General features: G+C 33.8%; 46 protein-coding genes (1 of these 46 running past the window's edge). 36 read left to right on the forward strand and 10 right to left on the reverse strand.

Features of this window, described 5'->3' with window-relative positions:
- Nucleotides 1–676: 676 nt before the first annotated feature.
- Nucleotides 677–967, reverse strand: coding sequence for a helix-turn-helix domain-containing protein (locus OF897_RS20115; RefSeq protein ID WP_267267456.1), 291 nt, complete (start codon nt 965–967; stop codon nt 677–679).
- 183 nt (nt 968–1150) lie between these two features.
- Between OF897_RS20115 and ccoN the strand changes: the two genes are divergently transcribed.
- The 6 genes from ccoN (at nt 1151) to OF897_RS20145 (ending at nt 13906) form a co-directional block, all read left to right on the forward strand.
- Nucleotides 1151–3430: a cytochrome-c oxidase, cbb3-type subunit I gene (gene ccoN / locus OF897_RS20120; RefSeq protein ID WP_267267457.1), complete on the forward strand. Its 2280-nt coding sequence runs from the start codon at nt 1151–1153 to the stop codon at nt 3428–3430.
- An 18-nt stretch (nt 3431–3448) separates the two neighbouring features.
- Nucleotides 3449–4327 carry a cbb3-type cytochrome c oxidase N-terminal domain-containing protein gene (locus OF897_RS20125; protein ID WP_267267458.1) on the forward strand — a complete coding sequence of 293 codons (879 nt, stop codon included), beginning with the start codon at nt 3449–3451 and terminating at the stop codon, nt 4325–4327.
- A 414-nt stretch (nt 4328–4741) separates the two neighbouring features.
- On the forward strand, nt 4742–9772 hold the full coding sequence (locus OF897_RS20130; protein WP_267267459.1) for a translocation/assembly module TamB domain-containing protein: 5031 nt from the start codon (nt 4742–4744) through the stop codon (nt 9770–9772).
- 5 nt (nt 9773–9777) lie between these two features.
- Entirely contained in the window at nt 9778–12126 is a 2349-nt protein-coding gene (gene tamL / locus OF897_RS20135) for a translocation and assembly module lipoprotein TamL (RefSeq protein WP_267267460.1), read from the forward strand.
- A 192-nt stretch (nt 12127–12318) separates the two neighbouring features.
- Entirely contained in the window at nt 12319–13245 is a 927-nt protein-coding gene (locus tag OF897_RS20140) for a YihY/virulence factor BrkB family protein (RefSeq protein WP_267267461.1), read from the forward strand.
- A 97-nt stretch (nt 13246–13342) separates the two neighbouring features.
- A complete protein-coding gene (locus OF897_RS20145; RefSeq protein ID WP_267267462.1) occupies nt 13343–13906 on the forward strand; it encodes a hypothetical protein in 564 nt (187 codons plus the stop codon).
- Nucleotides 13907–13953: 47 nt separating this feature from the next.
- On the opposite strand, the gene OF897_RS20150 is transcribed toward OF897_RS20145, so the two are convergent.
- Nucleotides 13954–14337, reverse strand: a complete 384-nt coding sequence (locus OF897_RS20150; protein ID WP_267267463.1) for an HU family DNA-binding protein — start codon at nt 14335–14337, stop codon at nt 13954–13956.
- Between the two features lie 237 nt (nt 14338–14574).
- Nucleotides 14575–14946, reverse strand: coding sequence for a helix-turn-helix domain-containing protein (locus OF897_RS20155; protein WP_267267464.1), 372 nt, complete (start codon nt 14944–14946; stop codon nt 14575–14577).
- Between the two features lie 153 nt (nt 14947–15099).
- Here OF897_RS20155 and OF897_RS20160 point away from each other — a divergent pair, with 153 nt between their 5' ends.
- The 3 genes from OF897_RS20160 to OF897_RS20170 all read left to right on the forward strand — a co-directional run bounded on the left by OF897_RS20160 (nt 15100) and on the right by OF897_RS20170 (nt 18197).
- Complete coding sequence (locus tag OF897_RS20160; RefSeq protein WP_267267465.1) at nt 15100–16710, forward strand: hypothetical protein; 1611 nt, start codon at nt 15100–15102, stop codon at nt 16708–16710.
- Nucleotides 16711–16728: 18 nt separating this feature from the next.
- Nucleotides 16729–17307 (forward strand): DUF6705 family protein, encoded by a 579-nt coding sequence (locus OF897_RS20165; protein WP_323809082.1) that lies wholly within the window; start codon nt 16729–16731, stop codon nt 17305–17307.
- Nucleotides 17308–17807: 500 nt separating this feature from the next.
- Nucleotides 17808–18197, forward strand: coding sequence for a hypothetical protein (locus OF897_RS20170; protein ID WP_267267467.1), 390 nt, complete (start codon nt 17808–17810; stop codon nt 18195–18197).
- Nucleotides 18198–18257: 60 nt separating this feature from the next.
- On the opposite strand, the gene argS is transcribed toward OF897_RS20170, so the two are convergent.
- From argS to OF897_RS20185, 3 genes are all read right to left on the reverse strand, one after another.
- Complete coding sequence (gene argS, locus OF897_RS20175; RefSeq protein WP_267267468.1) at nt 18258–20018, reverse strand: arginine--tRNA ligase; 1761 nt, start codon at nt 20016–20018, stop codon at nt 18258–18260.
- 84 nt (nt 20019–20102) lie between these two features.
- Entirely contained in the window at nt 20103–21563 is a 1461-nt protein-coding gene (locus OF897_RS20180; protein ID WP_267267469.1) for a SusD/RagB family nutrient-binding outer membrane lipoprotein, read from the reverse strand.
- Between the two features lie 13 nt (nt 21564–21576).
- Nucleotides 21577–24591, reverse strand: a complete 3015-nt coding sequence (locus tag OF897_RS20185) for a SusC/RagA family TonB-linked outer membrane protein (protein ID WP_267267470.1) — start codon at nt 24589–24591, stop codon at nt 21577–21579.
- A gap of 135 nt (nt 24592–24726) precedes the next feature.
- Between OF897_RS20185 and OF897_RS20190 the strand changes: the two genes are divergently transcribed.
- The gene (locus OF897_RS20190) at nt 24727–25311 is read left to right on the forward strand and encodes a ribonuclease HII (protein ID WP_267267471.1); all 585 of its coding nucleotides are present in this window, start codon (nt 24727–24729) and stop codon (nt 25309–25311) included.
- Between the two features lie 334 nt (nt 25312–25645).
- Here OF897_RS20190 and yidC read toward each other — a convergent pair whose 3' ends face one another.
- From yidC to OF897_RS20205, 3 genes are all read right to left on the reverse strand, one after another.
- A complete protein-coding gene (yidC, locus tag OF897_RS20195) occupies nt 25646–27469 on the reverse strand; it encodes a membrane protein insertase YidC (RefSeq protein WP_267267472.1) in 1824 nt (607 codons plus the stop codon).
- A 320-nt stretch (nt 27470–27789) separates the two neighbouring features.
- Nucleotides 27790–29397 (reverse strand): CTP synthase, encoded by a 1608-nt coding sequence (locus OF897_RS20200; RefSeq protein ID WP_267267473.1) that lies wholly within the window; start codon nt 29395–29397, stop codon nt 27790–27792.
- A 171-nt stretch (nt 29398–29568) separates the two neighbouring features.
- Entirely contained in the window at nt 29569–30135 is a 567-nt protein-coding gene (locus OF897_RS20205) for a YceI family protein (RefSeq protein ID WP_267267474.1), read from the reverse strand.
- A gap of 514 nt (nt 30136–30649) precedes the next feature.
- Here OF897_RS20205 and radA point away from each other — a divergent pair.
- From radA to OF897_RS20230, 5 genes are all read left to right on the forward strand, one after another.
- Complete coding sequence (gene radA, locus OF897_RS20210; protein ID WP_267267475.1) at nt 30650–32002, forward strand: DNA repair protein RadA; 1353 nt, start codon at nt 30650–30652, stop codon at nt 32000–32002.
- Between the two features lie 69 nt (nt 32003–32071).
- Complete coding sequence (locus tag OF897_RS20215; RefSeq protein WP_267267476.1) at nt 32072–33610, forward strand: M12 family metallo-peptidase; 1539 nt, start codon at nt 32072–32074, stop codon at nt 33608–33610.
- A 101-nt stretch (nt 33611–33711) separates the two neighbouring features.
- On the forward strand, nt 33712–34383 hold the full coding sequence (locus OF897_RS20220; RefSeq protein ID WP_267267477.1) for a class I SAM-dependent DNA methyltransferase: 672 nt from the start codon (nt 33712–33714) through the stop codon (nt 34381–34383).
- Nucleotides 34380–35087 carry a VanW family protein gene (locus OF897_RS20225; protein WP_267267478.1) on the forward strand — a complete coding sequence of 236 codons (708 nt, stop codon included), beginning with the start codon at nt 34380–34382 and terminating at the stop codon, nt 35085–35087. The genes OF897_RS20220 and OF897_RS20225 overlap by 4 nt, the downstream gene beginning before the upstream one ends.
- A complete protein-coding gene (locus OF897_RS20230) occupies nt 35084–35677 on the forward strand; it encodes an acyl carrier protein phosphodiesterase (protein WP_267267479.1) in 594 nt (197 codons plus the stop codon). The genes OF897_RS20225 and OF897_RS20230 overlap by 4 nt, the downstream gene beginning before the upstream one ends.
- A gap of 1 nt (nt 35678) precedes the next feature.
- Here the strand turns inward: OF897_RS20230 and OF897_RS20235 are convergent, their stop codons facing one another.
- Nucleotides 35679–36179 (reverse strand): DUF6702 family protein, encoded by a 501-nt coding sequence (locus OF897_RS20235; RefSeq protein ID WP_267267480.1) that lies wholly within the window; start codon nt 36177–36179, stop codon nt 35679–35681.
- A gap of 76 nt (nt 36180–36255) precedes the next feature.
- On the opposite strand from OF897_RS20235, the gene OF897_RS20240 reads away from it, so the two are divergent.
- The 21 genes from OF897_RS20240 to OF897_RS20340 form a co-directional block, all read left to right on the forward strand.
- Nucleotides 36256–36834 carry a HupE/UreJ family protein gene (locus OF897_RS20240; RefSeq protein ID WP_267267481.1) on the forward strand — a complete coding sequence of 193 codons (579 nt, stop codon included), beginning with the start codon at nt 36256–36258 and terminating at the stop codon, nt 36832–36834.
- A gap of 61 nt (nt 36835–36895) precedes the next feature.
- On the forward strand, nt 36896–39274 hold the full coding sequence (locus tag OF897_RS20245) for a M1 family metallopeptidase (RefSeq protein ID WP_267267482.1): 2379 nt from the start codon (nt 36896–36898) through the stop codon (nt 39272–39274).
- Between the two features lie 153 nt (nt 39275–39427).
- Nucleotides 39428–39706, forward strand: coding sequence for a co-chaperone GroES (locus OF897_RS20250; protein ID WP_034723531.1), 279 nt, complete (start codon nt 39428–39430; stop codon nt 39704–39706).
- Nucleotides 39707–39741: 35 nt separating this feature from the next.
- Nucleotides 39742–40095 carry a four helix bundle protein gene (locus OF897_RS20255; protein WP_267267483.1) on the forward strand — a complete coding sequence of 118 codons (354 nt, stop codon included), beginning with the start codon at nt 39742–39744 and terminating at the stop codon, nt 40093–40095.
- A 90-nt stretch (nt 40096–40185) separates the two neighbouring features.
- Nucleotides 40186–41811, forward strand: a complete 1626-nt coding sequence (gene groL, locus OF897_RS20260) for a chaperonin GroEL (RefSeq protein ID WP_267267484.1) — start codon at nt 40186–40188, stop codon at nt 41809–41811.
- A 128-nt stretch (nt 41812–41939) separates the two neighbouring features.
- Nucleotides 41940–42647 carry a RusA family crossover junction endodeoxyribonuclease gene (locus OF897_RS20265; RefSeq protein WP_267267485.1) on the forward strand — a complete coding sequence of 236 codons (708 nt, stop codon included), beginning with the start codon at nt 41940–41942 and terminating at the stop codon, nt 42645–42647.
- Nucleotides 42648–42710: 63 nt separating this feature from the next.
- Nucleotides 42711–43385 (forward strand): DUF2971 domain-containing protein, encoded by a 675-nt coding sequence (locus OF897_RS20270; protein ID WP_267267486.1) that lies wholly within the window; start codon nt 42711–42713, stop codon nt 43383–43385.
- Between the two features lie 180 nt (nt 43386–43565).
- A complete protein-coding gene (locus tag OF897_RS20275; RefSeq protein ID WP_267267487.1) occupies nt 43566–44492 on the forward strand; it encodes a Kelch repeat-containing protein in 927 nt (308 codons plus the stop codon).
- A 413-nt stretch (nt 44493–44905) separates the two neighbouring features.
- Nucleotides 44906–46654 (forward strand): hypothetical protein, encoded by a 1749-nt coding sequence (locus OF897_RS20280; protein WP_267267488.1) that lies wholly within the window; start codon nt 44906–44908, stop codon nt 46652–46654.
- An 18-nt stretch (nt 46655–46672) separates the two neighbouring features.
- Nucleotides 46673–47329, forward strand: coding sequence for an ankyrin repeat domain-containing protein (locus tag OF897_RS20285; RefSeq protein WP_267267489.1), 657 nt, complete (start codon nt 46673–46675; stop codon nt 47327–47329).
- Nucleotides 47330–47379: 50 nt separating this feature from the next.
- Complete coding sequence (locus OF897_RS20290) at nt 47380–48285, forward strand: hypothetical protein (protein WP_267267490.1); 906 nt, start codon at nt 47380–47382, stop codon at nt 48283–48285.
- 77 nt (nt 48286–48362) lie between these two features.
- Nucleotides 48363–49097, forward strand: a complete 735-nt coding sequence (locus OF897_RS20295; protein WP_267267491.1) for a hypothetical protein — start codon at nt 48363–48365, stop codon at nt 49095–49097.
- A 65-nt stretch (nt 49098–49162) separates the two neighbouring features.
- Nucleotides 49163–49738: a hypothetical protein gene (locus tag OF897_RS20300; protein ID WP_267267492.1), complete on the forward strand. Its 576-nt coding sequence runs from the start codon at nt 49163–49165 to the stop codon at nt 49736–49738.
- Between the two features lie 276 nt (nt 49739–50014).
- Nucleotides 50015–50497 carry a hypothetical protein gene (locus tag OF897_RS20305; protein WP_267267493.1) on the forward strand — a complete coding sequence of 161 codons (483 nt, stop codon included), beginning with the start codon at nt 50015–50017 and terminating at the stop codon, nt 50495–50497.
- 80 nt (nt 50498–50577) lie between these two features.
- Nucleotides 50578–51168 carry a hypothetical protein gene (locus tag OF897_RS20310; RefSeq protein WP_267267494.1) on the forward strand — a complete coding sequence of 197 codons (591 nt, stop codon included), beginning with the start codon at nt 50578–50580 and terminating at the stop codon, nt 51166–51168.
- 614 nt (nt 51169–51782) lie between these two features.
- Complete coding sequence (locus OF897_RS20315) at nt 51783–54194, forward strand: glycoside hydrolase family 2 TIM barrel-domain containing protein (protein ID WP_267267495.1); 2412 nt, start codon at nt 51783–51785, stop codon at nt 54192–54194.
- A 256-nt stretch (nt 54195–54450) separates the two neighbouring features.
- Nucleotides 54451–55056: a Pr6Pr family membrane protein gene (locus OF897_RS20320; RefSeq protein WP_267267496.1), complete on the forward strand. Its 606-nt coding sequence runs from the start codon at nt 54451–54453 to the stop codon at nt 55054–55056.
- A 233-nt stretch (nt 55057–55289) separates the two neighbouring features.
- On the forward strand, nt 55290–55556 hold the full coding sequence (locus OF897_RS20325) for a hypothetical protein (RefSeq protein WP_267267497.1): 267 nt from the start codon (nt 55290–55292) through the stop codon (nt 55554–55556).
- Nucleotides 55557–55730: 174 nt separating this feature from the next.
- Entirely contained in the window at nt 55731–56156 is a 426-nt protein-coding gene (gene arr, locus OF897_RS20330; RefSeq protein WP_267267498.1) for an NAD(+)--rifampin ADP-ribosyltransferase, read from the forward strand.
- A gap of 172 nt (nt 56157–56328) precedes the next feature.
- The gene (locus OF897_RS20335; RefSeq protein WP_267267499.1) at nt 56329–56889 is read left to right on the forward strand and encodes a DUF7822 domain-containing protein; all 561 of its coding nucleotides are present in this window, start codon (nt 56329–56331) and stop codon (nt 56887–56889) included.
- Nucleotides 56890–57036: 147 nt separating this feature from the next.
- A protein-coding gene (locus OF897_RS20340) for an ankyrin repeat domain-containing protein (protein ID WP_267267500.1) crosses the window boundary here: on the forward strand, nt 57037–57671 show its 5' portion. 487 nt of this gene lie beyond the right edge of the window; the window shows 635 of its 1122 coding nt (coding positions 1–635); it begins with the start codon at nt 57037–57039; the stop codon falls past the right edge of the window.

Genomic DNA, 57671 nt, shown 5'->3' on the forward strand with positions numbered 1-57671 from the left:
TCTGCGCTACCTAATAACTCTCGTTTTTCAGTGGGGCAAAAGTAGTATAATCTACCAATACAAAACAAACTAATTTAACATAAAATTTATATTTATTTAATATTTAAACTTAACATCCTGGTTTACTGAGAGGAAAATTTAAACTGATGTTTGATAAGTTTACAGGAATTGTGGGGATTGTTGTTGGGAACTAGATTCGAGAGGCTAGTGATTCTGACAAGTGAAGAAAAGAATTACGTTTTGCGCCGCTCCGAGGGAGCTATAGATTCAATTATGTTTTTATTCTACTATAAAGGTTAAGCTCCTACGGAGCTTTGGGTGAAACAAAACTGTTTGAAAAATGCATCTATTATTACATGTTTTGGGTAATAATTTGTTTTGCATTCATAGTTACTTCTATATATAACAAAAAGCTAGTAATATCAAGTTTCATGTTGGTGTCAATCTTAAAGAATACTGAGCGAAAGTCTTAAAAATATAACCTGGAATGACTGACCTTCAATTTAATTACTAAATCCGTCACAAATCCAACTCCATAGCCCCGATCGAAACGGCATCCTTTTGTGATGAGGAACGAAGAGCAAAAGATACAGTGGAGAGCGGGAAATAGCTACAAATAAAATACCCCAGAAATTTCTGAGATAGTAATCATATCTATATATAATAAGGTAAGTTATTACAAATTCTGAGGTAAAGAAATATTATTCTTTTTCATATACTCTACCAACTCATTGTATTTGTCCTCGTAATCATTATTACCACATTTATGAGAAATACTACAAATATTGGACGGCTTTATATTAAGGATATTAGAAATTTTTGTGAGAATCTCGAGATTGATTTTCACTTTGGAGTTCTCTATATCTGAATAGGCTTTTTGAGAAATTCCCATTTCAAACGCCATATATTCTTGAGTAAAATCTTTGTTACGTCTTATTTTTCTGATATTTTGTCCACAAATCTTCATCTCACAATCGCTTTAGTAGTTTTCGGTATATTTTAGAAGTATATCTAATAGCCTCACACAAAGTTAGTAAATACCTTTGTCAAAACATTACACACCCAGCATGATATTTATTTTCGGGTAATTAAAACCTTTATTAAAGGAAAATTCAACGCAAAATATTGTCCGCTGCAAGACACAAGACTTATGGAGACGCAAAAATTTAATTATGACAATAATATTGTCAGAGCATTCCTCTATGCCACTGTTGTATTTGGAATTATTGGTTTTATTTTAGGATTAACCGCAGCCTTGATGCTTTTTTATCCGGAATTGCCTGAATTTTTATTCGGAACCGACGATACGACGATTCAGAGTTTAAGAAGCGGCAATATTCAAGGACTAATTAATTCTCAGGGAGCTTTAGGTTTCGGTAGAATCAGAATGCTTCATACGAGTGCAGTGATTTTCGCTTTTGTCTGCAATTCATTCTTCTGCGGTGCCTATTACAGTATGCAGAGACTTTTGAAAACCAGAATGTATAGCGATACCCTTTCATGGATTCATTTCTGGACGTGGCAAATTATGATTATTGCCGTTGTCATTACTTTTTTAATGGGAATCAATACTTCAAAAGAATACGCTGAACATGAATGGCCGATTGATATTTTAATCACTTTCTCCTGGGTCATTTTCGGAATCAATATGTTTGGAACGATTGCCAAAAGAAGAGTACGTCATCTATATGTAGCGATTTGGTTTTATATTGCTACGTGGATTGCGGTTGCCATGCTTCATATCTTTAATAATCTTGAAGTTCCATTGTCATTTACAAGCTGGAAATCATATTCTGCTTATTCAGGGGTGAAAGATGCGTTGGTTCAATGGTGGTACGGTCACAATGCGGTTGCGTTCGTTTTAACGACACCAGTTTTAGGTTTAATGTATTATTTTATGCCTAAAGCAGCGAACAGACCTGTGTTTTCTTACAAACTTTCCATCATCCACTTCTGGTCATTGATCTTCGTCTATCTTTGGGCAGGACCACACCACTTACAATACACAGCTTTACCAGCATGGGCTCAAGCGGTGGGAACAGGTTTCTCAATTATGTTGATTGCTCCATCTTGGGGTGGAATGCTAAATGGATTATTAACTTTAAGAGGAGCCTGGGATAAAGTAAGAGAAAATCCAATCCTAAAATTCTTTGTAGTCGCTGTTACCTGCTATGGAATGGCAACTTTTGAAGGACCTCTTTTAGCAACAAAATCTTTAAATAAAATTGGACATTACACCGATTGGGTAATTGGCCACGTTCATTTGGGAGCTTTAGGATGGAATGGTTTCATGGCATTCGGAGTTGTATACTATTTAGTTCCGATTATGTGGAGAACTGAACTTTGGTCTAAAAAATTAGCAAACTGGCATTTTTGGTTGGGAACTTTAGGGATTATTTTCTACGCCGTTCCTATGTACATCGCAGGATTTACCCAAGGTTTGATGTGGAAACAATTTAATCCCGACGGAACTTTATTGTGGAAAAACTGGCTGGATACTGTTACTGCGATTATTCCTTACTTTAAATTAAGATTCTTAGGCGGATTATTTTACTTAGGTGGTGGAATTTTAATGGTCATTAATGTTTACAAAACAGTAAAAGCCGGAAAATTCCAAAAAGAAGTTCCTGCAGAAGCTCCAGCTTTAGCCAATGTAGGAAGCTCCAGAAAAGAAGGCGAAGGTGTACATCTTTGGCTGGAAAGAACTCCTCACCTATTATCAATATTAGCTTTTGTAGCCATTGCAATTGGTGGATTGGTAGAAATTGTTCCAACAATGACTGTAAAAAGTAACTTACCTATTATTTCCGCAGTGAAACCATATTCTCCACTTGAATTGGAAGGAAGAGATCTATACATAAGAGAAGGTTGTAATTCGTGCCACTCACAAATGATCAGACCTTTCCGTGATGAAGTTAACAGATTTGACGGTAAAAACGGACAATATTCTAAAGCAGGAGAATTTATTTATGACAGACCATTTTTATGGGGATCAAAAAGAACCGGACCAGATTTACACAGAGAAGGCGCAAGAAACCCAGATTCATGGCACTTCAAACATATGTACAACCCAAGAATTACTTCTGCTGGTTCGATTATGCCGCGTTTCCCTTGGTTGATTACCAATAAACTCGACCGCTCAAGAATGGTAGATAAAATGTCTTTAATGAAAAACACGTTTGATGTTCCTTATACAAAAGCACAAATCGATTCAGCAAATAAATGGGCGGATAATCAGTCACAAGCAATTGTAAAAAGAATTTATGCAGAAGCAACCGATGTAAAAGATCAAATGGATAAAGAGAAAGTTGCACGAGGAAACAATTTTGTTCCAATGGAGCAAAGAGAAATCATCGCAATGATTGCCTATCTACAGAGATTAGGAACTGACATTAAGACGACCGAAATCAAAACTGCAAGTCTAGATTAATTTTAAATCATCATTACAATGAAAAAGAGAACACCCATATCTATATATATTGCCATAACGATAGGAATTACAATATTGGCGTTCGAAATGTTCGCACAAGATACCAACTATTTTTCAACACCGTTTTTCTGGGCTTTGCTGATTATCATTACGATTTTACTGCTCATTATGAATTCTATCGGAGATTTAGTTGAAAACGAAAGATTCAGCAGATTGACCGATGAAGAAAAACAAGAATACATTACTGACCAATCAACTCCATATTATCAAAAGCTTTGGAATTCGGCTTTCAAAAAGCAATCACAGACTGAAGAAAAAGATATTCTGATTGATCATGGCTTCGACGGAATTACAGAATTAGACAACTCTTTACCAAAATGGTGGATCGGTCTTTTCTATTTCGGAATCATTTTCTGTGCTGTCTACATTATTGCATTTGCTTTCACAGATTACGCTCACCCAGAAGCGGAATACTATAAAGAAGCTAAATTACAACTGGTTTCTATTGAAGAATACGAAAAAAATGCTCCGCCTATTAATTTAGAAACCGCAAAATACAGTGCTGATTACATCGCAGAAGGTGAACAACTTTTTAAAACAAATTGTGTAACCTGTCACTCAGACGGAGGAAAAGGAGGAATCGGACCCAATTTAACCGATACCCATTGGATTAACATCAAAGAAAAAAGTTTATTTAAAAATGTTTTCTGGATGCTTGAAAATGGATCACCCAACAATCCAACGATGCGCCCATTTATAAAAGAAGGAACAATTACCGGAAGAGATGCAGAAAAAATAGCTTCCTATATCTATCACATTAATCAGGAAAAAACTCCGATTACCGAAAAACAAGGCGGCGCAGCTCCACAAGGCGAAATCGCAAAATGGCAAGAATAATTACTCATCTAAATATATATAAACTATGAATTGAATCTCCACTAGATGTATGTCGCAGTTGTAACTCAACTAACATCTGAAAACCTATTCACTTTAAATATTCCATAATATTTAATTATCAACCGAGGCATACATCAACACAAAAACCTGTTCATTGAACAGGTTTTTGTAGTTAAAAAAATGTACCACATTTGTATTAAATTTCCATCATTTACCGTGGTTGGCAAACATATTGCTGAATGTTTCAAAACAAAGTCTCTTTCTGTAGACTTTTTCATATAAAATAATCATGGTAAAGCTCATTAAATTTCAAATTTTCAAAATATAAGACAGAAAGAAATATCATAAACATCGGTGAAATCACGATTCGCCAACCTAAAAACGAATTGTATATTTGTCTAAATCACGAAAATTTTGAAACTGAAATTCAACAAACGAAAAATTCTCAGAGGTATTGTTATTACAATTATCTCTATCATTCTTTTAATTATACTGCTAATCTTAAGTTTAAGACTTCCTGCTGTTCAGAATTTTGTAAAAGATAAACTGATTGTCTATTTAGAGAAAAAAATCAAAACAAAGGTAAGTCTTGATAAAGTCTACATCGGTTTTCCAAACAGTTTGGTGATGGAAAATTTATATTTGAAAGGTCAGGATATTGACACTCTTTTAGCTGTGAAAAAATTCGATGTTGGCTTAGATATGTGGCAGCTGCTTAATTCTAAAGCTGATCTTACTTCGATTGATTTGGAAGGTGTTCGTGCAAATGTTGTAAGAAAACCTGATGGAAAATTCAATTTCGATTATATCATTGATGCTTTTGCTACTTCTGATAAGGAAGAAAGCACTTCAAAACCATTTATTATCTCTTTAGATAAAATTAAATTAAAAGATATCGGTCTGACTTTCAATGATCAGCAATCTCGAAACGATATTAAAGTTTATTTCAAATCTTTTGATACAAGAGTAAAAACTTTCGACCTTCAAAATAATAATTACGCAGTCAACGATATTAATCTTGACGGATTAAAATTAAAACTGAAGCAGGACTTGGTAGAAGAAGTTGCCAAAAATGTAGAAGAAAAAGTAGATTCTCTGAACCAGAAAAAGCCAATGAAATTAGGTTTAAACGGAATCAAATTAACCAATTTCGATATTGATTACGGTGACGACAATTCTAAAACCTTTGCTAAAGTACTTTTCAAAGAATTAAGTACGAAAGTCAACAGCATTGATTTGGAAAACAACGATTACAATGTTGGAAATGTTTATTTAACCGGTGCAAACATCAACGCCAATTTATTCTTAGCAACGGAAAATGCTAATCCTAAAGAAGAAAAACCTGAAGTTTCAAAAAATTCTGCGAAAGAAAAAGCAATGAAAGTTCTTTTGGGAAAACTCCGTTTGGATGATGTAAAAGTTGCTTACAACAACACAGCCATTGCTCCTACAAAAAGCGGAATGGATTTTAACCATCTTAATTTTGCTAAATTAAATCTCGACGTTCGGAATTTTAAAATGGAAAACAACGGTTTTGCAGGAAGCGTAAAATCAGCGGAGATTCAGGAAGCGAAAGGTTTAAATGTTCAGAAATTCAATACCGATTTTGTATATGCGGAAAAAGAAGCCTATCTGAAAAATCTTTATTTACAAACTCCGAAAACAATTTTAAGAGATGAAGTGGTTTTAAATTACAATTCCATCGATCAATTATCATCAAATCTTGGAGCAGTACAAATTTCAGCCGATATCCGTGACTCTAAAATCGGTTTTTCTGATATTTTAAATTTGGTTCCAACTTTAAGAAATACGGCGCCATTCAATAAATATCCGAATGTAATTTTAAACGTAAATGCTTTCGTAAGAGGAACCGTAAATGATTTGGCAATTCAGAATCTAAAAGTTTCAGGCTTGGATCAGTTAAAAGTTTTGGCATCGGGGAAAATCAAAAATGTGATGAATCCTGACAACTTGTACTACGATTTAAATGTTGCCGAACTGTCGACTGCATCAAAAACGATTTACAATTTAGTTCCGAAAAACACGATTCCGAAAAATATTACTTTACCTTCCTTCATGACCATTCGTGGAACGGCAAAAGGTACAACTCAGGTTGTCGATACCAATTTGCGTCTGACTTCCACGTTAGGAAATGCTGCGATTATCGCTAAAGCAGATTTACGAAGAAAAAACAGAGAAACTTTTGATGTAAAAGCCAATCTTCAAAGTCTGCAAATCGGAAAAATTATTCAGAATAAAGAATTAGGAAGCATTACAGCTCAGATCAATGCTAGAGGACAAGGTTTTGATCCGAAGAAAATGTCAGCAAATCTTTTGGGTGACGTAAAATCTGCAACTTACAAAGGCTACACGTATCAGAATATGAATCTGAAAGGGAAAATCAACCGTGGCGCTTATGATATTGATTTAAATTCAAAAGATCCGAATGCCAATTTACATCTTGCGGCTTCAGGAGTTTTCAATGATAATCCGACTGTAAAAGTTAATGGAAACATCAACAAATTAGATTTAAACAAACTCGGATTTTACAGTTCTCCAATGATTATTGCAGGAGCGATTGATGGTGATTTTAAAAGTCTTGATCCAGATAATTTAAATGGATATCTAAATTTACAAAACTTTGCAATTTCAGATACAAAAGAAGTTTACCCAATTCAGGAAATTAAACTGAACGCTGTTTCTACGGCAGATTCAACTTTAATAAAGTTTAATTCTCAAATTGCCGACGTCGAACTGAACGGAAAATACAAACTGACTCAAATTTTTGGAGCTTTAACTCAGACTATTAATCAGTATTATCAGTTTCAAAAACCGTCAACCGCTCAGAAAATTGATGCAGGACAGTTTTTCACGGTCAATGCAACAATTAAAAATGATGATTTAATCAGAAAATTTGTTCCCGAACTCAAAAGTTTTGAAACCATCAATATTACTGGAAATTACAATGCAGATTCTCAGGTTATCGAGTTGGACGCAAAAATTCCGCAGGTTTTGTATGGAACCAATACTTTAGAGAATACAAGTTTAAAAATTACCAACGAAAATCAGGCGTTACAATATGATTTGAGTGTTGCATCATTAGCCAGCGAAAGTTTTGCGCTTAAAAAAGTAAATATTAACGGTGATGTTGCCCAAAATATTATCAATTATAATATTACAACGAAAGACGATAAAGATGAAACACAGTTCCTGATTGCAGGAAATGCAAAATCAATGAACGATATTACAGAAATTTCATTGAATCCAAATGGTTTAAAACTAAATTACATGGATTGGACGGTTGCTGAAAACAACAAAATTTCGATTTTTAGTCAGGGAATTGTGGCGGATAACTTCACACTTTCCAATTCTGGAGCGCAGATTTCTTTACAGTCTGAAAACAATTCACCAAGCAGTCCGCTGAATGTTTCTCTGAAAGATTTTAAAATTGAAACAATCACAGAAATCATTAAAAAAGATTCACTTTTAGCCAAAGGAACGATTAACGGAACAGCACAACTGCGTGATTTAACTAAAAACATGACCTTCACTTCTGATATTGATGTGACCGATTTGTTTGTCTTCGGAAGTCCGGTTGGTAATTTAGATATTAAAGTCAATAACCAATCTGCGAATCTTCTGAATGCTGATATTGCACTTTCGGGTAACAACAATGATGTGAAAATCTTAGGAAACTATAATACTTCCTCAAGCAGTTTTGATTTAAATTTAAATATGAATCAGCTTCAGATGAAAACATTGCAGGGTTTCACAGCAAACGCAATTACGAATACGGAAGGTTATCTTTCGGGAGATTTGAAAATTACAGGAACCACGACGGCACCGAAAATTTTGGGCGATATTAAAATGAATAATGTCGGAATGATGATTTCCCAGACAGGAAGTGATTTCAGAGGAATCAATGATAAAATAGGATTTACCAATCGAGGAATTGAGTTTGATAATTTCAAAATTAAAGATAAGGACGGAAATTCTTTAAATATTGACGGACAAGTTTTAACACAAACGTACAGAGATTTTGCATTTAATTTAGATCTGGATGCGAAAGATTTTAAAGTCGTGAATTCAGAGAAATCGAATGATGCGATGATGTACGGAATTTTAGCGATTGATGCAGCCTTGAAAGTTCGTGGAAATTTAGACTTACCAAAGGTTGACGGAAGATTGGCGGTTTCAAAAACAACAGATTTCACATTTGTACTTCCTCAATCTTCGCCTTCATTACAGGAAAGAGACGGAATTGTAGAATTTATTGATCAAGACCAGCTTGCATTAAATAAAACCATCAAAGCAGATTCAATCGACGCTCAAAGTCCGATCAAAGGTTTGGATGTGAATGTAAATATTGAGTTAAGCAAAGAAGCAAAAATGTCGATTGTGATTGATAAAGCAGCAGGAGATTTTGTAAAACTTCAGGGTGAAGCAGATTTGACGGGAGGAATTGATCCTTCAGGAAAAGTGACTTTGGTCGGCGTTTATCAGGTTGAAAAAGGAAGCTATGAAATGTCTGTAAGCGTTTTGAAGAGAAAATTTGACATTCAAAAAGGAAGCACAATTACATGGACTGGCGAGCCTACAACCGCCAATCTTGACATCACTGCCATTTATAAAACGCAGACTGCACCGATTGATTTAATTGAGCAACAGGTGAATCAGGATGAGCTAAATCAGTATAAACAGAGAATTCCATTCAATACTTTGTTGATTTTGAAAGGAGAATTGTTGAAGCCTGAAATTTCATTCGATATTACAACCGATGAGAAAAATAACGCTGTTTCTTCTGCTGTAACCGAAACGGTTGAAGGAAAATTGGCCCAGTTGAGACAGGATCCGAACGAAATGAACAAACAGGTTTTCGCTTTGCTTTTATTGAATAGATTTATTGGTGAAAATCCTTTCGAAAGCAATTCCGGCGTTTCTGCGGAGACGATGGCGAGACAGAGTGTGAGTAAAATTCTTTCTCAACAGCTTAATAATTTAGCTTCCGATTTAATAAAAGGAGTTGATTTAAATTTTGATTTGGAATCTACTGAAGACTACTCTACCGGAACGCAAAATACCAGAACTGATTTGAATGTCGGTTTAAGTAAAAGATTGTTAAACGACAGACTGAAAGTCTCTGTGGGAAGTAATTTTGGCGTCGAAGGCGAAGCAAGACCTGACGAAAACACGACGAATATTGCGGGAGACGTACAGATAGATTACGCACTTTCAAGAGACGGAAGATATACTTTGCGAGCATACCGTAAAAACGAATATCAGGTGGCGTTGCAAGGACAAATCGTGGAAACGGGGCTTGGTTTTGTGATTACTTTAGATTATGATAAATTCAGAGATATTTTCAAAAAATCAAGGAATAATCGTAATCGTGAAGGTATTCAGAATAAAAGAAATAAAGACAAAGAAGTTGTAGAATTCAAATAATATACATGAAAAACAAACTCAATATATACTGTAAATATTTTTTGGTTTCGGGAATTACTGCGACAATTATTTCCTGCAGCAATACTAAATTTTTGAAAGACGGACAGCTTCTTTACACAGGAGCAGAAGTAAAAATAGAAAGTGATTCTTTAACCAAGAAAGAAAAATCTGCATTACAATCAGCTTTAGAAGAAAATCTTACCCCAAAACCAAACTCGTCATTTTTAGGTTTAAGACCAAAATTGTATGCTTACAATGCAACAAAGGAACCGAAGAAAGAAAAGGGAATAAGATATTGGCTGAAATATAAATTCGGTGAAGAACCTGTTTTGTTGGGCGATGTTGACCGTGAATTTAATAAAGATATTATCGTTAATTATTCTGAAAACAAGGGATATTTTAATGCTAAAGCGAAATATGACACCGTTTCAAAGAATAAAAAAGCTCAGGTCATTTATACATTGAATCCTGGCGGAAGATATTTAATCAGCAATGTAAAATTCCCTGCAGATTCAAGCTTGGTGAATCAGGAAATCCAGATCTTAAAAGAGAAGACTTTATTGAAAACCGGAAATCCTTTTGATCTGGATGTGATTAAAGCGGAAAGACAAAGAATTGATGACGGTTTGAAAGACAAAGGTTTTTACTATTTCAATCCCGACAATATCATTGTTCAGGCGGATAGTACGGTGAGCAAAAATCATCAGGTCGAAATGATTGTGAAGTTGAAAGACAATACACCTAAATTGGCAAAAGAACAGTTTACGATTGATAAAGTCGTTGTTTTTCCAAATTACAATCTTCGGGATGCGAAAAGAGGAAAATACAGCATTCCGATGAATCAGGATTCTTTGAAAGGCTATGAATACAATGATATTTACGTTGTAGATCCTGATAAAAAATTTAAACCAAGAGTTTTTGACCGTGCTTTGTATTTCGACAAAGGGGATGTTTATAACCGAAAAGATCATAATCTTTCTTTAAACCGATTGATCAGTTTAGGGGTTTTTAAATTTGTGAAAAACGAATTTATCGTTTCAGATTCTCTGAATCATAAGTTTGATGCCTATTATATTTTAACACCGAGAGAGCTTCAATCGTTACGTTTGGAAGCTTTAGGAAGAACCAATTCTGCGAATTATGCAGGAAGCGAATTAAATTTAAACTGGACACAAAGAAACTTTTTCCGTGGTGCCGAGCAGTTTAAAGCTTCTGTTTATGGTGCTTTTGATGTACAGATTGGTGGACCTGCAGAAGCAGAAAATATTTTCAGAGCAGGAGCCAATGCACAGCTTTCTATTCCGAGAATTGTGGCGCCGTTCCGTTTTAATTCTTCAAGTGCTTTTGTGCCGAGAACCAATATTAAACTGGGATATGAGTTTCAAAACAGAACGACTTTATACACTTTAAATACTTTCAACGCAACTTTTGGCTATCAGTGGAAAGAAAATGTAAGAAAAGAGCATGAATTGAATGTAATTGATGTTTCCTATATTGATCCTGCAAATGAAACTCCAAAATTTGCAGCACTAAAACAGGGGAATCCCTATTTACAGAGAATCACCGACCAGCAGTTAATTTTCGGACCAACATATTCTTATACTTACTCCACGACGATGCTTCCTAAAAAAAATACATTCTATTATAAAGGAATGCTGGATTTAGCCGGAAATATTACAGGTTTGGTGACAGGAGCCAATGTAAAAGAAGGAAAAGAAAAAAACATTTTTGGAGTTCCTTTCAGTCAATATGCAAAGATTGAAAATGATGTGCGTTTTTATCACAAGTTTACTGAGAAAACTTCATTAGCAACAAGATTTATTGCTGGTGTTGCGCTTCCGTATGGAAATTCAGAGCATATTCCATTTTCAAGACAGTTTTTTGTGGGCGGAAGTAACAGTATCAGAGCTTTCAGAGCGAGAACTTTAGGTCCTGGAAGTTTTGATCCAAGAGGTGCAGAAAATACCAGAGCAGTTTTTGATCAGGCAGGTGATGTGAAATTAGAACTCAATGCAGAATACAGAGCCAATCTTTATAAATTTTTAAATGTTGCAGCATTCGTAGATGCCGGAAATATCTGGTTAATCAATGATGAATTTAATGAGGCGGGCGAAAACACAAGACCAGGCGGAAAATTCTCAAAAGATTTTCTTAGCGAAGTTGCTGTAGGAGCTGGAGTTGGTTTAAGATTAGACTTTTCAATTTTAATTTTAAGACTCGATTTAGCAATGCCATTAAGAGTTCCTTACTATGAAAAAGGCGACCGATGGGTTCTGGATCGAATTAAATTCGGGGAAGGAAGCTGGAGAAGAGATAATCTGATTCTGAATATTGCGATTGGATATCCATTCTAAAACTGCTTTTAGCTTTTAAATTTTTTCGTGTTTGGCGAGAAAATTGAATGAATCAATAGGAACGGGCTTTAGCCCGTTTTCAATATCATATAATCAGACTCGGCTTTTAGCCAAAATAAAAATCATACAATTCTTTCTAAGTGTTTGAATTGTATCAATCATTACCAAATCATAACTATTAATATTTCTATCATGCTAAAAGAACTAAAATTTTTCTGGGAAACCGTCAAGGAAACATTTACAGAATGGAATAATTCTTCTGCATCCAACGATTCTGCGAGTTTAGCGTATTATGCTATTTTTTCAATTCCTGGTTTGTTAATTATAATTATTTGGCTTGCCGGATATTTTTTCGGTGAAGAAGCCATTCGTGGACAAATCAGTACGCAAATCAGCGGATTGATGGGGCAGGATGTTGCGAAAAGTATTCAGGATATGATTGCGGGAGCACTCATTGATAAAGAAAATATTTTCATGAAAATTGTAGGAATCGGATCATTGGTTTACGGTTCCACTACCCTATTTTTTCAGTTGCAAAAATCTTTGAACAATCTTTGGGATGTAGAAGCTGCACCGAAAAAAGCTTTAATTAAATTTCTTTTAGACCGAGCCAACTCATTAGGAATGATTCTGATTTTAGGATTTTTACTGATGATTACGATGGTTCTGTCTTCCTTAATCGGACTATTTAATAATTTCATAACCAATTATTTCGGGCTTGAAACTTATATCATTGTAGAAATCATCAATTTTACCATTGGCTTTTTAATTATTGTTGTGCTTTTCGCATTGATGTTTAAAGTGCTACCTGATGTAGAAATCAGCTGGAAATCAGTCTGGAAAGGTGCGTTATTGACCGCAGGGTTATTTACTTTAGGTAAATTTTTACTGAGTCTTTACTTTGGACAGTTCAAACCTACCTCAGCTTTCGGAACTGCCGGAACGGTAATTTTAATTATGATGTGGATTAATTATTCCTGTATGCTTGTCTTCTTCGGAGCCGAATTTACCAAAGTTTATACCTATAAAAAAGGGTACAAAATTGTTCCTTCCAAGCATGCAAAATGGAGCAGTGCGAAATTGTATAGAGAAAGTCAGATAGAAAAGGATGAAATTTAGTAATGCTGATAAATATTTCATAAATTTTAAGTTTCTTATTATTTCACAAGTGTATATTAATTTAAATTATAAAAAATAATACATTTGTAATAAAAACATGATGAAAAGGAAAAAACTATCTTTTATCGCTATACTTATTTTTATATGTTCTACAATAATATCTTGTCATACTGAAGAATATTATTCCGAGATTAGGCATATCTATGACAGTAAGTATCCAACAAGTTCAAAAAGAATTTCAATACAAGACAGCAAACACAAATTAAAATTATTAACAGAATTAGAAAATTCTAAAGCAATTATTAGAAAGCTTAACCATACTGTATTCGGGAAAAGTATAAACTATAAAGAAGGATTTTGGTTTGATACTGAGCAAATAATATACATTGAAAACGGACCTCAATTACATACTTATACTTTTAGTTTTTATCGGGAAAACTATAGTAATGAAGATCCTATTTCCAATCTTCTGTTCGTTCCTACATCAGAAGGAACATATGCTAAGTACATTGTTTATTATAATTTTACAGAAGAGGAGCAAAACATTTTAAGGAAAGGTGGTAATGTAGATACAAAAGGTAAAATGTTGTCCGTTTTTATTGATGGAAATAAGAAATATAAAACCTGCGTCATGGATGTACAAAGAAAAGTTAATAAATAACATCAGTAATAATAAAATCCTCCCGATTATTCGGGAGGATTTTAGGTTTATCCTTTCTTCTTAAACTCTGCGAGCTTCAAAGCATCTTTAATCATTTTTCCTGGTCGGAAAACTGTTTTTAAACTTTTAATGCTTGAGGCATTTACTTCTTCTGCAGTATCTCTTCCTTCACTGGAACCGCCTGCCTGAAGCGTAAAATATTCTCCTACATAGACTATTTTACCGTCTGCTACGTCATCGGCAATTTTAGAAAATGTGCTTTCCAGTACGGCAAGAATGTCGGCTTTGGACACAGTGGAAACTGAGGCTGCATTTTTGGCAAGATCTGCAAGAGTGGTTTTGCCTTCGCCTACGATATTGGCATAATACTTTGGCGGATTGTTGGGTTGCTGTGGGTTCTTCTTTGGAACCACATTGAATGTAATTGGCATTTTTTTCTTCGGTATTTGTGTTAAACAATATTTTTATTACAGAACTAAATTATAAAAAATATTGATACAGAAGATAAAAAAATGTGACTCTCTACGGAGCTTTTATTGTTGTTTTAAAAACGTACGTACGTTTTATTAAAAAGGTACGCACGTTTTAAACAAAAGATACGGACGTTTTACACAAAACGTCCGTATCTTTTTATAATATTATATTGAGGTTTTTATAAAAACCTTCTTTTATTTCTTTAAAAGCCCTTCTATCAGCTTATTCTTCGCTTCTACCAAACTTGTAATATCCTTTTGATTTTTGATAATGCTTTCTATTAATTCTTCTGAAAAAGTATTGTTGATTGTTACAGTATTGTTATTATGGATATTTCCAACCGCTCTGTCTGTGTTGTTTTGTACAATTGGTGTTTCATCTAATAAATCATACACATCGGTTTCATAGAAATCTGCAATCTTCATCAGATTTTCCATAGCAGGTTTTGCTTTATCACTTTCCCATTTGTTATAAGCATTTTGTGAGATATGTAGTTTCTCTGCGATCTGCATCTGAGTAAGGTTTCGTCCTGTTCTTAGTTTATTGAGTTTGGTTCCCAAAGTCATACCGTATAATTTTATGCTAAAGTAAAGAAAAATTCAAAAAAACAACTAAGGTTCAGGTATTTTACAACCAAAGTTGTAGAAAATTTATTCATCCTTTTAGGATATTTGTTGCAGAATTATTTTATATTTAACCCTTAAAAAAAACAAATGACAATGAAGAAAACTTTATTTCTCAGGCTCTGCCTGATCCTTATGGTCGCCCTTACGGCTTATTCCTGCCGCACAGAACTCCTTTCCGAAGCAGATACCTATGAAAACGGAACTAAGTTCCATCTTACTTCCAGAAGAATTTCCCTTAACGAAGCGAAGCACAAACAACAGCTTTCAGCCGGTCTGGAAGAAGCTGAAGCCAGATTCAAAGAAATCGGAAAGGTAAATCTAAACGGGCGAACAGTAAACTATGCCAACGGAGTTTCTATAAATACCAAAAGTGTAATCTACATAGAAAACGGAGATAACTTCCATACCTACACCTTTCATATCCAAAGACAAAACGCTCCTGACAATGCACCATTGGAAAATCTTCTGCTGGTACCGGAAACCGATGGCAGCTATAGAGAGTTTCTGGTAACCTACCATCTTACTGCACAGGAAAAAGAAAAAATAAAAAACGGAGAGCCTGTAAACACCAAAGGAAAAACCAAGATTACAGAGCTTGCCAAAGGCAGCTTCAATTCCGGAGGGGCTCTTATGAATGCCAAAACTACCTGCAGCTGGACCGACGTAACCATTGTTTACGGCTGTAGCCAGATCAATAAATCTACAGGTCAGCCAGTTCACAACGCATCTAATATGTCTGACTGGCACAACTGTACTGCAGAGACCAAACCCATGGTGTTTACCGCAGGAGTATGGAACTGCGTTCCCGAGAAGGAAGACAACTACATCAGTCCGGGTACCGGAGGTGGCGGCAGCGGAGGTGGCGGCGAAAACACAGATCCCGGAACTCCACCCAATGAATGTACTTCTGTAGCCACAGACCCGACACAGGTAGGTTTAATAGGTTCGGACGGTTGTAATATCGGCATGCCGAGCCAGCCGAATAATTCTGACGATCCCGATGAACGAACGCCTTGTGAGGTGCTGAAGGAAAATTCAGAAACTCCTTATATACAGACCAAACTTGATAGTCTTAAAGAACGTGTTGCACTTACAACTACGGGTAGGGATCATCATGAGACAGCAATTACCATAGCCAAGAGAGGGGCTGCATTAAAACATAAAGTTTTTACCAAACCTAAAGAGACAGGTATTGCAGGGGTTATTGCGGTAGAAATAGGGCTTCACCCTTGGGATATTCTTGCAGCACACAATCATTATGAAGATACTTTCCCTGTACCGCAGTTTGGTGATATTCTTACCTTCTACACAGGATACAAAATTTCTGATCCCGCCAGAAAGAATGCGTATACTAACTATGTTGTCAATTTTAATGGTACAGAATATGCGTTTAGGATGAGTGACACTACAGCATTGGATGCATTGCTTGCAGGTCTTAATCAGGATACGAGGGATCCTACGACAACAGAACAGGAAGAAGAAGCAAATAACTCAATTTATAAAATCTTTAGAGCTAAAGGATTTGAAAAAGATAAAGACTACACAGAAGAAGAAGCATTGAAAATACTAATGAAAGTTTTAAATGATTCTAACATTGGAAGCGGAAATGGAGTACATTTATACAGAAAGAATAATACTAATCGTTGGGCAAAGCTTAAATTAAACCCTGATGGAACAGTGGGAAAAGATGATTGTCCTCTATAAATTTTTAAAATTAACAATATGAATAAAATATTTTTTTTACTATTATTAATAAGTATGTTTTTATCTTGTAAAAGTCAGACGAATGTAATTAATTTTGTTGATAGGTGTAGTTACAATTCAATTAATACTAGTGATGGTAATACTTATTTAAAAGATGTTAACAATATTTATACACCATATGTTGGAACATGGAAATGGTCATATGGAAACAAGGAAATGACTTTAGTTCTTATAAAGCAAACTAAACATCATTATAATGAACGTACTTTTAACTATTTTGAAGATCGTTTAGTTGGATATTATATTTATAAAGAGAACGGAGCTGTAATAGCTGATACTTCCGGAGATAATCTACAAAAAGATTTTGGAATAGCTGTTTCTTTTGATATTTCTTGCGACTCAACAGTAGATACTGGTTTTTTTGTAGATAGAAAAAAAGAGAAAATAATTACCGTAGGATTAGAAATCCTATCCCCTACACAAATGAAATTTAGAGGTAAGATAGACCAGCACAGTTCTTATGTGAGCCCTAAAAGACCGAGAACTTTGTATACAGGCTCTACTTTCCCGTTGGATATGGTTTTTACGAAGCAGTAGATTAAAAGTAGGCTTAAATAATTAACCGTAAGATTTTAGATTTTACGGTTTTTATGTTGTTAAATGATTCGGATATAGGAAGCGGAGATGGCGTGCATTTGTATCGAAAAAATAATGTTACTAATCGCTGGGCAAAGCTTAAATTAAACCCAGATGGAGAAGTGGGGCAAGACAACTGTCCTATGTAAATACGAATAATATTTAAATTAAGAATATGAAAATAATAAATAAAATTGCTTTTATCATAATTACACTATTTGCTGTCTCATGTAGAAGCCAAACTAATGTTATCGATCTTGTAAATAGATGTAGTCATCAGGGGAGCGTTCTTACACTAGTGCAAAGGATTCTATATATCATCAAAACTAAGTTCGATAAAAGTATATGATGAAAACTATCGAGTAATTGAAGAAAAAAAATTCATTTTTCCAAGTGGTAACGATAACCGAAAAGTATACCTCGATAGTCATATTAAATATGAATATGACCAATTAGGAAAAATGATTAAAAGTGTAAATTTTAATGATGGCAATTATTATAACTACATTATGGATGAAAAGGGAAAGATAATGAAAGAAGAAAAAACATCAGGAAATTCATCTGTAATTTTACAATCAAACTTTTCTTATACGAAAGACGGAAAATTAGAAAGAACAATAAGCTATTACGGCAATATAATTTCGGATAAAAAAAAATTTGAATATGATAATCATTATATAAGCAAATTATACTATTCAACTAAATTTGGAAAAGACAATAAACCAAAACAAACTATAGTAGTTACTTTTAAGTATAAATTCGACAAACAAAAAAATTGGACTGAAATTATAAAAAATGTAGATGGAAAAGATAAGTATAAGTGGGTAAGAGAAATTGAATATTATAAATAAGATTTATTGTAAAGACTGAGTAAGTAAAAAATCCTCCCGAATTATCAGGAGGATTAATTTTTACATTCTGTTGACTGTTCCTATTCCAAGGAGTAACAAAGATTTTTTTATTGTTTGTGCCGTGAGATTTGACAAATTCAAACGGAATTGTTTTAAATTTTCATCCTCCAGTTTTAAAATAATATTGCTTTGATAGAACGAATTGTAAGATTTTACTAAATCATAAAGATAATTAGCAACCAAAGCCGGGCTCAATAATTCTGCTGCTTTTTCAACAACAGCCTTATAATTGGCTAATTGCATAATCAATTCTTTTTCAAATTGATTTAAATCTACCTCAGCAATTTCTCTATTCATGTAGTTTGCTTTCATCAACAGAGATTGAATACGAGCATAAGTATATTGAATAAATGGGCCCGTGTTTCCGTTAAAATCAATACTTTCTTCAGGGTTGAAAAGCATTTTCTTCTTTGGATCAACTTTCAGCATAAAATATTTCAAAGCTCCCATTCCTACATTCTCGTAGTTTGCTTCTTTATCTTCATCAGATAAATTTTCAAGCTTTCCTAATTCTTCTGCTTTTTCTTTTGCAATGTTGTGCATTTCCTGCATCAAATCATCGGCATCAACCACAGTTCCTTCACGGGATTTCATTTTTCCGTTTGGAAGTTCAACCATTCCATAAGATAAATGATACAGTTGATTTGCCCATTCGTATCCTAATTTTCCTAAGATTTTAAATAAAACCTGAAAGTGATAATCCTGTTCGTTCCCAACCGTGTAAATTAATTTCTGAATATTGCTTTCCTTAAAACGCTGAACTGCCGTTCCTAAATCCTGAGTCATATAAACAGAAGTTCCGTCTGAACGAAGCAATAACTTTTGGTCTAAACCTTCTTCCGTCAAATCACACCAAACCGAACCATCTTCTTTCTTATACAAAACCCCTTTATCCAAACCTTCTTGAATAAGGTCTTTTCCTAAAATATAGGTATTGCTTTCGTACTGAACCTGATCAAAATCTACTCCTAATCTCTTATAAGTTTGATTGAAACCGTCATAAACCCAAGAGTTCATCTCATTCCAAAGATTTCTTACTTTTTCATCTCCGTTTTCCCAGTCGAGAAGCATTTGCTGAGCTTCTTTTATTAAGGGGGCATCTTTTTTAGCCTGATCTTCAGAAATTCCCTGCTCTACTAAAGCAGCAATTTCTTTTTTATATTCCTGATCGAATTTAACATAGTAATTTCCGACAAACTTATCTCCTTTTACATGATCAGTTTCGGGAGTTTCTCCATTTCCAAATTTTTCCCAAGCCAACATCGACTTACAGATGTGAATTCCTCTGTCATTAATAATCTGAGCTTTTAAAACATCATATCCGGCTTCTTCAAGAATCTGAGCCACAGAAAATCCTAATAAATTGTTTCTGATGTGTCCTAAGTGAAGAGGTTTATTGGTATTTGGCGAAGAATACTCAACCATTACGGTTGCATTTTTCTTTTCAATTGTTGCAAAACCTTCTGTAACCGATTTAAACTGGTCAACAAAAAATTGATTCTTAACTTTTACATTTAAAAATCCTTTTACAACGTTAAAACTTTCTAGCAATTCCGTTTGAGTCGTTAAAGCATCACCCAATTCTACCCCAATACTTTCAGGGTTTTTCTTCAATTGCTTTACCAAAGGGAACGTTACAATCGTAAAATCTCCTTCAAACTCAGTTTTATTCTCTTGAATTTCTAAGTTTATATCTTTTAACTGATAGATATTTAAAATAACCTCTGCCAGTTTTTGTTCTATGATATCTTTAATATTCATTATTCTAATTTGATTTGCAAATATACGGAAATAAAAAAACCGCACTAAGGCGGTTTTTAATATGAATGTTAAAAGTGATTAGTATTAATTGATATCCCAAAATACCTTTGTTGTTAATTTATCTCCACCTATTGCTGAAGATGCAGATGTCCAATTTGCACCATTTACAGTTTGCTCATTGATAGGATAGGTTAATCTTGTAGGAACTTTTCCATTGGCTGCTGGAGTTGCATTTGGAGCAGTTAGAGTCGGATAGTCTAATCTTCTATAGAAATTCCAAGATTCAAAACCTCTGTTGTACATTGCTATCCAAGCTTGCTCGCCAATTCGCTGTTTCCAATTCGCTGCTGAATAAGCGACATTAGGATTAGTGAGATAAGTAGTAATATCTGCAGAATTAATTCCCCAATATTGCATAGAAGCTCTTATAGCATTTTCATAATAAACTTGTGCCGGACTGGCCAAACTGTATCCTCTTGCAGCACCTTCTGCTAAATAAAAATTAATTTCGGCGGCATCAAATAAAACTCCCGGTTCATTTGGAGAAAGTAACCCCTCTCCGATGCTGGAGTTTTCATCATAGATATTTGCCAAACCTACGACTCCTCCTACATATGTTCCATCAGACATTGCCTCAAAATAAGATGCTCTACGGGGATCATTTAGTGAATTCATTGAATTTACAATACCTTCTTCTGCAATAAAGTCTTGTCTTCCGCTCGCAATAACTTCTGCATATATTCTGTTAAAATTAGGCGATGTACTATCATACTGAAATAAGGTATTTCCAGAATTGGCAGTTATAACTCCCGCATTTGCTGCAGATTCTACTGTTTGTTTAGCCAAAGTAGGATTTACATCTGCCAAATTAATTCCTATTTTAAGTTTTAGACTGTTTGCAAACGTAATCCAACCAGAAACATTACCATTATAGAAATTATCTCCAGAAGTAAAACTAGGATAGCCAGAATCTAAAGTTGAAAGAATAACATTTAATCTACTTACAAGATCTTCATAAATTGTTTTAGCATCATCATATTTCGGAAGAACAACGGTTTCTGGTTTTAATGCCTGAGAATATGGGACGTTTCCAAAACTATCAACTAAAACCTGATAAGTATATATTTCAACCAAATTGACGATAGCTAATTTATTTGCCTGTTGTTTCTGCCAAACCTGTTCAGTCATCGCTGTAGGCTTCGTTTCTTTAGCAATTCCTTTTTTGGCTTCATCAAGATTCCCTAAAACATCAGTATATAATGCAAGCCACATATTGTCGGGAACTCTCCTCGTTCCTGTAAAAATAAATCTTGCATCATTTCTATACGTGGTACTTGCAAGATAGTGTTGCATAAATCTAAAAACATTTAGGTTTACACTCGGTGTTATCATCTGATCAGTAAGCTCTTTTTGGGCATTAGTAAAAAGTACCTCAGCAGAAACAACATATGGCTGACTTTGATTATTATTAAAATCTTCATCTCCATTGACACAACTTGTCAAGGCTAAAGATCCTATAGTTAATATTGAAAATATCTTTTTCATTTTAATTTCTTTTTTAGAAGTCTAATTTAACATTGAATGAATAAATACGCGTTGTAGGCATTACTCCAGATTGATAACCTTGGATATTTCCAGAAGATGTTCCAGCTTCAGGATCTGCATCAGGAAGATTTTTGTGAATAATCCATAGATTTTGTCCCATTAAACTAAAAGTCATCCCTTTAATAAAGGTATTTCTTAGCAAATCTGTCGGTAGTGAATATGAAATTTTCGCCTCTCTAAGTTTCACATAAGAAGCATCATAAATAAATGCCTCTTGTGGAAGACCTGCATCAGTTCCGAATGCTCCACCGGCTGTTGAAGCATCAATTCTAATGTCATTTGGAGTTCCATCCTGTTTTACACCAGAAAGAATCACACCACCACCATCTGCGAGGCTATTTCTAATAGGATTACCTAAATCGTTTAATCCTGCTGTATATCCATAGAGCCCCGTATATCCTCCATAAGATTGGTCAAGGGAATAAACACTTCCTCCTTTTTTCACATCGATTAAGAAACCTAATGAGAAATTTTTATATCTGAAAGTATTGTAAACACCACCCATCCATTCTGGTTGTATGTTTCCTAAAACTCTGTCGGAAGCAACTAAATAATATCCATCTTCATCAACGACCTTATTTCCATTAGCATCATATACAAAACCAGTACCTCTGAATGTACCATAAGCTTCACCTACCGTAGCATTCAAAGTTGTTTCCTGAAAACTTGCAAGTTGCAAATTCTGTCTTCCCTGACTAAGAGCTTTTACTATATTCTTATTTTTAGACCAGTTTAAATTAATATCCCATTGAAAATTATCACTTTTTATTGGCACAACGGTTAGAGCTACCTCAACTCCCTTATTTTCTGTTTCCCCAGCATTAATTAAAGAAAAGCTGTACTTAGTTGAAGGAGACTGAGGAACACTAAATAGCAAATCTTGAGTATTTGTTTTATATAAAGATACATCTAGAGAAACTCTTCTTTTAAACATCGAAGTTTCCAAACCAACTTCCCAGCTTTTTTGTCTTTCTGGTTTTAAGCTTTCAAAATCAACATATGTTGTGCTAATATCCGCCATAGGAATCCCATTTACAGTTCCTCTATTACCATAGAAACCAGGTCTTCCAAATGCCATATCATTACCTACTTCGGCATAACTTAATCTTACTTTACCAAAATTTAACCAATTAGATTTAAAAAGCTCTGAAAAGACAAAACTCGAACCTAAGGAATAATATGTATAATTTCTGTTTGATTTTGGTAATGCACTCGACGTGTCGTTACGAACAGTTCCTTCTAAGAATAAAAAACGATCATAATCAAAAGATGCCTGTGCGTAAACACCTGCTTTTTGACCTCTGATATTATTTTCAACAAGTGGAAAACTTGCTCTCGAGTTAGAAACTGTATATAAATCAGGAATAATCAAGCCTCCAGTTGTAGAGTTTTCGGTACCACGTGCATGCTGATCCATAAATTGTCCACCTGCTACAAATTGAGCATTAAATTTATCCGACAAATTCAAACTATATCGACCGATTAAATCATACGTCTGTCTCATGATAGTATCATCAAATACCCAATATCCAGAAGTTTCATCAGCTTGTGCTAGACCAAATTCTTCGGCATGGCTACCTATTGCTTTTCTGATTTCCTGCTTACTACTTGTGTAATCAATCGTTGCTCTACCTAAAATATTGAATTTTTTGGTTACATCATACGAAAGCTCTGCACCTGCAATTAATCTTGTTTTATCATCAGAGGAATAGTTTTTATAACGATCCCAGTAAGGATTATTCCAATAATATGGAGAAAGATTTCCTCCAGTTGGATCTACCATATTCCATGTATAATTTTGACCCGTTCTAAAAAATTCATTTCTTAATTCTAAAACGTCTACATTTAGTGGCCACCATTGTCTGAATCCTGTAAGTATATTATCTCCGTACCCCACAGAGTTTCTACCTACTGTAGTTTGATCATTAAATGTTAAAAATGTTCTAGCTGTAAGTTTATCTGAGAATTTTCTACTAAAACTACCACTAAACATATTTTTATTTAGTCTACTATTGGGCAAGACTCCAGTTTCGTAGTTATTGGTAACTGTTAAATTATAAGTATTTACGTCATCCCCACCATTTAAATTAAAACTATTAACAAAAGCTAAGGAGTTTTCAAAAAATTTAGTTGGATCATTTTGTGCAGCAACCCACGGCGTAGGCTTTCCGAAATTCGGATTTCCTGGAACAAAAGAGTTCCATTGATAAACCAGAAGATTAGGATTATATGCTGCTCCATAAGATGCATCATCACCTATCGGAGCTATTGGAAAGTCGTAACCACTTGCTGTAATGAAACTATCTTCACCACCATATCCACCACCGTAAGATTTTTGATATTTTGGAAATGTCGTTTTATCAATTGAGCCAACAGAAACCGTAGAATTAATTGACAAACCTAGAGTCTTACTTTTTTTACCTTTTTTAGTTGTAATAATAACTGCACCATTAGCCGCCATACTACCATACAATGCAGTTGCAGCAGCTCCTTTAAGAACATTTATAGATTCAATGTTATTAGGATCGATATCTGCTGTTGCATTTCCAAAGTCAAATCCATCTCTTCCCCTAGAAGCATCACTCGAATTTAAATTACCACTGATGATGGGGACTCCATCCAATACTATCAAAGCTTGATTATCACCTGTGATACTTTTAGTTCCTCTTAAAACTATATTACTTGATCCACCAAAGTTTCCATTATTCTTAATCTCCATACCCGCTACTTTACCCGATAAGTTATTGATAAAATTGTTGGTTGGTACAGAATTGACTTTTTCAGCATCTAGAGTTTGAGAAGAATATCCTAGCGCTTTTTTTTCTCGTTTGATTCCAAGTGCAGTAACAACTACACCCTCTATTTCTTGTGTTTTTAAGGTATCACTCGGCTTTGTTTGTTGTGCTTGGGCAACCACAAAAGACGAGGAAAGTACTACAAGTAGTACACCTGATGTTAATTTCTTCATATTAATACATTAATTTTGCGTTAACAAAGTTGTAAAAAGTTCTTATATAAAACTGTTAAAATTTATAAAAATTGTTATTTTTAACATAATTTTTGTTTTTTACTGAGTTTTTACAACTCCCAATTGTTAAAATTTATGGAATTACTAAAGAAATGGTCAGAAAATTACATTGAAGCAGGATGTGATGAGGTAGGAAGAGGTTGTTTATGCGGCCCTGTGGTTGCAGCAGCTGTAATTTTAGATGAAAATTTTGAGCAAAATCTTGTTAATGATTCCAAGAAATTAAGCTTTAAAACAAGAATGGATTTGGATAGTTACATTAAAGATAACGTAAAAAGTTTTGCCATTGCTGAACTTCCTCCAACATTCATTGATGAGCATAATATATTGAACGCCAGTATTCATGCAATGCATAGAGCATTAGACAAATTGGTAATTAGACCAGAATTTATTTTGGTTGATGGAAATAAATTTCATCCGTATAATTTTATTCCGCATCAGTGTGTGATTAAAGGTGATTCTAAATTTTTATCAATTGCGGCAGCTTCAATTTTAGCAAAAAATTATCGAGATAAATTGATGATTGATTTACATGAAGAGCATCCTGAATATGGATGGAATACAAACTTTGGTTACGCTACAAAAAAGCACCAGGAAGCTTTGATAAAACACGGTATCACAAAACACCATCGTCAATCGTTCCGCTTAAAATATGATTAGAATAATTCAATTGAAATTATCATTTTGAAAATAACCCACATTTTAATTTAAAACATTTCTAAACAAAATTCTTAAATTACCAATCAATTAAAATATTTTAGATATTTAATATTTTCTTTTGTTAATAAAGCATCAATGATTAAAACATATTGATCATATTGATTTATCAGTGACAAGAAATTAAAAATTAATTTTCACGGTTTACACAACTTTATGATAACTATTTGAATTAATTTGATTTTTATCGATCTTTTTGAGTTCAGATTGTTCCAAAAATGACAAATAAAAAAGGGAAGCAATATTTTGCTTCCCTTTTTATCTTATCTATTGTAAATTATTTCTTTTTACCTTTTTGTTGCTCCTGTAGTTTCTGTGCATCCTGAGCTTTTTCCATCATTTCTCTCATTTTCTTTTGGAATTTGCCTTCTGATTTTGGCTTTTCTTTATTTGCCTGAATCTGAGCGTGAATTTTCTTTTCATCCAAAATCACATATTTAATTACGAGAATAATTAAGATATTAATCGCATTCGAAACAAAATAATACCAAGATAAACCTGATGCAGATGTATTCAAGAAGAATAAGAATGTGATTGGGAAAATATACATAATCACTTTCATATTTGGCATACCTTCCTGTTGAGGCTGCTGCATATTTCCTGAAGTCATTACAGTATAGATTAAGATTACGACTGTACAAGCCAATGCAAAAACACTTAAATGATCTCCTAAGAATGGAATTTTAAATGGTAATTTAATCAAATCATCATACGCTGTCAAATCTTTTGCAAACCAAAATCCCTGTCCTCTCAAATCGATAAAATTCGGGAAGAATCTGAATAATGCATAGAAAATAGGGATCTGTACTAACGCCGGAAGACATCCCGCCATTTGATTTACTCCTGCTTTTCTGTAGATTTCCATCGTTGCCTGTTGCTTTTTCATCGGATCGGCATCCTTGAATTTTGCATTCGCTTCATCAATTTCAGGACGAATTACTTTCATCATTGCGCTCAATTTATGTTGTTTGTACATAATTGGTGACAAGATTAATTTCACAATAATCGTCATTAAGAAAATTACCCAACCCGCAGTGATTCCCCAACTTGCAATCAGATTATACATCGGCATGAAGAAATAACGGTTCATTCCTCCGATAAATGCCCATCCTAATGGAAGAATTTCATCAAAGTTTTTATCGTAAGATTTTAATAATGGTAAATCTAATGGCATAAAATACCACGTGAAGTCCTGATTCAATTCTCCTCCGTTCATAGAAACAAATCCTTCGAAGTTTAATTTTTTCAAATATTCACCTTCTTCAATTGTTTCCTGATTTCCTTTGCTGTTTGTGAAACCTGTTTTAGATTCAATGACTGAAGAGAAAAACTGCTGTTTTACACCAATCCAGTTAAGGGTTTCTTTAGGTTCATCCATTGTCGTTCTTCCATCATACTCATAATCCTTATAATTATTAAAAGCATAAGAAAATTCTGAATGCGACTGTTCCTGAGCTCTACCCTTTTCTAAATTTCTCACACTGTAATCCCAGATAAAATCTGCTTTATTTTCTGAAGTTACATTTGCTAAACCTTGAGTTCTTACTTTAAAATCTAAAGTATACTGATCTTTAAGTTCAGCTTTAGGATTATTATTTAAAGTATAAATAAACTGAATTGCTGCTCCAGCATGATTTGCCGTTAAAGTAACAGAATTTCCGTTAACAACCGGTGAAAAGACCAAATCTTTCGTATTAACTACTTTTCCTGTTTTATCTTTAAACTGAAAACCGTAGCTCGAATTGTTTTTAGTAATCAGATTAAGCGGAAGATCTGCCTTATCGGTTTTATGATCGTAAGCTTTATACTTAAGAAGTTCTACTTTTGAAACCTGACCTCCCAAACTTGAAAATTCAAGCTTCAATTCGTTGTTTGCCAAATTTGAAACCTGAATAGAATTCGGAGTTACATTGGGATTGATATCTGCTGCCGGAGTTGGTTTTACGGCTGTTTTAGCCTGTTCTGTTTTCTGTTGTTCAGCTTTTAGTTTATCTTCTTCAGCGCTATTTCTTTGGAAATAAAACATGAATCCCATAAGAACCAAACATAAAACCGCAAAACTAATAATCTGACTTTTATCGAGTCCGTTGTTCTGTTGCATTTTATTTTTATTAAAATTTTTAAAATTAATTTTTAAACATTAAGGTTATTAAACGTTGAAGGTTACTAAGTTATACTAAAGATATTTTAAGCGCTCTGTCTTAAAATTCACTTGCGAATCCTTAATAATTCTTCGTTCTTAAAAATTTAATGTCTTAATGTTTAATATATTTATAATTATAGCAATGCTATAATTTAGAGTCGACAAAAATACTGTTTTTTTATCAAAACTCTATACTATAATATGTTACTATATAATAAACTCAGGCTGAGAATCATCAGTCTGAGTTTATATATAACGTTTGTAATTTTAGAATTACTTTATTTTGCTGAACAAGCTTTAATGAAAGCTCTGAACAAAGGATGCGGCGTTGCAACTGTACTCTTATATTCAGGATGGTATTGTACACCAACGTAGAAAGGATGATCTGTCATTTCTAGCGCTTCCACCAAACCAGTTTCAGGGTTTGTACCTGTTGCGATGAAACCATTGCTTTCAAATTCCTGAATATATTCACTGTTAAATTCATAACGGTGACGGTGTCTTTCAGAAATATTTTTGCTTCCGTAGATTTCATTTAATTTTGAACCGTTCTTCAAAGCACATTTCCAAGCTCCAAGACGCATCGTACCGCCTTTATCAACTACATTTTTCTGCTCTTCCATTAAAGAAATTACAGGATGCTCTGTAGAAGTATCAAATTCCATCGAGTTGGCTTTTGTGTAACCAAGAACGTTTCTTGCGAATTCAACGGTCATAATCTGCATTCCTAAACAGATTCCCAACATTGGAACTTTGTTTTCTCTTGCATATTGAGCCGTAAGAATTTTTCCTTCGATACCTCTGTCACCAAAACCAGGAGCGACCAAGATACCGCAAACTCCGTCTAAAGATTCTTTAATATTTTCTTTGGTAAGATCACCACTGTAAACCCATCTGATTTTCACTTCAGTTTCCAAATCTGCACCTGCATGCTTGAAAGCTTCTGCAATTGAAATATATGAATCCTGAAGCGAAATATATTTTCCAACTAAAGCAATCTCTACAGTTCTCTTAGGATTCTGGAATTTCTTTACAAAAGTTTTCCAGTCTTTCAGATCTGCTTCTTTATCACTTTTTAAATCCAATTCTTTCAGAACTACATCGTCAAAGTTTTGTTTCTGAAGATACATTGGAACTTCGTAAATCGTTTCCAAATCTTTACATTCAATCACATTATCCAAAGAAACGTTACAAAATTGAGCCAATTTTGCTCTCTGATCTTTCGGAATTTTGTGTTCTGTTCTGCAAACCAAAACATCTGCCATAATTCCGCTTTCCATTAGCTGGCGAACAGAATGTTGTGATGGCTTTGTTTTTAATTCTCCACTTGAAGCCAAATAAGGCAATAAAGTAAGGTGAATTACCATAGAATTTTTCTCCCCCAATTCCCATTTCAACTGACGTACAGTTTCAATGTAAGGTAAAGATTCAATATCTCCTACAGTTCCACCGATTTCCGTAATAATGATATCGTAGTTCTGCTTAGAAAGAATTTTAATTCTGCGTTTAATTTCGTTGGTAATGTGAGGAATTACCTGCACTGTTTTTCCAAGGAAGTCTCCTTTTCTTTCTTTTTCGATTACAGTTTGGTAAATTTTCCCTGTCGTAACATTATTGTTTTGAGAAGTAGGCGCATCAAGATAACGCTCATAGTGTCCTAAATCCAGATCCGTCTCCGCACCATCTTCGGTTACATAGCATTCTCCGTGTTCATAAGGGTTTAATGTTCCTGGGTCGATATTAATATAAGGATCCAGTTTTTGAATCGTTACATTAAATCCGCGTGATTTTAGTAGAAGTCCCAGAGAAGCAGAAACGATTCCCTTTCCCAAAGATGAAGTTACACCTCCTGTCACAAAGATGTACTTTGTATTCTTTTTACTCATTAGATTAGGTTTGTGCAAAGTTAGGACAAAAAGAAAAGCAAAGCAATTTTGTTGCCCTTTTAAATTCTCAATTAAGTTTATTTTAATTGACAAGCTTCATATTAAAAGGAAAAAAGGTTTCCCAAAAAACTTTGAGAAACCTTCACCTAAACCAAATTATATATATGAAAATTATTGTTTTACCATTTCAAAATAAGTATTGATCTCAACATCTTTTGCAACACCTGCTCCGGTTGGATCATATTTGATGTTGTAATCTAAACGATTGATTTTAAACTTTGCCTGAAAGCCTAAAACTTCTTTTCCTTGTTGATTTTTAGCAATTCCACCAAAAGTAACAGGAATACTTATATCTTTTGTAACGTCTTTAATCGTTAGTTTACCAATAAGTGTATATGTATTGTCTTTTTCTTTTACAGATTTTCCTACAAATTTCATCGTCTGAAATTTTTCAGCATCAAAGAAATCTGCACTTTTAAGATGCTTATCTCTCATATCCACTCCTGTATTTATAGATTCAATAAATACTGTAAAGTTAAATTCAGCTCTGTCTAAATCTGCTTTATTAGTAACAACATTTCCGTCAAATTTATCAAATCTTCCTTGTACAAAGCTAATTCCCATATGTTTAATATTGAAATTAACAGACGAGTGCATTAAATCTACATTCCAGATTGACTGGGCAAAAGTGAACATGCTTACCAAAGCAAAAACAAAACTTAAAAGTATTTTTTTCATTTTTAAAAATTTATATCAACAAATATAGACAGTATATTTTTATTGAGTATTGACTTATGATAAGTTCTTATTTTTTGATGAAATAAGTTTCAAACACTTTTCAAAAATTAATATAGTAAAGAAAATTAAAAAAGAATTTAGGTAAAGAAGTAAGTCTATTAAATTATCCTCAATTCTCTCAAAAAAGTATAAGAAAGGATTAACTCTTGAAATCATCAACAAAAGTAGATAGAGAATTTCAAATAAAACGGCAATTCTGAATATTGAATTATACTGCTTTTTGAAAATCAACACCGTAACAAATCCTATAATAGAAATTATAGCACATTCCATAAAAATTAAAATAGGTAGTATCCCATAATTTCCACCGGGAAGATATGTTAGTCTTAAAGTCCAGCTTATAAACTGAGCATTCGAAAGGCTCATCACAATAAAAACAATCAAACTTTTCAGCAAAACATTTTTCATATCTTAAAATTAAGAAAATTTCAAAAAAATTCTTCAACTTCGCAGTATGGCAAAACTTAAAACAGCATATTTCTGTCAAAATTGTGGTTCACAATATCCTCAATGGACAGGGCAATGTAAAAATTGTCTTGAATGGAACACTTTAGTGGAAGAAGTCGTAGAAAAAACCTCATCTAAAACACCTCCTTTTTCAAAATCAAAACAGCACGTCATCAACATTATCGAAGTTGAAGCGATTGAAGAACCCAGAATAAAAACTCCTTCTGATGAACTTAACCGTGTTTTAGGAGGCGGAATTGTTTTAGGATCTGTTACTTTAATTGGCGGAGAACCGGGAATTGGAAAATCCACTCTACTTCTTCAGCTTGCATTAAAGATGAAAAAGAAAATCTTTTATGTTTCAGGGGAAGAAAGTGCCTCACAAATTAAAATGAGAGCCGATCGTTTAGCTGAAATTAAAAATCCAAACTGTTTTCTTTATACAGAAACTTCGCTGGAAAAAATTCTTCATGAAGCTAAAAAATTAGAGCCTGATTTTGTAATTATTGACTCAATCCAAACTTTACAATCACAGTTAATTGAAAGTTCACCGGGAACAGTTTCTCAGATTCGTGAATGTTCTAACGAGATTATTAAATATGCCAAAGAAAACAATGTTCCCGTATTTTTAGTGGGTCACATCACAAAAGACGGGCAAATTGCGGGTCCGAAAGTTTTGGAACACATGGTCGATGTTGTTTTAAATTTTGATGGGGACAGAAATCACCTTTTTAGGTTATTGAGAGCCAATAAAAACCGTTTCGGATCAACTGCAGAGATTGGTATTTACGAAATGGTTTCTCAAGGTTTAAAGGAAATCAAAAATCCATCCGAAATTTTAATTACTAAAAAAACCGAAGAACTTTCAGGAAATTCAGTTGCGGTAACTTTAGAAGGAAACCGACCGATGCTTTTAGAAATTCAGGCTTTGGTAAGCACAGCTGTTTACGGAACTCCACAAAGAAGTTGCACTGGTTTTGATTCTAAAAGATTAAATATGTTGTTGGCAGTTTTAGAAAAAAGAGCAGGTTTTCAATTGGGTGCAAAAGACGTTTTTCTCAATATCACAGGTGGAATTAAGACGGATGATCCAGCTTTAGATTTGGCAGTTGTCGCATCCATTCTGTCATCTAATGAAGATATTGCTATTTCAGAACATTTCTGTTTTGCGGGAGAAATTGGTCTGAGTGGAGAAATTCGTCCGATCGCACAAGCCGAACAGAGAATTACGGAAGCCGAAAAATTGGGTTATGAGACTATTTTTATTTCTAATTTAAATAAACTTCCAAAGAAAAAATTTGGAATTAAGATTGAAGAAGTGAGTAAAGTTGAGGATTTTCACGAAAGACTTTTTAATTAAATCCCGTTGTAAAAATAATTCGCCAAAAACATTATATTTACACAATAAAACTTTTAACTTCAAATGATTATGAAAATTAAAATTACCTTTATTATGTTGTTTTGCAGTATCGTAATTTTTGCTCAAAACAGGGTATTTCAAAACACAATCAGCGAAAATAATCTAAACGAGCAACAAAAGCTTGATAAAACTTTATCTGCAACCTATCTTCTTACTAAATATTATGCTCAGTCTTCATTTAATTTAAAATCTGACTTTGAGGTTGTTTTACCAAGCAACAGAATTATTAAAGCTAAATTTTCTAAATCTTTTTTGTACAGCAACAAAGCAGAATCGTCGGTTTTCATTATTGAAAATGAGCCAAAATCCGAATTGGTTTTGTCTAAAGCCGGAAATGCAATCACAGGAATGTACACTTCGATTTTAGGAGAAAAAGTAATTTTCCATCAGCTTGAAAACAATTTATTTGCCGTTTCTACAGTCAGTGAATCCGCATTAATCAGCAGAGATTCTGCAGCAGATTTTGTTTTGAATGATTCTTCAATTTCACAAAAAGTAAATTCTAATGTTTGTTTACAAACTACCGCAGTTTGTCCGGCAACGACAATTGACGTACTAATTGTTTATACTTCTGCAGCCAGAACAGCATGGGGTGGAGTTTCACAAAGTAATTCTTTTGCAGCAACTTCTATTACTAGTTTTAATACCGCTTTAATTAATTCAGGAATTCCTAATACCACAATAAATCTGGTTTATTCAGGTGAAATAAGTTATACAGAATCCGGAAATATTTCTACTGATCTTTCTAGATTCAGAACAGCCAATGACGGTTTTTTAGATGATGTTCAAACATTAAGAACCACTTACGGAGCAGATCTTTGTGCATTGGTAACAGCTACTCCTACAAACACTTGCGGATTAGGCTACTTAAATACAAATCCCACAAATTATTCCGCAAACAATGCTTTTACCGTAACATTATTTAATTGTGTAGTTTCCAATTACAGTTTAGCACACGAAATGGGTCACAATATGGGCTTAAATCATGATTGGTATGTTTCTACATCAACATCTCCTTGTGAAAACCACCATGGTTACTCCAATCAAACCGCAGTCAATTTAGGAACTTCAAGTGTAGCTTCACAAAGATGGAGAACTATTATGGCATATAATGATGAATGTGTAGCTTCGGGAATTAGTTGTTCAAGAATAAATCGATGGGCAAACCCTGCTGTAAATTATAACTCTGAACCAACAGGAATAGCTATTGGAAACCCAAATCCATCCAATGAAGCTTTTGGTTTTGCACGTTTTGCCTGTGTAGTTTCTCAATTCATGCCAACTTCAAATTTAGGTACTGTTGAAATTAAAAATACAGAAGTAAAAGATTTTACAGTTTTTCCAAATCCGGCAAAAGACGAAATTAATATCTGGATTAAAAATGATGAAATTTACACTTTTAAAGTCATCAATGTTTTAGGGCAAATTGTTCTTACAAGCGACAAAAAAACCATCAATCTTCGAGGTATACCTTCTGGAGAATATTTTCTGAGTGTCTATACAGATAAAAATTCTTTCGTAGGAAGTAAGAAGTTTATTATTAAATAATTTAGTTTTAAATAAAATGATCAATCCTCTGAATATATTTGTTCGGAGGATTTATTTTATGTTTATCTTCAGTTTAAATTTTCCGATAGCAATTTTTCAAAATGAGTAAAAACAGTATCTATCAATATTATAATAATCTTGCGAAAACGTATGATGAAAACCGTTTTGAAAACACGTATGGAAAATATATTGATACACAGGAAAGACATTTTCTGAACTCATTTTTTAGAAATAAAAACTATGAAAATATCTTAGACTTAGGATGCGGAACCGGAAGACTGATGAATTTTGCTACTCATGGGGTTGATTTTAGTGAAGAAATGATTAAAGTTGCGCAACAAAAACATTCCGAAAAACAATTTGCAATCGGAAATATTTCAAAAATTCCGTTCAGCGTACAATTCGACTGTATTTTCTGTTTTCATGTAATTATGCATCAAAACAAAGAAGAAACGTTAAAATTCTTGGAAGAATGTTCTAATAAATTAAATGAAAATGGAATTTTAATTTTTGATTATCCTACGAGAAAACGGCGAAAAGTAATTTCGGAGCAAGAAGATTGGCACGCAAACAATACTTTTACAGAATCTGAAATTTCCGAGCTGATTAAAAACAATTGGAACATTAAAAAACAAAACGGAATTTTACTTTTCCCAATCCATCGTTTTCCAAAAAAGACAAGAAATTGGTTTTTAGATTTAGACATCTTTCTTTGCAATACATTTCTAAGAAAATGGGCGTCTTACAATATTGTTATTTTAGAAAAGAAATGAAAAAAATTGCAAGAAGACTTATCCCCTATTCTTTAAAGCTTCAATACAGGTTATTGCAGAGATATTTTGACGATCAGAAAAGTTCTCTCATTTACTCAAAAACTTTCAGTGAAAATTCGGTTGGTGAATTTGAAACAGAAATAAAACAGGTGATTCGAAAAGGAGATTTTCACGAAAACAAAATCCATAATTTGAAGATTGTTGCTGATAAAATTAATCATCTCATCATTCAACCTGACGAAGTTTTTTCATTTTGGAAAACAGTTGGAAAACCTGATGCGAAGAATAATTTTAAGCAAGGAAGAAATTTAATTAAAAATAAAATCTCCAATGAATTTGGTGGCGGAATTTGCCAGTTTTCATCAATAATTTACTTTTTAGCATTACAATCAGACTTGAAAATCATCGAAAGACATCCTCATTCTATCGATATTTACAAAGAAGATGAAAGATTCACTCCTTTAGGTTCAGATTCAACGGTAGTTTTCGGCTATAAAGATCTTCAGATTCAAAATACATTGCCTTTTCCAATTCAGTTTGAAACTATCGTTAAGGATAACGAATTATGTTTAAAATTAATCTCTCCTCAGAAAATTAACACACAAAAAATTACTTTCAATTATACTAAAGTAGAAAATGGAGTTTGGGTAGAAACCTTTTTAAATGATGAAAGTTTGCTTAAAAATTTTTATATTCGTTTATGAACTATCTCGCTCATTCTTTTCTCACTTTTTCTGACGGGCAGATTGTCGGACAGTTTTTGGAAGATCACATCCGAAATAAAGAGCGTTTTTCTTTTCCAAAAGACATTCAGGATGGCATTACGATGCACAGAGCAATTGATACATTTACCGATTCTCATCCTGCGATTCATGAGGCGAAAAAAGTTTTCAGTCCGCTTGTAAGATTGTATTCCGGAGCATTTGTAGATGTTTCGATGGATTATTTTCTGGCAAATGACCTTAGTTTAAATTCCTTAAAGGGCTGGAAAAATCATTCTCAGAACGTTTATCGGGTTTTAAACCAAAGCATCCAACTTTTCCCTGAAAATTTCAGACTCATGCTTTCCAGAATGGAAACCGAAGATTGGCTTTACAATTACCGTACAGATCGCAGCATTGGTTTCAGCATGAAAAATGTTTTGAATAAAGCGAAATATTTAGATAAAGATATTCCTGTTTTTGAAGCGTTTTTAGACAACAAAGATATTTTGCAGAAATGTTATGATGATTTTTTCCCTGATCTATTGGCTTATGCAAAAGTCGAAAATGCGGTTTTACAATTAGAAAGATAATTTAAAATTGCTGATATAAATATCTATTTGGATACGTCAGTTTTTCACTTTTCCGGTTTCCATCGACAATTATATGAACTAAATTAATCTGGTCATCAAAGAGATTATATAGAAAACTTACCGCAGCTTCTACTTTTTTTGGATTTTCTACTTTTTCAGATTCCAGATAAACATTCACAGATTCGCTGTCTTCTTCATAACCAACATAATTTATTTTTAAAGACTTATTATTTGTTTTAAGTTTAAAATATTCTGCAGAATAATTTTCCAACGCTTCATTGAGCTGAACTTTATATTTGGCATCATTAAAATGAAAAGGTTTACCATATTTTTTACTCAAACCATTTTCTAAATCATCCAGAAAAAATCTTCCGGTGATCTCAAAGGTTTTTGATTTTGAATTGTAATTGATTTCTACCGAACCAACGTGATAAGGATGTTTTACTTTAGTGAAAGAAAACAACAATAAAAGGGACGCAAAAAAAACAAAAAATCTTTTCATATCTACAAACTCATTGATCATTCAAATCTGTTCCGAAATTAATCATTATTTTCGTAAACCTAATATTCATAACATAATGCAGGACTTTTTATTTTATTTAAAACTCGGCTGGGAACATATTATTTCACTGGATGCGCTTGATCATCAGCTTTTTGTTTTAGCCTTGATTGCCGTCTACACTTCTAAAGACTGGAAAAAAATCCTGATTCTGGTGACTGCATTCACCATCGGACATTCTATCACTTTAGCTTTAAGTATTCTTGATATCGTAAGACTTCCTTCAGATTGGGTTGAATTTTTGATTCCGCTGACGATAGTTTTAACGGCGGCCGGAAATATTTTAATGAAAAATAAAAAACAGACGCAGAATAAGACCAATTATTATTTAGCCCTATTTTTCGGCCTCATTCACGGATTGGGGTTTGCGAATACAGCGAGAGTGATGATTGCGAAAAGTCAGAGTATCGCCGTTCCACTTTTAGGTTTTAATATTGGTTTGGAAGTCGGGCAAATTGTGATTGTGTTGGCGATTTTACTATTACTTTTTATTCTTTTAAATCTTTTTAAAATCAATAAAAAAGATTGGATTCTATTTGTTTCTTCAGGCGTTTTTGCACTTTCGTTAAAAATGACTTTAGAGCGACTTCCATTCTAAAAAATTCTGCTATATTTTCAACCACTTATTATTATATTTGAAGATTATTAAATCATCCGAAATGAAATTTACAATTTCTGCACTTTCAGTTCTTTTTTTCACAAACGCTTTTGCTCAAAACATCCAAAATAATCCGGGAAGCAATCACGGAAACAGATTTGAGCAGTTGGGAACCATTCTTCCTACACCAAACGTTTACAGGACAGCTTCCGGAGCTCCGGGACAGGCTTATTGGCAAAACAGAGCAGATTACGATATTACCGCGTATTTAGATGAAGATAAAAGAAATTTAAAAGGATCCGAAACGGTTACCTATTATAACAATTCGCCGGACGATCTAGATTATATTTGGTTACAGTTAGATGAAAATCAGCAGTCAACTGTTAAAAAAGCAGATTATCAGTTCTCCTCTACCCTGCCGAAATCTCTGAATGATGAACAATTAAAAACAACTGATCTTCCGGCAAAAGACAACGGGTATGGAGTAAATCTTGAAAAAGTAACCGATGCTTCAGGTAATGCTTTGAAATATACGGTCAACAAAACAATGATGCGTATTGATTTGCCTAAAGTTTTGAAAAAAGGCGAAAAAGTTATTTTTAAAATCGATTGGAATTACAATATTCCGAACCGTATGAAAATGGGCGGTCGTGGCGGTTATGAAAATTTCGCAGAGGACGGAAATGATCTTTATACGATTACACAATGGTTCCCAAGAATGTGCGTGTACAGCGATTTTCAGGGATGGCAGAATCATCAGTTTACAGGAAGAGGCGAATTTGCTTTGGTTTTTGGTAATTATAAAGTTTCGATGAACGTTCCCTCAGATCATGTGATTGGTGGAACCGGAGAATGTAAAAACTATGAACAGGTTTTAAGTTCAGACCAATTAGCGAGATACAAAAAAGCACAGACTTCAAATGAGCCTGTGGAAATCGTGACTCTGGATGAAGCTAAAAAAGCAGAGAAAAACCACTCAAAACAGAGAAAGACATGGGTTTTTGAAGCAAAAGATGTGAGAGATTTTGCATGGACGGCTTCAAGAAAATTTGTCTGGGACGCAATGGGCGTTACCATTCCTGAAAACAACAATAAAGTAATGGCGATGAGTTTCTACCCAAAAGAAGCTTATGGTTTGTATAGAAAATTCTCGACCAAAGCAGTTGCTCACACGATAAAAACATATTCAGAATTTACAATTCCTTATCCATATCCGGTTGCTCAATCTGTGGAAGCTTCCAATGGTATGGAATACCCGATGATTTGTTTCAACTTTGGAAGAACAGAAAAAGACGGAACTTATTCTGAAGGCACAAAAAATGGAATGATTGGGGTAATTATTCATGAAGTTGGACACAACTTTTTCCCAATGATTATCAATTCAGACGAAAGACAATGGAGCTGGATGGATGAAGGTTTAAATACATTCACAGAATATTTAACAGAAGAAAAATGGGACAATAAATTCCCTTCAAAACGAGGTCCAGCATGGACGATTGTTGATTACATGAAACTTCCGAAAGATCAATTGGAGCCTATTATGAGTAATTCTGAAAACATTATTCAGTTTGGACCAAATGCATACGCAAAACCAGCTACCGGATTGAATATTCTTCGTGAAACCATTATGGGAAGAGAACTTTTCGACAAAGCTTTTAAAACGTATTCAAAAAGATGGGCGTTTAAACATCCTGAGCCTGCAGATTTTTTCAGAACAATGGAAGATGCGAGTGGTGAAGATCTTGATTGGTTTTGGAGAGGCTGGTTCTACGGAACTGATCCTGTAGACATTGCGATTGACAAAGTGACGATTGCAACTCCAGATTTAACTACTTTAAAAGAAGCTGCTGATACAAAATATAAAGTGGAGAAACCTTTACAGAATGAGTTTGAAGATATTTCAAAAATCAGAAACAAGGAAGATAAGACTATCAGTTTTGAGGTAGAAAAAGATAAAGATTTACAGGATTTTTATTACCGTTATGACCGCGGTCAGGAAAAAGTGGACGCCAATAAAGAATACAGTACCAAAACTGAAGGTAGTATCGCTTTAGACAAAAAAGATCAGGAAAAACTGAAAAATATTACTGCTTATCAAATTGATTTTGTGAATAAAGGAGGTTTCGTGATGCCGATTATTTTGGAATTTACGTTTGAAGACGGCTCAAAACTAAGAGATCAATCTTCTGCACAAATCTGGAGACATAATGAGAAAAAGACTTCAAAGACATTTTATTTTGACAAGAAATTAAAATCTGTTCAGCTAGACCCAATGAGAGAAACTGCTGATATTGATACTTCAAACAATTTCTGGAGCAATGACCAAGCGAGTCCTGAAACTTCAAAATTCCAGGTATTTAAAGAAAAACAGAATGCTACAGTAAGAGGTGGTGCGAATGGAAAAGTAAATCCGATGCAGGCTGCAGGAAAGAAAAACTAAAACAGATATAAAAGGATTGTAAATTTTACAGTCCTTTTTTTCTGCCAAAATTTCCACTTGTGATAATTAAAATCTGCCATTTCAAACAAAGGCAATCGATGGCATACAATTAGAGAAGTACAACATAGAAATAATTAAAAAATAAAATATATTATGTCAGTAAACTTTAAACCATTAGCAGATAGAGTTTTGATCGAGCCGATCGCTGCAGAAACTAAAACAGCTTCAGGTATTATTATTCCAGATACTGCAAAAGAAAAACCACAAGAAGGTACAGTAGTAGCAGTAGGTCCTGGTAAAAAAGATGAGCCTACAACTGTACAAGTAGGTGACAAAGTTCTTTATGGGAAATATTCAGGTTCTGAATTAAAATTAGACGGAAAAGATTTCTTAATTGTAAAAGAGGGAGACCTTTTAGGAGTAATTGGATAAAAGCAATAAGCTTTTAGCTCTAAGCAATAAGCTTTATGAGGGACTTCAAAAAATATGATGTTTGGCAATCAAGTCATAAAATTGTTTTAGACATTTATCAAATAACTTCAACTTTCCCAAAAGAAGAATTATTTGGCTTAACATCGCAAATCAGACGTTCATCTGTTTCAATTCCTAATAATATTGCAGAAGGTTGTGGAAGAAATTCTGATAAGGAATTTGCACAATTTTTAAATATAGCGTTAGGCTCGCTTAGTGAGTCAGAGTATTTATTATTCCTCGCAAAAGATTTGAAATATATTGAATCGGAAGCTTTTGAAAGAATCAATGAAGGATTGAATACAGTTAAAAGAAGACTATACCAATTAAGGTTAAAACTAATCAAATAATTTTCAGGCATAAAGCCTACACATAATAAAAATTTAATCGCTTTAGGAAAAGCTTACCGCTTAAAGCCTAAAGCCAAAAGCTTTAAAAAAATGGCAAAAGAAATAAAATTCGATATCGAGTCAAGAGACGCTTTAAAAAGAGGTGTTGATGCATTGGCTAATGCAGTAAAAGTAACTTTAGGACCAAAAGGTAGAAACGTTGTCATCGAAAAATCTTTCGGTGCACCTCACGTTACTAAAGATGGTGTTTCTGTAGCAAAAGAAATCGAACTTGAAGACAGAGTAGAAAATATGGGAGCGCAAATGGTAAAAGAAGTTGCGTCCAAAACCAATGATATTGCAGGAGACGGTACTACTACCGCTACTGTTCTGGCACAGGCTATCGTAAGAGAAGGTCTTAAGAACGTAGCTGCAGGTGCAAACCCAATGGATTTAAAAAGAGGTATCGACAAAGCAGTAACTGCTGTTGTTGCTAACCTTAAAGAGCAATCTAAAGAAGTTGGAGATTCTACAGAAATGGTGAAGCAGGTTGCTTCAGTTTCCGCAAATAATGACGAAACTATCGGTTCATTAATCGCTGAAGCTTTCGGAAAAGTGGGTAAAGAAGGGGTTATCACTGTAGAAGAAGCTAAAGGTATCGACACAACAGTAGACGTTGTGGAAGGTATGCAGTTTGACAGAGGATACCAGTCGCCTTACTTCGTGACGAATCCTGAGAAAATGTTAGCTGAATTGGAAAATCCATACATCCTTTTAGTAGAGAAAAAAATCTCTTCAATGAAAGAATTGCTTCCGGTTCTTGAGCCTATCGCACAGGGTGGAAAATCTTTATTGATCATCTCTGAAGAAGTGGAAGGTGAAGCTTTGGCAACTTTGGTAGTAAACAAATTAAGAGGTTCTCTTAAAATTGCTGCTGTAAAAGCTCCGGGATTTGGAGACAGAAGAAAAGCAATGTTAGAAGATATCGCTATCTTAACTGGTGGACAGGTAATTTCTGAAGAGCAAGGTTTCACAATGGAAAACATAACCATTGATATGTTGGGAACTGCTGAAAAAGTAACGATTGACAAAGACAACACAACAGTTGTAAATGGTGGTGGTGAAGAAAGCAAGATCAAAGGAAGAGTAAACCAGATCAAAGCTCAGATGGAAACGACTACTTCTGACTACGACAGAGAAAAACTACAGGAGAGACTGGCTAAATTGGCCGGTGGTGTTGCCGTACTTTACGTAGGTGCAGCTTCTGAAGTTGAAATGAAAGAGAAAAAAGACAGAGTTGACGATGCATTAAACGCTACAAGAGCAGCAGTTGAAGAAGGTATCGTTGCAGGTGGTGGTGTTGCTTTGGTAAGAGCTATTGAAGCTTTGGCTAATCTTACAGGCATCAATGCTGACGAAACTACAGGTATTAAAATCGTAAAAAGAGCAATCGAAGAGCCATTGAGACAAATCGTTGCCAACGCAGGAGGTGAAGGTTCTGTAATCGTAGCTAAAGTTGCAGAAGGAACTGCAGATTTCGGTTATAATGCTAAAACTGACGAGTATGTAAACATGCTTGAAGCAGGTATCATCGACCCTACAAAAGTAACAAGAGTTGCCCTTGAAAACGCAGCTTCTGTTTCTGGAATGCTTCTTACAACTGAGTGTGTAATCACTGAAATTAAGAGCGCAGAACCTGCTATGCCAATGGGAGGTGGAATGCCGGGAATGATGTAACGCGGCGTGTCGCTGAGACAATTATATATAAACCGTTCCGCTTTTGTGGAGCGGTTTTTTTTGTAGTAAAAATATTTTTTATAGCCATGATTAATTGAATATTGTAAATTTGAGATTTATGAATAAATATGAAAATAACCGTTGAAAATACTAATTGTGATTTTGAAAACACCTATTTAATTAATGAACATGCAACTAGCTATATAAATTTTACATTTGAATTTGCAAAAATTGTTAGTAGACAGTCAAAAAAAATAATTCAAGAGAATTTTATAAAAGAGATAAAATCTGAACTTAAAAAATACACTTGGATAATAATTAGTGACGTACAACTTGAAATATATTGGTATCTAAATGCTGTAGAAAGGCAAGAAACAGATAAAATTGGTGATCTTGACAATATTACCAAACCTGTGATTGATTCATTCATAGGTGTTGACGGTTTAATTGTTGATGATTCACAAATTGCTTCGATGAATACTTTATGGATGTCAAGAAATGACTTAATAGAAGATAATGTTGTTAAAATTAAATTCACTTTTAATAATGACTTTTCTTTAAAAAAGGAAAATTTGTTTTTTGTTCTTTATTCAGCACCTATGTGTACTCCAATAAATATTGATTTAAATGATAAAGAGCAAATAAAAAATATTTTGAATCTTTTCGAATTTAAATCTAAAATGATTGATTTCGCTAGCGCTTTTAAAGAGAATGGAGCAAACATAGATAGATATTTATTAGTATCTGAATGGCATTTTCATAGGACAAGATTATCTGGTTTTCCAAATAAAATGATTTACACAATTGAACAATTAGAACAATTAGCCAAAAATTAATAAAACGGCTAACCTCGGTTTGCCATAATAGCCGGTTAGGGTACAAAATTCAATATTAATAAAATGGGTCTATTCAAATTTAAAAGCGCTAAAACAATAGAAGATCTTACACGAGATATTCAAACAATGATGAATGATGAAATTTGGTTTTCTGGAATTGAATATTTAAATGATCCTTTTGAGAAAGTTTATTCTACTAAAACTTTCGAAGAATATGAAAGTTCTGACCAAGTTGTAACTGATTTTTTTATTCCACATCAAAAAAATGTAGACGAATATTTTAATAAAGTTGGAATTTTATCAGTATGCGAAGAGAATACAAATCTTGTAATGTGGAGTCATTATTCAGATAATCACAAAGGTTATTGTATTGAATATAATTTTGATTCAAATATCATAAATAAATTAAATTTTGAAAATGATGATGAAGTTTTTTTAATGGATGTAGAGTATAAAGATACGCCGATAGATTTTCTTTCACTACCATCTAATTTTCAATTTTACTTAAGGAGAAAAAGCAAATTATGGGAATATGAAAATGAACTCCGATATATTTCCTCAAAAAAGGGATTACATAAAATCCCGTCAGACGCTATTAAAGCAATATATTTAGGAGCTAGTATTAATGAAATTGTTAAACAGACTATTCTCAAACTATGCACAGATAAAAAAATAAATCTTTATCAAAGTACAGTTTCAAAAAATTCATATGCTTTAATATTCGAAAAAATATTGTAATTAATCCTCCTCCGCTGCCGCACGAATCTCTTCGTGTGGCTTTTGTATAAAAAACAACCTTTATTCAAAAAAGTTTAATTTCTGACATCCGATGTCGCGGATTTGCAATCCGTGACTTTTCCCTATATTTAAAACATATATTTCCACACAGAAAATCAATTAAACCAAACCTCCACACCTTTGAAAACAAAAGTATTACTCCTTTCACTTTTCGGTTTTTGTTTAGCCAATGCACAAACCTTAAATTTTAAACATCTTTCGGATATGTCTGTGAGAAGAGGAGCGGTAAGCAGTACCATTGCAGTTGACAATATCTATGTGAGCAACGGCTACAAAGATTCGGATGGTAATGCTACTATTATTGAGAAATACAGTATTAAAGATAACCGCTGGAGTGTCATCAATTCTACTCTGGTTCCTAAAAGATTCGCCAATTCGGAGACTTACGGTAATAAAATTTATATTTTTAACGGTTGGGGAAACAGCCATCTTGAAATTATAGATCTTGAAACTCATAAAAAAACGAAGGGAGCTGTTAACCGTGCCTACACAGGAAATGCAGGTTCTGCGATTCATAACGGAAAAATATATACGTTCGGAGGAAGTGGGTTAAACAATGCCGCCACCACAGTATTTTCTGATCGATTTCAATATTATGACATTGCTTCAGACACATGGCACACTTTACCGAATATGCCAACAGCCAGAGAAGCAAGAGGCAAAATTGTAAATGATAAACTTTATGTTATTGGTGGTTTTAACGGCACCTCATCCCGTCTGGTCAACGTGTTCGATCTCAATAAAAATGAGTGGACTGAGCAATATACAATGCCCGCTGCGATATCCGGTCATTCATTAGCGGTATCTGGCACTAAGATTTTTATCGCAGGCGGTTATAATAATCAAAATTTTCTTGCCTATTTTGATACAGAAACCAACAAGCTGCATAAGTTATCATCCAATATGACTCCCAGAAGACATGCTGCTGCGGAAATATACAACAATAAATTATACATCATGGGTGGAAGTACAGCATCCTCAACCAAATCAGCTATTAAAAGCATCCAAGTTGCAGATATTAGCGATGAAGAGCTTTCCGATAAATAAACCAATGAAGATGTATTTAAATCAAAAGTTTATACCAATGCCCACAGAAATGGTTTCATGATCAGCAATAAAATTAATAGCAATCAGTTTGAATACACTGTTTAAAAGATAGGTGGAAAAGAAGCAGGTATCATCAACCCTATAAAAGTAACAAGAGTTGCCCTTGAAAACGCAGCTTCTGTTTCTTGAATACTATTGACAACTGAATGTGTAATCACTGAAGTGAAAAGCGCAGAACCGGGAATGATATAACAGCGTGTAGCTGAGACAAAATAAATTTAAAACCGCTCAGATTTTTTTGAGCGATTTTTTTGAGCGATTTTTTGTTCATAAAAAATCTAATATAAATAGTAAAATCATAAATATTTTTTTATGTAATTATTTAAAAGAGCTTTAAAATTTATATCTGAGTAATGTATAAATTTGTTGTTGCTGTAATTTATAACAGATATATGCAAACAGAAAAAATACTGAAATTTTATTGGAACATTTTTCTTTCTCACGTTTGTGAGTTCCATCCGATTGAAAAAGAAATCATAGAAAAATACGAGTACGAGCTGAATTGGCATTCAATAAGCAAAAACAAAGTACTCTCCTGGGATACAGATTTCCTGACAAAATATGAAAACCGTTTTACGTGGCACGAACTGGCTTGGAATGAATCCATCTTATGGAGTGTAGAAAAAATTGATAAATTCAAAAAACGATTAGATTGGTATTATCTGGGACGTAATAAAAAACTGCCGGTAACCGAAGATTTTATCATCAAATATGCAAAAAAATTACTTTTCATTATTGAAAATAATGAGTGTATTACTAAAGATTTAATTGAAAAATATAAAATAACGACCATTGCGAAAAGTACATTCGACAGTCAAAATATAAAAGAGTACAATGACAGTGATTTTGATGAGGTGTTTAATGCGTATACCTTTCATCATAATCAAAAACTGATTTACGAAAAAGTATTTTTGCCGATCATCAATGAACATTCACTCGAAAAGATATTTGAGGATAAAATTGATTATAGTCAGCGGTACTACTTTTTGGAGCCTATAAAAAATGACATTCATGGCTTAACACCCGAATTTGAAGCAAATGATCCTAAGATCTTCAGAGAATTCCGCGAAAAGACCGAGCCTTTTGCCATTGATACTTTGATAACCTTAGTAAACGGTTCTCTACAGGAAGGACCAAACAGATTATATGAAGTTCCGAGATTTACTAATTTTTCCGGCTGTAATTCCCTGCTTGTCAGCGAAAATGTAAAAAAAGTTCTTGAACAGTATCAACTCCCCGAACACATCTTTCACGAAATAAACCTTGTTCCCAAAAAACTGAAAACAGATACCAAATTCTTTGTCTTACAGCTTGCTTACGACACTTTGAACAGAGATTTGGTTTACGAGAACAATTCTTTCTATTTCTCATTATACAAATATTTAGATGAAAAAGGTGGATTTGGAGCCATTGAGGAAGAAATAAAGAATGAATCTGATCGCAATGCAGTCAAAAAGAAAATAGCTGAAATGTACTCCCGAAGAAATGCTCTAATACAGCCGGACAGATTCATATTAAATTCAGACTTCGACTTATATTCATATTCGTTTAGAGAAATCATCATTAATCAATATCTGAAAGATGCTTTGGAGAAAAATTTCCCGGGGCAGATGCAGTTTAGTGCGGCTCAATTACTGAATATCACAATTGATCAAGAGAAATATGACCGTAAGAAAAATCAGGAGGCAAAGACTGAGATTTCTCCCCAATTATTGTACAGCGAATCTGAAGATTACAAATTCTTTCTGGCTAAACGTAACAGATTAGAAAATTCTGATCCGCCCACCAATTTTTCAGAAAATTCAAAAGATAAATTCACAAAAAAGGAAACTGCATTGAATGTTCTGTTTCCGGATGAGTTCAAAGAGAACTTTTTGAATAAGAAAATCAAGGTCAGAGGCTACAAAATGTTAGCTGTTTCAAATTTTTATCTGCAGAACGAATGGGCGGAAAGATATCCAGAAACTTATAAATCGGTAGCAATTGCTGAAAACGGAATTGGAGATTCAATTAATCTAATACTTGAAAAAGACAGTGATCATAAACTTCAAAACGGACTTTTTGAGTTTTTTCATGAGACAGGAGAATATAAAGAAATATAAAGCTAAGTAACCATTGTAATGAATATTTATCAGACAGACCATACAAAAACACCAGAAATTTTCACTCTCATTAAAGAGAATAAAAACGAAGATGCTAAAAGCTATTTAAAGCAAAACCCATCCGAAATATTTCTTAAAGGCTGGATGGATGATACCCCTTTGCATATTGCTTCGTTAAGCGGGAACTTTGAAATGGTGAAATATTTGGTCGAAAACGGGACTAAAGTAAATGCCGAAAATAGAACGAAATTTATAACACCTTTATGCTGGGCAGACAACTTGGAAATAGCTCAATTTCTTCTTGATCATAGAGCAACAATGAATGATTATGAACTTTATTTAGCAACAAGCCGGGATAAAGTTGATATTGTTGACTTACTGTTATCTAAAGGAGCAAAAATTGACAATATTGAACCTCAATATTTAGCATGTAAGAGCATCCAATGTATAAAAATTTATCTTGAGTACAACATAAAAATAGATGGCTGTGATAAATTCAAAAACAACCTATTACATAAATTATCTTGGCTTGACCTTCCGGAAGTTTTTGACTTTGCCTACAACAATGGCTGTCCCTGGCAAAAAGATATCAGCGGTCGGACACCTTATTACAAAGCTAAACAAGGACGACGTGAAAATATATTGAAGTATTTAAGGAAAAGTATTCAGATTTGATATCGCATCAGACTATAAACGTCCCGACAGATAATTACGAATTCGAAAGCGTGTTTTTTCTTAAACAAAGTTTAATTAGCTCGAATTGTTCTATTGGCTTAAGTAATAATAAACTTATAAAGTATGTATTAGATAATGAAGAACTTCGAATTGACAGAATTGCAGCAATAGATATTTCACACAGTAGGAATTTCAGCTTTGATAAAAATGGCAATATAGTAATCCCAACGGCAGACAATAAGATACTAATAGTTGACCAAATTACATTCCAACTACTATATTCAATTGAACTTGAAAACGGCTTAGACCTAGACCAGATTGAATATTTACCGCTAAAAAAAATATTTATCGGAAGTTCTCAAAAGCGTGAATTGGTCTTGCTTTCAGAAGATTATAAGATCATTAAGAGATCTGAAGCGGAATACGGAACTATTCGAACCAAAATAAGTCAGGATAACAGTCTGGTTTCATTTTTAAGCTATGATCAGGAAACATTCTATACGCTATACAAAATTGATGATGATTTAAACATTTCATATATTGATAGTTTTTTCAAAGATTGGAATAATGCTTCAAGTGGTTTTAGCTTCTATCAAAATGATTTTGCTGTTTCATTTCCTTATGTCGTAGAATATTATTCTTTTAAGAAAGGAAAACCAAAAAAACTGTGGAAAATTGACATCTCAAAATATCAATCGAAACATAATCACAGCTGTTTATCAATTATAGACGATAATACAATTGTTGTTGGAAAAGGAAAAATGCTATTGATTATTGACATCTTTCATCAAATTATAAATTATGAGCTGAAATTAGAGTTATCTGCTGAAATAAAAGACCTATATTTAGATAGAGACAAAGAAAAGCTACTTATTTCTACAGATAAAGAACTCAAAGTGATACGACTAAAAGAAAAAAACTGGGCACAACAAGGTATTATCAAATTCAAGAGTTAACAGCTTCAATTTTTTGAATACTAAAAATGCCAACAATCACAACCTTGGCAATAATATAAACAAAAATAACAATACAAATGGGATATTGGTGCACGCTACATTTATTCGACGATAAAAAATTTTATAAAGAAATTGTTCCTACGTTAAAAGGAGAAACAGGAGACTTAACCGCTGATTGTCAGGAATTCTTAAAGTCTCATGTTACCGGAAGTACTTTGCATTTGTCTAAACAGGAATTAGAAAAACTTGTTAATGAAACTATTGGAAATATTGTTTCCATATCAAACTCATTTGACAAAACTTTTAAAATAAATAGCGAACATCAAAAAATAGGAGATTATAATGATCAGATAGATTTTTTAAATAACTTAGACATACATTATCATTTTTGTAAGTTTTTTGAGTTTTATATCTTTAAGACCTGTGCCGATTTTTTTCCACATTTACCCCTTGGAAAAGGTGGAATAATGCGACAATTTGAACTATCTCAAGAAACGTTTTTCTTTTCAATCGTCGGAGACCTTGATGATTGGAACCCTTCTTTTCAGTATGCTGGAATGGGCATTGCCAATTGGCTAACTCATGAAGATGTTCAATATCTTTACCTGGACAAGGAGAATTTGACTCATGATGATGATTCATTAGGGGAGGAATTTCTTTCACTTCTTGAAATTGCACATAGTAACGAAATTGGCTTTATTACAGGTGTTGATATGAGAGAAAATATATTGGAATTGCTACCTAATAATAAGATCGTAAAACCTGAGACCTGGAAATTGGAAAATTCCTCTGAATTAATATGGAAAAGATAAACTGATCTGTCTCATTTACAATAAAGATGGCCCATGTGGATGTCGATTTAATAAAAAATAAAACCATGAATTCTATAAAAAATAATTATCATCCTTCAAAAGATTCTAAGCTGAATGAGCTTGAGTACCTCTGCTACCGCACAAATCCTTTCGTGTGGATTGGTAAAACAAAATTTCACTTTATGATCAAACTCCAAATTCTGACAACCCTAATTTTACTTCTCTTTCTAACCAACTGCAAAAACTCAGAAACCATGAAATACACAGTCGGTCAAGAATGGAATTACAAAACCCGAAAAGGAGAAGAAAACTCTACCCTAAAAATTTTAAAAATAGAAGAATATCCAACACATGGAAAGGTTATTCACATCTCGATTGGTAATTTAAAAGTGGGAAACCCTAATGTGGAAAAAGGTTTTGCAAAAGAATTCACGCACATTCCAATTACTGAAAAAGCATTAGATAAAAGTGTTACTGAATTAAAAAACGAAAAAGTAAATCTTCCCAATAAAATTGACGGCTACGATTACTGGAAAAAAGAATTTGATCTAGGAATCGCTGGAGTTTTTTCAATCTCTGTCTCTGAAATTGTGGATTTAATGGAAGAGTCAATCATCACTGGAAACTGTGTTGTGGAGTAAATTCCTCCCCTCTATGCTGGTACGAGTACCTCGCTTGTACTATAATAAAAAGTATTACATTCAGTTTTCAAAATAAAAACACGCTGTGGCAGATACATAATCCATTATTTTTAACACATTATACGTCTGCGCTATTAAGTTCAAAATAATGTGTATATAATGAAAACAATGTGTAAATTTGAAGCCACTCAACAACCTGTGAATAAAAAAATAATTAAATAAAACTATGACCAAACAATTAAAGTTTGCAGTTGTACTTTTAGTTACAATTAAAGCGTGAATCTAAACGCTCAAAAAAAATCACCTGCAAAATCTGCAAAACCAGCCACCGAAAAAGCATCAGCCAAACCTACCAAACAGGAAACCATGGATTGGATTGCTGAAAAAATGAAAGAAAAATTAGCAGGAAACAGAGTATTCATATCTTACTCAAATGGTGAATTTGTATACAGAAAACAAGTAGGTGTTTACAGCTGCAATACGACAATATATTTAAATAGAATTACTGGTTCGTCACCCGAATATTCTGATGACTTTTTTATAAAAAGTTCAGTAATAAGTTTCTCAGATTGTGGCAAGGAATATGAGTTCAGAAATTCATCGTCGAACAATATCTCAATCGGAGGACCAAATTACAATGATTATGCAGACCCTTTTGAATTCAAGAATGATAACAGTTTGGTTGAAAGATTAAAGAAAGCTTTTGCAACTTTAATTGAATACAACTCATCACAAAAAGGAGCTAATGAAAAGTTCTAATCGTTAAGATTTTTTTTGAAATAACAAACCGCTCAATTCGCAGAGCGGTTTTTTGTTAATTTTATACTCAACAATAAATTATGGGTTATATAGAAACAAAAATTGACGAAGCATTTATTAACACTTTCCTGCTTCCAAGAGAAAAGGTAGTGACAGATTTTTTAATGGATGTGTTGAGTTCGAAATATCAATTCAGAGAAGATGATAAAAAGATAGAAGTAATCAGTTTGTATTATTACGCTGCCAATCCTTTGCCATTTTTATTTGCTTTGCCCAATTATGAATATTACGCTCCGGATAAAACCACACAGATCGCAGAATTGCATTTGAAAGATCATGCTTTGGAAGACTACTCCTATTTTGATATTCAGGAGTTGTGTAAAATGGTTTTGAATGAAAATAATATCGATTATTCAGCCTATCTCAATCTTGAAAATCATTTGGATTTTGCAAATTATTGGGAAAATCAAAACGGTTTGGAAATTGACTTCATTAAAAACTGCTGGAAAACTGCAAAAGAAAATACCCGTTCAAAAATGATCGGATTTTTAGAATCATCAGACAACTCAGCCGGAACATTTGATTTAGATAATGGTTTTGAACTTCCATTTGAAGTAGAAATTGATGAATATTTAAAATCCAGAGGCTATCTGATTAATAAAGAAATTTAACTTGATAAAAATAATTTTATATTGGTGCGATGTGATCTTATATTACAGCAACGTAGAGTAATATTCTTCCGTCATAAAACAATATTCTAGTGATGTAAAGTAATATTGTTGCAATATCATTTTATATTGGTACGATACAATTTTATATTATAGCAATGTGGAGTAATATTCTTCCGTTATAAAATAATATTCTTGTGACCTAGAGTCATATTCTTGCAATATTATTTTATATTGGCACGATACAATTTTATATTATAACAATATAGATTAATATTCTTCTTTTGTAAAACAATATTCTTATGATGTATATTAATATTGTTGCAATGTCATTTCATATTTCTACGATGTAAATTTATATTACAGCAGTATAGATTCATATTCTTCTCTTGCAAAACTCCGTTTCCGCAGAATTGCGTCGTGTGATTTATATACCCCTCGCTCCTGCACCATCCTTTCGTGTAACTTCGTAAAACTAAAAGGTCTGTATTTTTTGAGCATTTTTAAATATTTCAATAAATCCCTTTCCAAACCTTTATTGAAGCACCGAAAGTGCAGGACAGTCAGCATCAAATTTAAGCTTAGCTTTATTTAAATCAAAACTAACTTAAAGCCTCATGAAAACAATTGCAACGCTGATCCTGGTTTGTATTTTTTATACGACATCGCTTTTCGGACAAAACAATACTAATAATGTGCGGATCTCACAGCTGTTTAATTTCGGATGGAAATTTAAAGCAGGCGATATGCCCGATGCACAAAACATAAGTTTTAGCGATGCCGATTGGCGGCCATTGGATTTGCCTCACGATTTTCAGATTGAGCAGCCTTGGGATAAGAACGCAAGCAAAAACCGTGGATACAAAACCATGGGAATCGGTTGGTACAGAAAAATATTTAAAGCCGATGAAGCATGGAAAGGCAAAAGAGTTTTGCTTGATTTTGAAGGAATCATGTTGCACGGCGATGTCTGGATTAACGGAAAAAAAATTGGCGGTACCGATTACGGGTATCTTGGTTTTGAAGCTGATATTGCTGAGTTTATTAAATACGATGCCGATAATGTAGTTGCCGTTCGCGCATCTACCGGTGAAAACGAAAACTCCCGTTGGTACACAGGTGGAGGTCTTTTTCGGGATGTTCATCTGGTTGTAAAAGACAGTGTATCCATCGCACGTCACGGAATTTTCATTACAACTCCAAACATTTCAAATCAAAATGCTGAGGTAAAAGTACAGGTCGAAGTCGCAGGTATTCAGAACAAGCAGTACGAACTCGAAATCAATACAAAAATATTTTCGCCTCAGGGCAAACAGGTAGCCGAAACCAAAACGCTGGCACCGAAAAAATCAAACCTTTTTGAAGTAGAGGTTGCTTTACCAAAGGTATCTGTTGCCAATCCTCAACTATGGAATTGTGAAACTCCAAATCTATACTCCGCAGAAGTGGAATTGGTTTTAAATAGCAAAGTGGTAGATAAACTGACCAAAAAATTTGGAATCCGTACGATTGAATTTTCCAAAGAATTCGGGATGAAACTAAATGGAAAAAAGGTCTTTTTGAAAGGCGTTGCCAATCATCACGATTTGGGTGCCGTAGGTGCCGCAGCCTATGAAACTTCCATTGCCCGAATGATGGATCAGCTGAAAGCTTTTGGTTTTAATCATATCCGGACTTCGCACAACCCGTATTCAGAATCATTTTTCGATATTGCGGATGAGAAAGGGATTTTGGTGGTGGATGAATTGTATGATAAATGGGGAAGCATCCGCGCATGGGCAGGTCGAAAACCCTGGAATGAAATCTGGTACAGCAATATGAAGGAATGGATCAAACGCGACAGAAACCATCCGTCAGTCATCATGTGGAGTCTTGGAAATGAGTTGCAGTTTCAAGAAGAACGCTGGAATTTCCCGACAAGCGACTGGGGTGTTACTACATACCGCCTGATGGATGTGGTGGCAAAACGTTACGACCCAACCCGAAAAACAACCGTTGCAATGTATCCTGCGCGTGCTGGTGGCATTATCAAAGCAAATCCTGATTTTAAAATTGAAGCCAACATCATTCCGCCAGAATTGGCCACTGTAACAGAAGTCGCAAGTTTCAATTACGTCTGGGACGATTACCAGACCTATTTAAAACACGCTCCGAATATGATTATTTATCAAAGTGAGGCCGTAACCAATGAGTTGGCAGCACCCTACTTCGGTATGGACAGATATAAAATGGTAGGTTTAGCCTACTGGGGCGGTATAGAATATTGGGGAGAATCACAAGGCTGGCCGAGAAAAGGATGGAACTATTCTTTTTTCAATCATTCAATGGAGACTTTTCCGCAGGCGTGGTTGACCAAAAGTATTTTTACAGACGAACCGGTAGTTCACATTGGAATTGTGGATAGCGAAGGCGAATCGAAAATGTGGAACGACCAGATTGTAGGTCAGAAAATAATATCAGCGCATTGGAACCGTCAGGAAAACGAAAAATACAATCTTTACACCTACACTAACGCCGAAGAAGTGGAATTATTCATTAACGGGAAATCTTTGGGTTTACAAAAAAACAGTGATGAGTTTAGAAAAAGAAATACCATTTATTGGAAAGATATTCCCTACTCTTCTGGTACAATTACCGCTGTTGCTAAAACTGCAGGCAAGGAAGTTGCCCGTCACGAATTAAAAACTACAGGCAAAGCTGTTGTATTAAAAATTGAAACAGAAAACACAAACTGGAAAGCCGATGGTATGGATTTGCAATACGTGAAAGTCTACGCAATTGACAGTAAAGGAAACAGAGTTCTAACTGCAGCGGGCGAACTGACTTTTGAACTCAGCGGTGAGGCAAAATTAATAGCGCTTGATAATGGTGATCATTCAAGTGATGATTTATTCAGTGGCAACAAAAAGACGATGTACAAAGGTTTTGCAATGGCGATTCTGCGTTCAGGACAAAAAGATAGTACTGTGAAATTGAAAATTACAGGAGCTGGTTTGAAGCAGGCTACGCAAACTTTTGTGACTAAGTAAACTTTAAATAAATTTAAAAAAAAGCACAACCCTACAACCACACGATTTCATCGTGTGGTTTTTTGTTCAATCTTTTGAAGATTTGATTATTCATATCCTGTTACAAAAAATGGTTACCATAACCATTGCCGCACGATAAAATTGTGCGGTTTTTTCCATTTGCAGCAATTAATTTTCAAAATTAAACACTCAAAAACCAAAAGAAACATTTAATAATTATTAAATTTGAAATGCAGCATTTAATAATTATCAGAATATGAACAACACAAACATCCAAACTGTTTCCGCTTTTCTGCTGGCATTGATAACGTGGTTTTGCGTGATTCTTCAGTTTTACATTTCGCCTGATACTTTTACCAATGTCATCAGTTATTTTACTATTTTGTGTAATTCTTTAATAGCAATAAACCTTACATTTTCCGCTTTCTTCCCAAAAACCAAACTGGGGAATTTCTTTTCAACCTTATCAGTAAAAACTGCCATTGCATTGTATATTTTCATTGTTTTTGTGGTGTACAATACGGTATTACGAGGCATTTGGAAACCTGTCGGATGGCAATTGTTTTTAGATAATATGCTTCATGTTGCCATTCCTATTCTGTATATTTTGTATTGGTTATTTTTGGTTAATAAAGGCAAACTCAGCTGGAAGAACGGCTTTTACTGGCTGATCTTTCCCTTAATTTATCTTATTTATTCTCTCATTCGTGGTTCCATGGTTGGTTGGTATCCTTATCCTTTCTTGAATGTAGACAAATTGGGTTTTGGTCAGGTGATTGTTAATATTTTCATTATGCTCATTATATTTCTGGTAAGCGGATCTGCATTAATTGCCATCAATAATAAGTTTGAAAAAAAATAAGTCATTTGTACGTTTGTAGACGAACTCATTCAGTTCATAATAATAGTATTATGTTTCTGTGCTAAATGAAATGCCTTTGTTTATCTTTTTATAAAGAATTATTACAAAAAGCTTTGTCTTCCCTTGCGATTAAAAAACATAAAAATTTCAGACAGTCTCAATTATCAAATCAATTGAAATCTGCGTCATCAGCATCATCTGAGTTAAAATTAATTTAAAATTAAATACACAAAATGGCTAATAAAGATTTAGAAAAATACATTAAAGACATCGGAACGCCGAGAGATTACTCCGAAAGCAAATATCTGGTGTATTTAGAACTGTATAAAGCTGATAAAAAATTAAAGAAACTCATCTCCGAGCATTGCAAAGTCATCAAAGAACTTGAATTCGGCTATTTGTGTGAAGCGCATCTGCAGGCAATACCAGAAATTACGAGATCTTTATCATTAAAAAATCATGCGGTTTATCAAGTGGTAAGATTGGCGAAAATCTCTTGAAATAAGTCAACATCATTCAGCGTTATGTAATTGCGAATCAAATTGTTTTCATTGTCAATAAAGACTTTGCGTTCAAAAAGCAAAACATATATTTTTCAATTCCCAAAGCAGCCTTCTTATTTATAAACAAATTCCTAAGTTTACAAGTTCTTCCAACCTCAAAAAACTCCCACAATGGAAAACAAAAAAGATGAACAAATTCTGGATAAAGGTCCATTCTATCACGGTACAAAAGCCGATTTGAAAATCGGAGATTTGCTCAGTGCAGGTTTCAACTCAAATTATCGTTCTGAAGTCATTATGAATCACATCTACTTTACAGCCTTACAAAACGGAGCCGGATTGGCTGCTGCATTGGCAGAAGGAGATGGTCATGATCGAATTTATATTGTAGAACCGACAGGAACATTTGAAAACGATCCCAACGTCACCGATAAAAAATTTCCGGGAAATCCTACCCGATCTTACCGAAGTACAGAACCTTTAAAAATTGTTGGCGAACTGAAAGATTGGATCAGACTCACCGATGAAGAACTCCAAAACTGGAGAGAAAGAATTGCAAAACTTCGTGAAAATCCGGATGCGGAAATAATTAATTAAAAGTATCAAGTTTTAATTAATTGTTTAAATTATATCAAGTATTGTAATTATAAAAATAATTTTAGATCAATCTTTGAATTCTAAACTGCCAATACGCAAAACATTATTTGTAAGATATTTTCACAATACGTAGATTTGAATTTCTCCAATAATTCAAAAAAACTAATAACCAATGGCAAACAGAGCATATTTATACAGTGCAAACAAAGAACTAACCAAATTCCGTGATGTATCGGAATTCCCAAATGAAATTCCTTTATTCTATAAAATCATTTTGGGCTCTGAAACACAAATGTCTACTTCTAAAATATGGAACTTTGAACTTCCAATCGTCCTAATAGGAAATTTTAAAAATGGACTGAAGAAATTATACGATTTTTTAGAGTACCTCAAAACTCAGTCAGGTATTGATATAGAAACAATAACAGGATTCATACAGGAAACAAAAGATTTCTTTGAAAAATATCCGGAAAGAGAATTAGATCTGTTCTTTATGGAAGGAGGAGAAGTTTATGACCTGGTGGGAGATATCTACCCTCTTGAGGAGCAAAATGAAGCACTCTACAACGAAATCATCTCAATCTCTAAAGATATAGATGAAATTCTTGAGAAAAAACCTGAAAATGTATTTGAATTTAATAACATATATTGGTTGCAAGAGATAAAAAATGATATCAATACATTGTCTGTATATTGGACGTATGTTTCCTATTATTCATTCAATAAATCATAATTTTTATTGGTCGAAGATTCACTACATTCATTCATCTTTTTAATTTTCAGTAATGATACAGGTTTTATATTGTGATAAATTGTCATTAATTTAATGCCAAATAATTACGAATAATTCAAATTACACATCTTAAAAAAACAAGAAATCATGTCATTTTTCAAGAAACTTTTTGGAAGAAAAAATCAGCAGGAATCACAAACTTCTGAGGAAAGTTTACCTTGGATAGAGCCTACGGAAAATATATGGAATGTAAGACTGCTTGACTTGAGACCTATCAGTCAGCAAATGTTTTCAACATCTCAAAGTCAGCAAATGGCTACTAACGCTGTATCTTATGGTACAGAAGATGGAAGATCCTTTTATAACCAAAGACCTAAAAACACCAGAATAATAAAATCTAATTTATGGTTTCCTATTGATGGTTCTTTAGCTCCGGGAGTATTATTTAAACCGGAGACAATGGAACATAAATGGGGTATTTATTTTGACGGAGAATATTTGATTTTTATCCGTAGCTGGCTAAGGGAGGTTTTTGTAATTGCTAAAACTTCTCAAAAACATGATCATCTAATTATCGAAAATATAATTGGAGAATTCACAGAAGGAGAAACAGAAGCTTTTACAAATTCTTTTCTAAATTTTCTTCTTATCAGTCATTCTCTTGAAGAAACTATACCCGCACCTTTGCCTAAAGAACTCATCTCTAATACAAGAAGTGCAGGACTTTGGGCATTTTCAAGTTACGGAAATATGGCACACATCGGAATTTTCGAAGAAAACTT

The sequence above is a fragment of the Chryseobacterium formosum genome, from assembly GCF_026460885.1.
Classification (GTDB): domain Bacteria; phylum Bacteroidota; class Bacteroidia; order Flavobacteriales; family Weeksellaceae; genus Chryseobacterium; species Chryseobacterium formosus.

What these genes read in the sequence shown, in the direction of transcription:
- OF897_RS20230 (WP_267267479.1), top strand. Translation starts at nt 35,084, where the DNA reads ATGAACTATCTCGCTCATTCTTTTCTCACTTTTTCTGACGGGCAGATT.
- OF897_RS20300 (WP_267267492.1), top strand. Translation starts at nt 49,163, where the DNA reads ATGAATTCTATAAAAAATAATTATCATCCTTCAAAAGATTCTAAGCTG.
- tamL (WP_267267460.1), top strand. Translation starts at nt 9,778, where the DNA reads ATGAAAAACAAACTCAATATATACTGTAAATATTTTTTGGTTTCGGGA.
- OF897_RS20185 (WP_267267470.1), bottom strand. Translation starts at nt 24,591, where the DNA reads ATGAAGAAATTAACATCAGGTGTACTACTTGTAGTACTTTCCTCGTCT.
- OF897_RS20200 (WP_267267473.1), bottom strand. Translation starts at nt 29,397, where the DNA reads ATGAGTAAAAAGAATACAAAGTACATCTTTGTGACAGGAGGTGTAACT.
- OF897_RS20125 (WP_267267458.1), top strand. Translation starts at nt 3,449, where the DNA reads ATGAAAAAGAGAACACCCATATCTATATATATTGCCATAACGATAGGA.
- OF897_RS20225 (WP_267267478.1), top strand. Translation starts at nt 34,380, where the DNA reads ATGAAAAAAATTGCAAGAAGACTTATCCCCTATTCTTTAAAGCTTCAA.
- OF897_RS20320 (WP_267267496.1), top strand. Translation starts at nt 54,451, where the DNA reads ATGAACAACACAAACATCCAAACTGTTTCCGCTTTTCTGCTGGCATTG.
- OF897_RS20240 (WP_267267481.1), top strand. Translation starts at nt 36,256, where the DNA reads ATGCAGGACTTTTTATTTTATTTAAAACTCGGCTGGGAACATATTATT.
- groL (WP_267267484.1), top strand. Translation starts at nt 40,186, where the DNA reads ATGGCAAAAGAAATAAAATTCGATATCGAGTCAAGAGACGCTTTAAAA.
- ccoN (WP_267267457.1), top strand. Translation starts at nt 1,151, where the DNA reads ATGGAGACGCAAAAATTTAATTATGACAATAATATTGTCAGAGCATTC.
- OF897_RS20335 (WP_267267499.1), top strand. Translation starts at nt 56,329, where the DNA reads ATGGCAAACAGAGCATATTTATACAGTGCAAACAAAGAACTAACCAAA.
- yidC (WP_267267472.1), bottom strand. Translation starts at nt 27,469, where the DNA reads ATGCAACAGAACAACGGACTCGATAAAAGTCAGATTATTAGTTTTGCG.
- OF897_RS20270 (WP_267267486.1), top strand. Translation starts at nt 42,711, where the DNA reads ATGGGTCTATTCAAATTTAAAAGCGCTAAAACAATAGAAGATCTTACA.
- OF897_RS20190 (WP_267267471.1), top strand. Translation starts at nt 24,727, where the DNA reads ATGGAATTACTAAAGAAATGGTCAGAAAATTACATTGAAGCAGGATGT.
- OF897_RS20255 (WP_267267483.1), top strand. Translation starts at nt 39,742, where the DNA reads ATGAGGGACTTCAAAAAATATGATGTTTGGCAATCAAGTCATAAAATT.
- OF897_RS20280 (WP_267267488.1), top strand. Translation starts at nt 44,906, where the DNA reads ATGTATAAATTTGTTGTTGCTGTAATTTATAACAGATATATGCAAACA.
- OF897_RS20140 (WP_267267461.1), top strand. Translation starts at nt 12,319, where the DNA reads ATGCTAAAAGAACTAAAATTTTTCTGGGAAACCGTCAAGGAAACATTT.
- OF897_RS20310 (WP_267267494.1), top strand. Translation starts at nt 50,578, where the DNA reads ATGGGTTATATAGAAACAAAAATTGACGAAGCATTTATTAACACTTTC.
- argS (WP_267267468.1), bottom strand. Translation starts at nt 20,018, where the DNA reads ATGAATATTAAAGATATCATAGAACAAAAACTGGCAGAGGTTATTTTA.
- OF897_RS20220 (WP_267267477.1), top strand. Translation starts at nt 33,712, where the DNA reads ATGAGTAAAAACAGTATCTATCAATATTATAATAATCTTGCGAAAACG.
- OF897_RS20265 (WP_267267485.1), top strand. Translation starts at nt 41,940, where the DNA reads ATGAAAATAACCGTTGAAAATACTAATTGTGATTTTGAAAACACCTAT.
- OF897_RS20115 (WP_267267456.1), bottom strand. Translation starts at nt 967, where the DNA reads ATGAAGATTTGTGGACAAAATATCAGAAAAATAAGACGTAACAAAGAT.
- OF897_RS20155 (WP_267267464.1), bottom strand. Translation starts at nt 14,946, where the DNA reads ATGACTTTGGGAACCAAACTCAATAAACTAAGAACAGGACGAAACCTT.
- OF897_RS20315 (WP_267267495.1), top strand. Translation starts at nt 51,783, where the DNA reads ATGAAAACAATTGCAACGCTGATCCTGGTTTGTATTTTTTATACGACA.
- OF897_RS20170 (WP_267267467.1), top strand. Translation starts at nt 17,808, where the DNA reads ATGATTAAAAGTGTAAATTTTAATGATGGCAATTATTATAACTACATT.
- OF897_RS20165 (WP_323809082.1), top strand. Translation starts at nt 16,729, where the DNA reads ATGAATAAAATATTTTTTTTACTATTATTAATAAGTATGTTTTTATCT.
- radA (WP_267267475.1), top strand. Translation starts at nt 30,650, where the DNA reads ATGGCAAAACTTAAAACAGCATATTTCTGTCAAAATTGTGGTTCACAA.
- OF897_RS20145 (WP_267267462.1), top strand. Translation starts at nt 13,343, where the DNA reads ATGATGAAAAGGAAAAAACTATCTTTTATCGCTATACTTATTTTTATA.
- arr (WP_267267498.1), top strand. Translation starts at nt 55,731, where the DNA reads ATGGAAAACAAAAAAGATGAACAAATTCTGGATAAAGGTCCATTCTAT.
- OF897_RS20285 (WP_267267489.1), top strand. Translation starts at nt 46,673, where the DNA reads ATGAATATTTATCAGACAGACCATACAAAAACACCAGAAATTTTCACT.
- OF897_RS20215 (WP_267267476.1), top strand. Translation starts at nt 32,072, where the DNA reads ATGAAAATTAAAATTACCTTTATTATGTTGTTTTGCAGTATCGTAATT.
- OF897_RS20205 (WP_267267474.1), bottom strand. Translation starts at nt 30,135, where the DNA reads ATGAAAAAAATACTTTTAAGTTTTGTTTTTGCTTTGGTAAGCATGTTC.
- OF897_RS20325 (WP_267267497.1), top strand. Translation starts at nt 55,290, where the DNA reads ATGGCTAATAAAGATTTAGAAAAATACATTAAAGACATCGGAACGCCG.
- OF897_RS20235 (WP_267267480.1), bottom strand. Translation starts at nt 36,179, where the DNA reads ATGAAAAGATTTTTTGTTTTTTTTGCGTCCCTTTTATTGTTGTTTTCT.
- OF897_RS20160 (WP_267267465.1), top strand. Translation starts at nt 15,100, where the DNA reads ATGAAGAAAACTTTATTTCTCAGGCTCTGCCTGATCCTTATGGTCGCC.
- OF897_RS20245 (WP_267267482.1), top strand. Translation starts at nt 36,896, where the DNA reads ATGAAATTTACAATTTCTGCACTTTCAGTTCTTTTTTTCACAAACGCT.
- OF897_RS20250 (WP_034723531.1), top strand. Translation starts at nt 39,428, where the DNA reads ATGTCAGTAAACTTTAAACCATTAGCAGATAGAGTTTTGATCGAGCCG.
- OF897_RS20295 (WP_267267491.1), top strand. Translation starts at nt 48,363, where the DNA reads ATGGGATATTGGTGCACGCTACATTTATTCGACGATAAAAAATTTTAT.
- OF897_RS20150 (WP_267267463.1), bottom strand. Translation starts at nt 14,337, where the DNA reads ATGCCAATTACATTCAATGTGGTTCCAAAGAAGAACCCACAGCAACCC.
- OF897_RS20180 (WP_267267469.1), bottom strand. Translation starts at nt 21,563, where the DNA reads ATGAAAAAGATATTTTCAATATTAACTATAGGATCTTTAGCCTTGACA.